Source organism: Streptomyces sp. Edi2 (assembly GCF_040253635.1).
In the GTDB taxonomy this organism is placed as follows: Bacteria; Actinomycetota; Actinomycetes; order Streptomycetales; family Streptomycetaceae; genus Streptomyces.
The window spans coordinates 3,207,285-3,264,955 of record NZ_JBEJGX010000003.1; the positions used below are offsets into that span (position 1 = coordinate 3,207,285).

The 57,671-nt window shown below is 72.5% G+C and carries 48 protein-coding genes and 3 tRNA genes (1 of these 51 only partly in view); 30 read left to right on the forward strand and 21 right to left on the reverse strand.

All coding sequences use genetic code 11. The features are described from left to right. The 4 genes from ABR737_RS17430 to ABR737_RS17445 form a co-directional block, all read left to right on the forward strand. Positions 1-178: the 3' end of a glycosyltransferase family 4 protein gene (locus ABR737_RS17430; protein ID WP_350251086.1), read on the forward strand. It extends 1,010 nt beyond the left edge of the window; 178 of the gene's 1,188 nt are visible here — the last part of the coding sequence; its start codon lies off the left edge, out of view; it ends in the stop codon at positions 176-178. Beyond that, positions 175-1,713, forward strand: a complete 1,539-nt coding sequence (locus ABR737_RS17435; protein ID WP_350251087.1) for a sugar transferase — start codon at positions 175-177, stop codon at positions 1,711-1,713. Before ABR737_RS17430 ends, ABR737_RS17435 begins: the two co-directional genes overlap by 4 nt. Before the next feature lie 130 nt (positions 1,714-1,843). Further along, on the forward strand, positions 1,844-3,193 hold the full coding sequence (locus tag ABR737_RS17440) for a glycosyltransferase (RefSeq protein WP_350251088.1): 1,350 nt from the start codon (positions 1,844-1,846) through the stop codon (positions 3,191-3,193). A gap of 102 nt (positions 3,194-3,295) precedes the next feature. Beyond that, complete coding sequence (locus ABR737_RS17445; RefSeq protein ID WP_350251089.1) at positions 3,296-4,555, forward strand: NAD(P)-binding domain-containing protein; 1,260 nt, start codon at positions 3,296-3,298, stop codon at positions 4,553-4,555. Positions 4,556-4,579: 24 nt separating this feature from the next. Here ABR737_RS17445 and ABR737_RS17450 read toward each other — a convergent pair whose 3' ends face one another. Beyond that, on the reverse strand, positions 4,580-5,047 hold the full coding sequence (locus tag ABR737_RS17450) for a hypothetical protein (protein ID WP_350251090.1): 468 nt from the start codon (positions 5,045-5,047) through the stop codon (positions 4,580-4,582). Between the two features lie 224 nt (positions 5,048-5,271). On the opposite strand from ABR737_RS17450, the gene ABR737_RS17455 reads away from it, so the two are divergent. Then, a complete protein-coding gene (locus ABR737_RS17455; protein WP_350251091.1) occupies positions 5,272-6,738 on the forward strand; it encodes an NsdA family TPR-like regulatory protein in 1,467 nt (488 codons plus the stop codon). Positions 6,739-7,094: 356 nt separating this feature from the next. Here ABR737_RS17455 and ABR737_RS17460 read toward each other — a convergent pair whose 3' ends face one another. After that, a complete protein-coding gene (locus tag ABR737_RS17460; protein WP_350251092.1) occupies positions 7,095-7,688 on the reverse strand; it encodes a histidine phosphatase family protein in 594 nt (197 codons plus the stop codon). 433 nt (positions 7,689-8,121) lie between these two features. Between ABR737_RS17460 and ABR737_RS17465 the strand changes: the two genes are divergently transcribed. The 6 genes from ABR737_RS17465 to ABR737_RS17490 all read left to right on the forward strand — a co-directional run bounded on the left by ABR737_RS17465 (position 8,122) and on the right by ABR737_RS17490 (position 13,985). Next, a complete protein-coding gene (locus ABR737_RS17465; RefSeq protein WP_502964333.1) occupies positions 8,122-9,471 on the forward strand; it encodes a hypothetical protein in 1,350 nt (449 codons plus the stop codon). Further along, on the forward strand, positions 9,462-11,030 hold the full coding sequence (locus tag ABR737_RS17470; RefSeq protein ID WP_350251093.1) for a hypothetical protein: 1,569 nt from the start codon (positions 9,462-9,464) through the stop codon (positions 11,028-11,030). Before ABR737_RS17465 ends, ABR737_RS17470 begins: the two co-directional genes overlap by 10 nt. A gap of 40 nt (positions 11,031-11,070) precedes the next feature. Further along, on the forward strand, positions 11,071-12,474 hold the full coding sequence (locus ABR737_RS17475; protein WP_350251094.1) for an AAA domain-containing protein: 1,404 nt from the start codon (positions 11,071-11,073) through the stop codon (positions 12,472-12,474). Positions 12,475-12,639: 165 nt separating this feature from the next. Beyond that, on the forward strand, positions 12,640-13,023 hold the full coding sequence (locus ABR737_RS17480) for a DUF8844 domain-containing protein (protein WP_350251095.1): 384 nt from the start codon (positions 12,640-12,642) through the stop codon (positions 13,021-13,023). 184 nt (positions 13,024-13,207) lie between these two features. After that, a complete protein-coding gene (locus tag ABR737_RS17485) occupies positions 13,208-13,855 on the forward strand; it encodes a bifunctional DNA primase/polymerase (protein WP_350251096.1) in 648 nt (215 codons plus the stop codon). A gap of 56 nt (positions 13,856-13,911) precedes the next feature. Next, a tRNA-Lys gene (locus ABR737_RS17490) sits at positions 13,912-13,985 on the forward strand. Positions 13,986-14,085: 100 nt separating this feature from the next. On the opposite strand, the gene ABR737_RS17495 is transcribed toward ABR737_RS17490, so the two are convergent. Next, positions 14,086-15,327, reverse strand: a complete 1,242-nt coding sequence (locus ABR737_RS17495; RefSeq protein ID WP_350256817.1) for a M6 family metalloprotease domain-containing protein — start codon at positions 15,325-15,327, stop codon at positions 14,086-14,088. A gap of 360 nt (positions 15,328-15,687) precedes the next feature. On the opposite strand from ABR737_RS17495, the gene ABR737_RS17500 reads away from it, so the two are divergent. After that, positions 15,688-17,502, forward strand: a complete 1,815-nt coding sequence (locus ABR737_RS17500; protein ID WP_350251097.1) for a putative bifunctional diguanylate cyclase/phosphodiesterase — start codon at positions 15,688-15,690, stop codon at positions 17,500-17,502. A gap of 195 nt (positions 17,503-17,697) precedes the next feature. Here the strand turns inward: ABR737_RS17500 and ABR737_RS17505 are convergent, their stop codons facing one another. From ABR737_RS17505 to ABR737_RS17515, 3 genes are all read right to left on the reverse strand, one after another. Further along, on the reverse strand, positions 17,698-18,831 hold the full coding sequence (locus ABR737_RS17505) for an LLM class flavin-dependent oxidoreductase (RefSeq protein ID WP_350251098.1): 1,134 nt from the start codon (positions 18,829-18,831) through the stop codon (positions 17,698-17,700). Between the two features lie 170 nt (positions 18,832-19,001). After that, entirely contained in the window at positions 19,002-19,727 is a 726-nt protein-coding gene (locus ABR737_RS17510) for a maleate cis-trans isomerase family protein (RefSeq protein WP_350251099.1), read from the reverse strand. 156 nt (positions 19,728-19,883) lie between these two features. After that, positions 19,884-20,798 (reverse strand): maleate cis-trans isomerase family protein, encoded by a 915-nt coding sequence (locus tag ABR737_RS17515; RefSeq protein ID WP_350251100.1) that lies wholly within the window; start codon positions 20,796-20,798, stop codon positions 19,884-19,886. 209 nt (positions 20,799-21,007) lie between these two features. On the opposite strand from ABR737_RS17515, the gene ABR737_RS17520 reads away from it, so the two are divergent. Both ABR737_RS17520 and ABR737_RS17525 read left to right on the forward strand, forming a co-directional pair. Beyond that, the gene (locus ABR737_RS17520; protein ID WP_350251101.1) at positions 21,008-21,973 is read left to right on the forward strand and encodes a D-2-hydroxyacid dehydrogenase; all 966 of its coding nucleotides are present in this window, start codon (positions 21,008-21,010) and stop codon (positions 21,971-21,973) included. Positions 21,974-22,052: 79 nt separating this feature from the next. Continuing rightward, positions 22,053-23,474, forward strand: a complete 1,422-nt coding sequence (locus ABR737_RS17525; RefSeq protein WP_350251102.1) for an amidase — start codon at positions 22,053-22,055, stop codon at positions 23,472-23,474. Positions 23,475-23,566: 92 nt separating this feature from the next. Here ABR737_RS17525 and ABR737_RS17530 read toward each other — a convergent pair whose 3' ends face one another. Further along, entirely contained in the window at positions 23,567-24,067 is a 501-nt protein-coding gene (locus tag ABR737_RS17530; protein WP_350251103.1) for a DUF3830 family protein, read from the reverse strand. Between the two features lie 110 nt (positions 24,068-24,177). On the opposite strand from ABR737_RS17530, the gene ehuB reads away from it, so the two are divergent. The 6 genes from ehuB (at position 24,178) to ABR737_RS17560 (ending at position 28,716) form a co-directional block, all read left to right on the forward strand. Next, positions 24,178-25,116, forward strand: coding sequence for an ectoine/hydroxyectoine ABC transporter substrate-binding protein EhuB (ehuB, locus tag ABR737_RS17535; protein ID WP_502964334.1), 939 nt, complete (start codon positions 24,178-24,180; stop codon positions 25,114-25,116). Next, a complete protein-coding gene (gene ehuC, locus ABR737_RS17540) occupies positions 25,113-25,844 on the forward strand; it encodes an ectoine/hydroxyectoine ABC transporter permease subunit EhuC (RefSeq protein ID WP_350251105.1) in 732 nt (243 codons plus the stop codon). Before ehuB ends, ehuC begins: the two co-directional genes overlap by 4 nt. A gap of 32 nt (positions 25,845-25,876) precedes the next feature. After that, positions 25,877-26,494 carry an ectoine/hydroxyectoine ABC transporter permease subunit EhuD gene (gene ehuD / locus ABR737_RS17545; protein ID WP_350256818.1) on the forward strand — a complete coding sequence of 206 codons (618 nt, stop codon included), beginning with the start codon at positions 25,877-25,879 and terminating at the stop codon, positions 26,492-26,494. After that, on the forward strand, positions 26,484-27,326 hold the full coding sequence (gene ehuA, locus ABR737_RS17550; RefSeq protein WP_502964335.1) for an ectoine/hydroxyectoine ABC transporter ATP-binding protein EhuA: 843 nt from the start codon (positions 26,484-26,486) through the stop codon (positions 27,324-27,326). The genes ehuD and ehuA overlap by 11 nt, the downstream gene beginning before the upstream one ends. A gap of 483 nt (positions 27,327-27,809) precedes the next feature. Beyond that, positions 27,810-28,568, forward strand: a complete 759-nt coding sequence (locus ABR737_RS17555) for an IclR family transcriptional regulator (protein ID WP_350251106.1) — start codon at positions 27,810-27,812, stop codon at positions 28,566-28,568. A gap of 74 nt (positions 28,569-28,642) precedes the next feature. Further along, a tRNA-Lys gene (locus ABR737_RS17560) sits at positions 28,643-28,716 on the forward strand. Positions 28,717-28,918: 202 nt separating this feature from the next. Here the strand turns inward: ABR737_RS17560 and ABR737_RS17565 are convergent. The 4 genes from ABR737_RS17565 to ABR737_RS17580 form a co-directional block, all read right to left on the reverse strand. Then, positions 28,919-30,757: an AMP-binding protein gene (locus tag ABR737_RS17565; protein WP_350251107.1), complete on the reverse strand. Its 1,839-nt coding sequence runs from the start codon at positions 30,755-30,757 to the stop codon at positions 28,919-28,921. 105 nt (positions 30,758-30,862) lie between these two features. Next, positions 30,863-31,456 carry a lytic polysaccharide monooxygenase auxiliary activity family 9 protein gene (locus tag ABR737_RS17570; RefSeq protein ID WP_350251108.1) on the reverse strand — a complete coding sequence of 198 codons (594 nt, stop codon included), beginning with the start codon at positions 31,454-31,456 and terminating at the stop codon, positions 30,863-30,865. Between the two features lie 399 nt (positions 31,457-31,855). Continuing rightward, positions 31,856-33,217 (reverse strand): hypothetical protein, encoded by a 1,362-nt coding sequence (locus ABR737_RS17575; protein ID WP_350251109.1) that lies wholly within the window; start codon positions 33,215-33,217, stop codon positions 31,856-31,858. A gap of 274 nt (positions 33,218-33,491) precedes the next feature. Beyond that, positions 33,492-33,911 carry an SsgA family sporulation/cell division regulator gene (locus tag ABR737_RS17580; RefSeq protein WP_350251110.1) on the reverse strand — a complete coding sequence of 140 codons (420 nt, stop codon included), beginning with the start codon at positions 33,909-33,911 and terminating at the stop codon, positions 33,492-33,494. Between the two features lie 458 nt (positions 33,912-34,369). Here ABR737_RS17580 and ABR737_RS17585 point away from each other — a divergent pair. The 3 genes from ABR737_RS17585 to glxA all read left to right on the forward strand — a co-directional run bounded on the left by ABR737_RS17585 (position 34,370) and on the right by glxA (position 39,781). Continuing rightward, positions 34,370-34,443: transfer RNA gene (locus tag ABR737_RS17585), tRNA-Lys, on the forward strand. Positions 34,444-35,678: 1,235 nt separating this feature from the next. Continuing rightward, positions 35,679-37,823, forward strand: a complete 2,145-nt coding sequence (locus tag ABR737_RS17590; RefSeq protein ID WP_350251111.1) for a glycosyltransferase family 2 protein — start codon at positions 35,679-35,681, stop codon at positions 37,821-37,823. Then, a complete protein-coding gene (gene glxA, locus ABR737_RS17595) occupies positions 37,820-39,781 on the forward strand; it encodes a radical copper oxidase GlxA (protein ID WP_350251112.1) in 1,962 nt (653 codons plus the stop codon). Before ABR737_RS17590 ends, glxA begins: the two co-directional genes overlap by 4 nt. A 132-nt stretch (positions 39,782-39,913) precedes the next feature. On the opposite strand, the gene ABR737_RS17600 is transcribed toward glxA, so the two are convergent. The 5 genes from ABR737_RS17600 to ABR737_RS17620 all read right to left on the reverse strand — a co-directional run bounded on the left by ABR737_RS17600 (position 39,914) and on the right by ABR737_RS17620 (position 44,597). Continuing rightward, positions 39,914-40,993, reverse strand: coding sequence for a glycoside hydrolase family 6 protein (locus ABR737_RS17600; RefSeq protein ID WP_350251113.1), 1,080 nt, complete (start codon positions 40,991-40,993; stop codon positions 39,914-39,916). Between the two features lie 228 nt (positions 40,994-41,221). Further along, complete coding sequence (locus ABR737_RS17605; protein ID WP_350251114.1) at positions 41,222-42,226, reverse strand: class F sortase; 1,005 nt, start codon at positions 42,224-42,226, stop codon at positions 41,222-41,224. Between the two features lie 61 nt (positions 42,227-42,287). Further along, positions 42,288-42,443, reverse strand: coding sequence for a hypothetical protein (locus ABR737_RS17610; protein WP_350251115.1), 156 nt, complete (start codon positions 42,441-42,443; stop codon positions 42,288-42,290). 929 nt (positions 42,444-43,372) lie between these two features. Continuing rightward, the gene (locus tag ABR737_RS17615; RefSeq protein WP_088797813.1) at positions 43,373-44,152 is read right to left on the reverse strand and encodes an HAD-IIA family hydrolase; all 780 of its coding nucleotides are present in this window, start codon (positions 44,150-44,152) and stop codon (positions 43,373-43,375) included. 142 nt (positions 44,153-44,294) lie between these two features. Beyond that, positions 44,295-44,597 carry a hypothetical protein gene (locus tag ABR737_RS17620; RefSeq protein WP_350251116.1) on the reverse strand — a complete coding sequence of 101 codons (303 nt, stop codon included), beginning with the start codon at positions 44,595-44,597 and terminating at the stop codon, positions 44,295-44,297. Between the two features lie 154 nt (positions 44,598-44,751). Here ABR737_RS17620 and ABR737_RS17625 point away from each other — a divergent pair, with 154 nt between their 5' ends. Then, complete coding sequence (locus ABR737_RS17625; RefSeq protein ID WP_350256820.1) at positions 44,752-45,294, forward strand: GntR family transcriptional regulator; 543 nt, start codon at positions 44,752-44,754, stop codon at positions 45,292-45,294. Further along, a complete protein-coding gene (locus ABR737_RS17630; protein ID WP_350251117.1) occupies positions 45,291-46,070 on the forward strand; it encodes a GntR family transcriptional regulator in 780 nt (259 codons plus the stop codon). The genes ABR737_RS17625 and ABR737_RS17630 overlap by 4 nt, the downstream gene beginning before the upstream one ends. On the opposite strand, the gene ABR737_RS17635 is transcribed toward ABR737_RS17630, so the two are convergent. Beyond that, positions 46,057-47,244 (reverse strand): ROK family transcriptional regulator, encoded by a 1,188-nt coding sequence (locus tag ABR737_RS17635; protein ID WP_350251118.1) that lies wholly within the window; start codon positions 47,242-47,244, stop codon positions 46,057-46,059. The genes ABR737_RS17630 and ABR737_RS17635 overlap by 14 nt on opposite strands. 56 nt (positions 47,245-47,300) lie before the next feature. On the opposite strand from ABR737_RS17635, the gene ABR737_RS17640 reads away from it, so the two are divergent. Together ABR737_RS17640 and ABR737_RS17645 are read left to right on the forward strand one after the other, a co-directional pair. After that, positions 47,301-48,422, forward strand: a complete 1,122-nt coding sequence (locus ABR737_RS17640; protein WP_350251119.1) for a Gfo/Idh/MocA family oxidoreductase — start codon at positions 47,301-47,303, stop codon at positions 48,420-48,422. Next, on the forward strand, positions 48,419-48,907 hold the full coding sequence (locus ABR737_RS17645) for a heme-degrading domain-containing protein (protein ID WP_350251120.1): 489 nt from the start codon (positions 48,419-48,421) through the stop codon (positions 48,905-48,907). The genes ABR737_RS17640 and ABR737_RS17645 overlap by 4 nt, the downstream gene beginning before the upstream one ends. Positions 48,908-49,009: 102 nt before the next feature. Here ABR737_RS17645 and ABR737_RS17650 read toward each other — a convergent pair whose 3' ends face one another. From ABR737_RS17650 to ABR737_RS17660, 3 genes are all read right to left on the reverse strand, one after another. After that, positions 49,010-49,867, reverse strand: coding sequence for a fumarylacetoacetate hydrolase family protein (locus ABR737_RS17650; protein ID WP_350251121.1), 858 nt, complete (start codon positions 49,865-49,867; stop codon positions 49,010-49,012). A 139-nt stretch (positions 49,868-50,006) separates the two neighbouring features. After that, positions 50,007-51,080: a YidC/Oxa1 family membrane protein insertase gene (locus ABR737_RS17655; protein WP_350251122.1), complete on the reverse strand. Its 1,074-nt coding sequence runs from the start codon at positions 51,078-51,080 to the stop codon at positions 50,007-50,009. 142 nt (positions 51,081-51,222) lie between these two features. Beyond that, positions 51,223-51,528: a DUF6412 domain-containing protein gene (locus ABR737_RS17660; RefSeq protein ID WP_350251123.1), complete on the reverse strand. Its 306-nt coding sequence runs from the start codon at positions 51,526-51,528 to the stop codon at positions 51,223-51,225. Positions 51,529-51,691: 163 nt separating this feature from the next. Here ABR737_RS17660 and ABR737_RS17665 point away from each other — a divergent pair, with 163 nt between their 5' ends. The 3 genes from ABR737_RS17665 (at position 51,692) to ABR737_RS17675 (ending at position 56,073) form a co-directional block, all read left to right on the forward strand. Next, entirely contained in the window at positions 51,692-53,587 is a 1,896-nt protein-coding gene (locus ABR737_RS17665) for an AMP-dependent synthetase/ligase (RefSeq protein ID WP_350251124.1), read from the forward strand. Between the two features lie 210 nt (positions 53,588-53,797). Further along, complete coding sequence (locus ABR737_RS17670) at positions 53,798-54,445, forward strand: DUF4142 domain-containing protein (protein ID WP_350251125.1); 648 nt, start codon at positions 53,798-53,800, stop codon at positions 54,443-54,445. Between the two features lie 143 nt (positions 54,446-54,588). Beyond that, entirely contained in the window at positions 54,589-56,073 is a 1,485-nt protein-coding gene (locus tag ABR737_RS17675) for a DUF1996 domain-containing protein (RefSeq protein WP_350256821.1), read from the forward strand. Between the two features lie 460 nt (positions 56,074-56,533). On the opposite strand, the gene ABR737_RS17680 is transcribed toward ABR737_RS17675, so the two are convergent. Beyond that, positions 56,534-57,346 (reverse strand): PucR family transcriptional regulator, encoded by an 813-nt coding sequence (locus ABR737_RS17680; RefSeq protein ID WP_350251126.1) that lies wholly within the window; start codon positions 57,344-57,346, stop codon positions 56,534-56,536. Positions 57,347-57,671: the final 325 nt, after the last annotated feature.

Here is a 57,671-nt window from a genome sequence, read left to right on the forward strand (position 1 = left end):
ACAGGCCGTATGCGGCCTGCTGACCCGCCCTCAGCTGCGCGGCGCGCTGGGTCAGCGGGCCCTGGAGCACATGCGGGCGGCGTACGACGTGCGGCACACCGCGGCGGCCGTCCTCGGGCTGTACCGCGAACTGCTCGGTGCGGCGTGCCCGGAGAGCAGGGAGCGGATCAGCCGATGACGACGAATCGCGCGGACGCCCCCCGTTCCGCCGGGGTCCTGCCCCCGTCGGCAGTACCCCGGCCGGCGGCCGCCGCGGGCCGTCCGCCCCGCGGGCCGGTCCCCAGGACCCTGCCCCCGCCCCGGCCCGGCCGCTGCCTGCGGCGGCGGACCGCCGCCTTGCTGCCGGCCGCCGACTGCCTGGCCACCGCGGGCGCCGCGCTGCTCGCCCTGGGCACCGCTGCGGCGCCGGCGGCGCTCGCCGCGCTGGTGCCGGCCGTGCTGCTGCTCCACCACCGGGCCGGTCTCTACCGTCCCGGCCCCGCCCCGAACGCGCTGAACGACCTGCCGAACCTGCTGGGCCGGGCCGCCGTTCTGTGGTGCGCGGCGGCCGCGGTGCTCGCCGCCGTAGACCCCGGGCGGGCGCTGCCACCGGTCGTGCTGTCGGGCGCGGTGGCGGCACACACCCTGCTTCTGTGCGGTGGCCGGGCCACGGTCTACCGGGCGCGCCGCAACGCCGCCCGCCGCCGGCCGCGCGCCGCGCTGATCGTGGGCGCCGACCCGGCCGCCCGGCAGCTCGCCGCCGTGCTGCACGCCCGCCCCGAGTACGGCCTGTGCCCGGTGGGACTGGTCCCCCCGGCGCCGCTGCCGCCAGGCGGGCCCGCCGCTGCCCGGGCCCGCGGGGGCCTGCCGCTGCCGTGGCTCACCTCCGCGCCGGACCTCAACCGGGCCGTCATCCGGCACACCGTGCGGGACGTGGTGTTCACGCTGCCGCCGTACGGCGATCCGCACACCGCCGCGCTGCTGCGCCGCTTCGTCGACCAGGGCTCGGCGATCTGGCTGGCCGGCCCGGCGGCCGCCCGCGAGGGCCACCCGCCGCATGCGGGCACCGACCAGCTGTGGGGCTTCGCCTGCCGCCGGCTGGACACCGCCCCGCCGCGGCACGGCGGCCGGCGCAAGCGGGCCCTGGACCTCGCGCTGGCCGGTCCGGCGCTGCTGGTCGCGGCCCCGGTGCTGCTGGGCTGTGCCCTCGCGCTACGGCTCGCCGACGGACCCGGCGTGCTCCGCCGGCAGCAACGGACCGGCCGGGACGGGCGCGGCTTCACCCTGCTGACGTTCCGCACCCTGCGCGGGCCCGCGGCGCACGGGGAGGCGAGCCGACGGAGCGGGCCCGCGGCGCACGAGGAGACGAACCAGCCGGGCGGGGCCGACGACGGCGGGATGAGCCGGGTCGGCCGGCTGCTGCGGCGGACCGCGCTGGAGGGGCTGCCGCAGCTGTGGAACGTGCTGCGCGGCGATATGAGCCTGGTGGGTCCCCGCGCGGAGCACCCCCGCGTCGTCCGGCAGTGCACCCAGGCCTGCCCGGAGTACGACGCCCGGCACCGGATGCGTCCTGGCCTGACGGGACTTGCGCAGGTGCACGGGCTGCGCGGCGGCGCCTCCCCGGAGGACCGGGCCCGCTTCGACAACCTCTACATCGACAGCTGGTCGCCGTGGCAGGACCTCCGGATCCTGCTGCGCACCGTGGCCCCGCCGGTGCGGCGGGAGCGCGGATGAGCGCGGGCGCGCCGGCCGGCGCCGCACCGCACACACCCGCCGCGCCGAAAGCACCTTCCCCACCCGCCGCGCCCCCGTGCGCCGCCCCCTACGAGACCACCACCCCGGCCGCTACCCCAGGAGGCATCCGGTGAAGGTTCTGCACGTCATTACGGGCCTCGACGTGGGCGGCGCCGAGCAGCAGCTGCGGTTGCTGCTGCGCCGGCTGCCCGCGCACTGCGAGGTCGTCACCCTGACCCGTCCGGGCCCGGTCGCCGAGGGCATCGAGGCCGACGGCACGCCCGTCACCCACCTCGGAATGACGGGCAACCGGGACCTGACCGCGCTCCCCCGCCTCACCGGACTGATCCGCGAGGGCGGCTACGACCTGGTGCACACCCACCTCTACCGGGCCTGCGTCTACGGCCGGATCGCCGCCCGGATGGCCGGCGTACGAGCCGTGGTGGCCACCGAGCACTCGCTGGGCGACGCGGTCATCGAGGGCCGCCGGCTGACCCGGGGCGTCCGTACGCTCTACCGGGCCACCGAACGGCTGGGGACGGCGACGGTCGCCGTCTCGGACACCGTCGCCGCCCGGCTGCGCCGCTGGGGCGTACCGGAGCAGCGGATCCATGTGGTGCCGGGCGGCATCGAGGCGCACCGTTTTGCGTTCGATCCGGCTGCCCGGGCCCTGGTCCGCACCCGGCTGGGGCTGCCGCTGGACGCGTTCGTGGTCGGCGGGGCCGGCCGGCTGGTGCCCGGCAAGCGGTTCGACGTGCTGGTCCGGGCGGTGACCCAACTACCGGGCGTCCACCTGCTGTTGGCCGGCGCGGGGCCGGAGCGGGAGATGCTGCGCAAGATGGCGGAGCAGTTCGGCTCGGGCGACCGGATCCATCTGCTGGGCGAGCGCGACGGAGCGGTCGACGCCGCGTTCAGCGGGCGGGAAACCGCCGTCTGGGGAGCCGGCCCGCGGGGAGCCCTCGGACAAGGAACCCACGGACAGGGAACCTGCAGACAGGCACCCCACCCCCAGGGAGCCGACGGCCCCGACATCCCCGGCCTGCTCTCGGCCATCGACGTCTTCGTCTCCCCCTCCCCGGACGAGGCGTTCGGCCTGGCCGTCCTGGAAGCGCTCGGCTCCGGGCTGCATGTGCTCTACGGCAGCTGCCCGGCCGTCGACGAACTGCCCGCCGACCAGGCCCCCGGCGCCCGCCACTTCAGCCTCGGGGTCCATGAACTGGCCACCGCACTGCGCGAGCTGCGACGCCACGGACCGGGCCGGCTGCCCGTCCCGCCGGTGGTGCGGCGCTATGACATCGGCCGCAGCGCCGAGGCCCTGATGTCCGTCTACGAGGAGGCGCTGGCCGCCGCCCCGGCCCGCCGCCGGAGCCCCGCGGCGGTGCCTCCGCCGCAGGGCCGCTCGGCGGCGCGGTCCGCGGCGGCCGTCTCGCTGCCGGATCCTTCCCGGTCACCCGCCCCGACCCCGCTCTCGAACAGGTAGGCAGTCCGGGGCGGGCACCCCCCTCCGCCCGGCGGTGCGCCCGCCCCGCCCCCGCGGTCGCTTCCGTCCGTACCGCACGAAGAGAAAGAGCAGGCAGCTTCCATGTACGACCTCGTGGTGGTGGGCGCCGGCCCCTACGGACTCTCGATCGCCGCGCATGCGGCGGCGGCCGGGCTGCGGCTGCGGGTCCTGGGCCGGCCGATGGCCACTTGGCGCGACCACATGCCCGACGGCATGTTCCTCACCTCCGAGCCCTGGGCCTCCCCGCTCTCCGACCCGGACGGCCGCCACACCCTGGCGGCCTACGGCGCCGCCCACGACCTGACCACCGAGCACGGCGTCCCGCTGCCGCTCGGCACCTTCACCGCGTACGGCAGATGGTTCGGCGAACAGGCGGTACCGCAGACCGAGGAGGTCACCGTCACCTCCGTACGACCGGACGGCGACGGCTTCCACGTCGACACGGACACTGGCGAGCGGATCGCGGCCCGGACCGTTGCGCTCGCCGTCGGTGTGATGCCCTTCGTCAACCGCCCCTGGCCGCTGCTCGAACTCCCCCCGCACCTCGCCTCGCACAGCAGCGACCACGGCGACCTGCGCCGCTTCTCCGGTCAGGACGTCACCGTGATCGGCGCCGGCCAGTCCGCGCTGGAGACCGCGGCCCTGCTCGCCGAACAGGGCGCCCGGCCCCGCCTCGTGGCCCGCGCCGACCGGCTGCGCTGGAGCTCCCCGCCGCAGCCGCTGGAGCGCGGCCGGCTGCGCGCGCTGCGCGACCCGCACTCCGCGCTGGGCACCGGCTGGCCGAACCGGCTGTGGTCACAGGCCCCCTGGGCGGTGCGCCGGCTGCCCGCCGCGACCCGGGTACGGATCGCCGAGACCGCGCCGGGCCCGGCCGGCGCCTGGTGGCTGCGGGAGCGCTTCGAGCAGGCGGTACCCACCTTGCTGGGCCACCGGATCCGGGCGGCGGCCCCTCTCGACGACGGGGTGCGGCTCCACCTCACCCATACGGAGGGCGGCACCGAGACCCTGGACACCCAGCACGTGGTGGCGGCCACCGGATTCCACCCCGACCTCGGGCGGCTGCGGCTGCTCGTCCCCCCGGTGCGCATCACGCTGCGGACGGTGGGCGGCAGCCGAGCACCCGAACTCAGCTCCTGCTTCGAGTCGTCCTGGCCCGGGCTGTTCTTCGCCGGGCTGCTGACCGCCCCGTCGTTCGGCCCGTCGATGCGCTTCGTCCACGGCGCGGGATTCACCGCGACGCGGCTGCTGCGCGGCGTACAGCGCCGGCTCGGCGACCGGCGCGGCGCCACCACCATCCCCCGCCCGGCGAGGGACAGCGCACCGGCCGCGCAGGGGACGTAAGACGCGCCCGCCCTGCGGCCGGCCTCACTGACAGCGGTCGACGGCCTCGATGGTGCGGGCCGCTTCACCGAGTGCCGCACGCAGCACGGCCGGGTCGGTGGCCGCGGTGCCCGCACCCTCCGGGGACACCAGCCACCCGCTGTCGGTCACCGGCGGGTGCGCCGGGACACCTTCCCCGCACAGCGCACCCAGCGCGATACCCCTCCCGGAGGTCTGGGTACACGCGCTGCCCGGCACGTCCCAGCCCGCCGCGGTACCCGCGGGCACCAGGAAGCCGAGGGTGTCGCAGACCCCGTCGTGCAGGACCGGGCCGACACCCTCCCGCAGCCGGAGGATGTCCACGGCCTCCAGCCCCTGCCGGGCGGGCACCGTCACGAGGTCGCACGCCTGCGCCGGTACGGCCGGTGCCCCGTCTGCGACGGCCTGGCCCGCGGACCCGTTGCCGCCCCTGCTCACGCCGGTCTCCCACACGGAGAACCCCTCCTCCTGCACACACCAGACCCTTTACACCGACTTCAACGGTCAGGCGTGTCAACAGCTACGGCGGCGTAACGCTGCAAAGGATGGCAGTTCATGGCAGATCGCGCGCGAGATATCCGATTTGTGGCCAAACTCTGCGTATCGGAGCCATCACAGCCGGTACGGTCAACCCGCCGCACCGCCAGGAGGCGGCATCGTCACCTGATGGCACGGAGAGGGCACGGAGAGGGTCCGCCATGGCGTCGCCACCAGCAAGTTCAGCGTCGTCCCGCACCGTACCCGCCCGTCCGAACCTCGCTTTCCGACAGCTGCGCGGCCGGCTGTCACCAGGCGAGTTCGCGGCGGCGGTCCGACGGTCCGCCCGTGAGATCGGTGAACAGGTCTCGTGCGACGCCCGCTATGTGGGCCGCGTCGAGTCCGGGGAGATCCGGTGTCCGAACTACGCCTACGAGCGGGTGTTCCGGCACATGTTCCCCGGCCTCACGCTGCCCGACATGGGCTTCGCGCCGCGCGAGGCGGTACGCGGACGGGGGGCGCGTACCGCGGCGGCCGACGCCGCGCCCCTGGCAACCGACCCCGACCACCGCGATACCTGTATCCAGATCCACGAGGAGAGCGACGTGCTGCGTCGCGCGTTCATCACCGGCGGCCCGGCGGCAGCCCTGGGCTTTGCCGCACTGCACCCCATCGAGGCCGCTGCCGCCACCGCATCCGCCCATGTGCCGGGCCCGCGTGCCGCGGCCGGCCGCGCCGGTGCCGCCGAGGCCACCGCCGTCGAGGAGGCGGTCCGGCAGATCCGGCTGCTGGACGACCGGCAGGGCGCGGAGGGCATCTACCGCCGCGCCACCCAGCCGCTGCGCGCCGCCTACGAGTTGCTGGACGCGGACGTCCGGCGCAGATCGGTGTCCGACCGGCTGCATGCGGGGGCGGGTGAACTCGCCATCACCGTCGGCTGGTTGGCGCATGACTCGGGCCGCTTCGGCGACGCGAGATCGCACTACGCGGAGGCGCTGGCCACCGCCCGGGTCTGCGGCGATGCGGCCCTGGAGGCCCACGCCTTCTGCAATACGGCCTTTCTGGCCCGCGATGCCGGCCGTCCGCGCGAGGCGGTGCGTGCCGCCCAGGCCGCCCAGCAGGCCGCCCGGCATCTGGCCTCGCCGCGGCTGCTGTCGCTGCTGGCGCTGCGTGAGGCGGGCGGCTGGGCGGTGCTGGCGGACCGATCCGGCTGCGAGCAGGCGCTGGCCCGGGCGGAGCGGCACTTCGCGAGCGGGCCGCGGGACGGCGACCCGGAGTGGATGTCGTTCTACGGCGAGGCCGAACTGGCGGGGCTGGAGGCGCAGTGCTGGTCGGCTTTGGGTGAGGCGGGGCGCGCGGTGGAGCATGCGCGCCGGGCGGTGACCCTGCAGGACCCCCACTTCACCCGCAATATCGCCCTGTTCACCGCGGAGCTCGCGGGTGATCTCGCGGACAGCGGGCAGCCCGAGGAGGCCGCCGCGGCCGGCGTCCGGGTGCTGGCGCTGCTGGAACAGGTCCGCTCGGCCCGTATCCGAGCCATGCTCGACGGCACGGCCCGGACGCTGTGGGCGCACCGCGACTGCGGCGCGGTCGCGAGCTTCCTGGAGCGGCACGCGGCATCGGCCGCATCGGGGGAGGACGCGACGGGGCAGGACGCGACGGGGGGCGTGGGGCCCGCGGGGCACTGACTCCGCTGACCCCGCGGGGCGCGCGGGAGCGCGGGGAGCGCGGGGAGCGCGGGGAGCGCGGGGAGCGCGGGCGCCGGCTGCTGACGGCGGCCGGCGGTGCGGCTCTCCCCCCGCCCCCTCCCCCCTCCCCCCACCCCCGAACCCACCCCCGCCCCCTCCCCCGAAGGGGGAGGGGGCGGGGGAAGCACGCAGGGGTACGGCGGAAGCGCCCAGAGGGACGGCCGCTGCCCACCTCAGCCGAGGTGCCCGGTACCGCCACCCACCTCAACTGAGGTGCCGGTGCCGCCACCCTCCTCGGCCCAGGTGCCCGGTACTGCCGCCTTCCTCAGCCCAGATGCCCGGTGCCGCCGCCCTCTTCAGCCCAGGTGCCCGGTGTCGTTCCAGCGCTCGATCGCCGGTTCGCCGTAGGCCCAGCCGAGTACCGACAGGGAGGTCGGCTCCAGCCGGATCCGGGCGGCGAAGGAGATGTCCAGGCCCAGCCAGCGGGCGCCCAGGGCGCGCAGGATGTGGCCGTGCGCGAAGACCAGCACCTCGCGGTCGGCCGAACGCGCCCAGTCGACGACCTCGTCCGCCCGCGCGGCGACGCCGGCGAGCGTTTCGCCCTCCGGCACACCGTCGCGCCAGATGAGCCAGTCCGGCCGCCCCGACTTGATCTCGGCCGGCGTCAGGCCCTCGTAGGCGCCGTAGTCGAACTCCATCAGCGCGTCCCACGGCTGGGCCCGGTCGCCGAAACCGGCCAGCTCGCAGGTCTCCTTGGCGCGCACCAGGGGGCTGGTGCGGACCTCGACGCCCGGCAGGCCGTCCCAGGGGGTGCGGTGCAGCCGCTCGCCCAGCAGCTTGGCGCCGCGCCGGCCCTCGTCCAGCAGCGGGACGTCCGTACGGCCGGTGTGCCTGCCGGACAGGGACCACTCGGTCTGCCCGTGCCTGGCCAGGAAAATGCGCGGTGCCATGGTCGTACCTCTCGCCGGTTTCCCGGCTGGTCGTTCTCGGTGCGGGCGGCGTTGACCGCGGGCTTTCCATCATCGCGCATCGGGTCGATTTGTCCCCGGCCGGGGCGGCCGCCCTGCCGCTGACCGGCGGCGGGGGGCTGTTCCCGGCGGGGAGTACGGTCCGGGCGGGAGTGCGGGAGTGCCGTCCGGCCCGGGAGTGGCATCCGGTCGGGAGCGCCGTCCAACGGGCGCGGACCGAGACCTCCAGGGCCTGCCGAGGTCTGCCCGGAGCCGTCCGAGGTCCGCCCGAGGTCCGTCCGAGGTCCGCCCCGGACTCCCCGGGAGCACATCGGGAGCCCGCCGGGAACCCGCCGGAACAACCCCGCCGTACAACGTACGGCCGCCGCCGAGAACCAGCCTCCACCGACAACCGGTTCGTAGGCGGTCACCCCGCATGTCAGTGCCGGATGCGAGACTTCCGCGGGTGAACGTTTTCCGCGACAGCCGCCCCGCGCCGGCCGCGCCCTCGGCCGAGCCGCCGACGGCGGCACCGAGCCCGCCGCCGGAGGCAGCTCCCCGCGTGGGCCGGGCCAGGCTCACCGAGCTGCGCGGCCCCGGCGTACACCCCCGCCCCCTCGACGCCCGCGCACTGGCCGCGCTGGCCGCCAACCCCGGCTGCCACCGCCGTGCGCTGCTGGACGGCGCGGGCATCGACAAGGGCGCGCTGGCCCGGGCGCTGGGCTCGCCCGCGGCGTACGGCCAGTCCCAGTTCGCCCTCGTCCGCGGCAATGCCTTCGAGGCCCGGGTGAAGGCCGACGGCGGCACGGAACTGCTGCGGCTGGTCCACGAGCGGCTGGCGCCCGGCACCCCGGCGCCCGTGCCCGAAGAGGTCGCCACCCCGGATCTGTCGGCGGCCGGGCCCGCGGGCCGGGCGGCGCGTACGGCGCTGGCGCTGCGCGACGCGACCGCGGCCGGCGGCTGGGCGCTGCTCGACCACCCGATGCTGGCCGTCGAGGTGGCCGGCTCGCCCGCCTATGTGGAGCCGGACGCGGTGGTGGTGCATCCGGACGGCAGCTGGACAGTCGTGGAGATCAAGTCCTTCCCGATGATCGACGGTTCGGCGGACGCCGCCAAGGTGGGCGCCGCGGCGCGGCAGGCGGCGGTGTACGTCCTGGCCCTGGAACCGGTGGCCCGGCACGCCGGCGCGCGCACCGGCCGCACGGTCCACGTCCGCGACCGGGTGCTGCTGGTGTGCCCGAAGGACTTCTCCAACCTCCCCACGGCCGCCGCCGTCGACGTCCGCAGACAACTGGCCACCACCCGGCGCCAGCTGGCCCGCCTGACCCGGGTCGAGGAGATCGCCGCCGCCCTGCCCGCACGGACCACCTTCGACCTGCGGCTCGCGGACGACGGGAAGACGGCGACCCGCCCGCCCGAGGAGCTGTCCGAGGCCGTCGAGGCGGTCGGCGCGGCCTACGCCCCCGAGTGCCTGGCCGCCTGCGAGCTGGCCTTCCACTGCCGTACGCGCGCCCGCCAGGAGGGCGCGGTGGAGGCCCTGGGGCGTGGCGTACGGGGCGAGTTGGGCGGCCTGCGCACCATCCAGGAGGTGCTGACGGCGGCCCGCCCGGGCGGAGCGGACCCCGCGGACCCGGGCGAGGCGGACCCCGCGGGCGCGGGCGAGGAGGCCCCGGCGGAGGAGGACCCGGCCGTGCTGGCGCTGCGCCGGGCCGCCGCGCTGCGCGCCGAGGCGCTGGCCGGTGCCGCCGTGCCAACGCCGCGGACGGAGGAGCCGGGATGTCACTGATCGAGACGCTGGCCCGGATGGAGGCGGTCGCCGAGGGCCGGGCGCGGCCGCGCTGCACGGCCCTGCACCGCCATCTGTCCGAGCGCCCTTTGGTCTTCGTCCCGTTGACGACCGCGGGCGAGGCCGGCGCCCCGCTGGGCGCGCTGGTCGGCACGGACCGCGAGAAGCCGGTGCTGCTGGCCGTTCCGCAGCCCCGCGACCGCGATCTGCGGTTCGCGTTCCTCGCCGAGCTGGCGGAGACGGTGCTGCCGTATGTGGACGGCTACGCGGACGCCATCGGGTGGGAGGAGCGCAAGGAGACCGACCCGGAGACCGGCAAGAAGGTCCCGGTGCAGGTCGAACTGTGTGCGGACGCACCGCAGTTGATCGTGCCGAGCGCCGCGGGGATCGAGTTCGTCCGGCTGCTCGGGCGCTCGATGCGGTTCCGGCGCACGGCCGAGCAGGAGCCGGAGGCGCCGTACCCCGCGCCGCCGCACGTCCCGCTGCTGGGCCGCTGGCTGACCCACTTCGGCGAGCGGGCGCGGGTCCCGGGCGCGAGCCTGCTGCTGTCCATGACGGGCCTGCTGACCCGCCACTGGGCCACCGGCCAGAGCGTGCTGGAGGACCAGCACCTGGGCGCGCTGCTGTCCTGGATCGACCCGCCGCCGGGGATGTCGGGCCAGGAGGCGGCCGAGCGTGCGGAGTCGGCGCGCGACGCGGCGGGGCAGCTGCTGTGCCCGCCGGCCGGCCCGGCCACCGACCCGGCGTTCGACAACCGGCTGCTGGCCCCCGCGATGGCCCGTTACGACGCCGGGCTGCCGGGCGCGGAGGACGCGCTCCGCGCCCTGGTAGAGGGGCAGTTGCGGCCGGCCTGGGACGCCGTCTGGCACGGTCTCGACCTGCTGCGGGCGCTCCCCGAGGGCGCCCGGGTCGCCGACCGCTGGAAGCGCGACCGCTGGTCGTACACGGCGCACCGCGACCGGGTGCGCGCCGGGGAGCCCCCGCAGCCCCGTCAGGACGACGCGGTCACCGCCGCGCAGAAGCTGTCCGCACGGGAGACGGCCCAGGCCCAGCTGGACGCCCAGGAAGCCCTGGACGATCCGCTGGTGATGGCGGGGCGGCGGCTGGCCGGCGAGGCGTTCCAGGGCACGGTCACCGCCGTCGAGATGGCCTTCTCGGAGGGCAAGCGGCCGATGCCGCGCCCGCTGGTCACGCTGCGGACGGCCGACCGCCCGCAGCTGTCCGGGGGCAGCAAGCTCTACCGCCCCCTGGCGGACGGCAAGACACAGACCGCCGAGTTCGTCGCGCCGGTGCCCGGGGAGCCGGGCGCCCTGGTGGTGCGGCTGACGGGCGGGATGGGGCGCGGGAAGACCCCCGAGCCCGGTTCGGTGCCGGAGCCGGACGCACCGGTGTGCTGGACGCTGTTCGAACACGCCCCGCGCAGCGGCCCGGAGCTCCCGGACCCCGAGGACACCCCGTGGACCCACGGCGGCCCCCCGCCCGGTCTCAACGGCCCCACCGGCCCCGCGCAGGCGCCGTACGCCACCCCCGACCCCGTGACCACGGAGGACTTCCTGTGAACCGCGCCCGGCACCCGGCCGCCCCGGAGAGCATTGCCGTATGACGGCCCCTCAGGACTCCCCGGCATCCGCACCCGCCCCCGTTCCCGCGGCCAAGAGCTTCGATCCGGCCGCCGCGGCCGCCGCGGCGACCGACGCGATCCTGCACGACACGCTGCACGGCTCCCGGCGCGGTGTGGTCGTCGACTCCCCGCCCGGCGCCGGCAAGTCCACCCTCGTGGTGCGGGCGGCCCGCGAACTGGCCGCCGCCGGACGCCCGCTGATGGTGGTCGCGCAGACCAACGCCCAGGTCGACGACCTCGTGCTGCGGCTCGCCGAGAAGGACCCCGAGCTGCCGGTCGGCCGGCTGCACAGCAGCGAGCCCGGCGCGTTCGACCCGGCGCTGGCCGAGTTGCCCGCGGTCCGTACGTCCGCGAAGGCCGCCGATCTGGCCGGGATGGACATCGTCGTGTCCACGGCCGCGAAGTGGGCGTACACCAAGGTCGACGAGCCCTGGCGGCACGCCATCGTGGACGAGGCCTACCAGATGCGTTCCGACGCGCTGCTGAGCGTCGCCGGGCTCTTCGAGCGGGCGCTGTTCGTCGGCGACCCGGGCCAGCTCGACCCGTTCAGCGTGGTGGGCGCGGAGCAGTGGGCGGGGCTGGCGTACGACCCGTCCGCGAGCGCGGTGTCCACCCTCCTGGCCCACAACCCCGATCTGCCGCAGCACCGGCTGCCGGTCTCCTGGCGGCTGCCCGCCTCGGCCGCGCCGCTGGTCTCCGCCGCGTTCTACCCGTACACCCCGTTCCGCAGCGGCACCGGACACGGCGACCGCCGGCTGGCGTTCGGGGTGCCGGGCGACGGCTCGGGGGTGGACCGGGTCCTGGACGAGGCCGCCGAGTCCGGCTGGGGCCTGCTGGAACTCCCCGCCCGCCGTACGCCGCGTACGGACCCGGAGGCGGTCCGCGCGGTGGCGCAGGTCGTGCGCCGGCTCCTGGACCGCGGGGGCGCCGCGACCAGCGAGGCCCGGCGGGATCCGGACGGCGGGGCGGCCGTCCCGGTGCCGCTCACGGCGGACCGTATCGCGGTCGGCACGGCCCATCGCGACCAGGCGGCGGCCGTCCGCGCCGCGCTCGCCGAGCTGGGGGTTTCGGGGGTCGCGGTGGACACCGCCAACCGTCTCCAGGGCCGCGAGTTCGATGTCACGGTCGTCCTGCACCCGCTCTCCGGCCGCCCCGACGCCACCGCGTTCCATCTGGAGACCGGCCGGCTGTGTGTGCTCGCCTCCCGCCACCGCCACGCCTGCATCGTGGTCTGCCGGGCGGGCGTCGCCGACCTGCTGGACGAGCACCCCTCGACGGAGCCGGTCCGCCTCGGCGTCACGGTCAAGTTCCCGGACGGCTGGGAGGCCAACCATGCCGTCCTCGCCCACCTGGCGGAACACCGGGTGGCGTGGCGTCCTTAGGAGGCGTGACGTCTTCGGCGTGACGTCAGGAGGCGTGGGCGGGCCGAGAGGTGTCGAGTCCCCGTCCTCTCACCGGCCCGTGGAACGGAGGCGGCGGACACCCGCGCCTGCCCCCTTGCGCGGGGCGGGACAATGGAATGCGGCACACGATCTGGAGGTAGGTACATGTCCGAGCCGCGACCGGCTCCCGACCCGCGTGGTACGGCGCCGGGACCACGGCGGATGAAGCCCGCGCAGCTGCTCTTCGAGCCGCCCGAGGCCGTCACCGACCCCGAGCACTTCTTCGGCCTGGAGTCGATGGAGGACCCGCGCGAGCTGCTCGGCCGCGCCACGGAGCTGGCTCTCGCCTTCCGCGCCGCGGCCGACCGCGCCACGGAGTTCCAGGCGCTGGCCGCCGCCCAGCTCGCCGACCCCAGCAGGTTCGACCGGATGCCGCTGGCCACCCTCGCCGAGCAGGCGGAGTGGACCGAGGACTACGCGCAGAAAATGATCGAGTTCGGCCGCAGCCTGATGCGCAGCGGCAGCACCCTGCCGGGCGAGACGGACTGAGCGCCCCGGCCCGCCGACCGCTTCAAAAACCGCTTCCGCGCCGCCCGCCCCCACGGCTCATGGTCCATGATCATGAGCCGCTGGCATATGCAAAGGGCGCAAGATACCGGCTCCCGCGGCGTCCCGTCCCGTTTTCCACCAATCAGCTCAGTGCGCGGACGCCGCATCGGTAGACCTGTCCCCCATGACCGACTGGCTGCCTGAGACCCCCCGCACCCTGGCCTTTCCCACCGCGGCGTACGTCACCCTCGCGGGCGCCGACTGGCTCGCCTCCGCCAGCCCCCGCCCGGACGAGATGCACACCCTGTGGGCCACCCGCCCGGCCGCCCCCAGCGCACTGCCGTGCGGCACCGCCTTCGACGTGATCAACGCCCCGGCGCTCTTCGGGCGGCACATGGTCGACCGGTTATGGTCCGACGGCCCCGGATCGGGGCCGGTGGCGGCACACCGCGGCCGCATCCTGCTGTTCGCCGCCCCGGGGACGGCCCAGCGGCTGCCGGCGCTGCTCGTCTGGGAGGAGTGGGCCGCCGCCGTTCCCCCGCTGCTGTGCCACGGCAGCGGCGATGCGGTGACCGTCCCGCCCCTGCACCCCCGCCGGACGGCCGCCGGGGACGTGCCCGCCGACGCCACCGCCTACCCGGTGCTCCCGGCGGCCGAGGACGTGGCCGCCCCGTCCGTCTCCCGCTGGCTGGTGGCGCCGGACGTCCGCAACCCCTGGCTGCCCGGTCCGGACGTACTGCTGTGGGCCTGTGTGCGCGCCGCCCGCTCGCCGGCCGGTCCCGGGCGGGAAACCACAGCTCAGCACCGCGTTTCGGCGCTGACCGCGGGCTGAGACAAACCGATTTTTGTCCTCCCTGGCCATGATGCTAATGTTTTCCCCGTCAGCAGGCGCCGCTAGCTCAGTTGGTTAGAGCAGCTGACTCTTAATCAGCGGGTCCGGGGTTCGAGTCCCTGGCGGCGCACAGACAGTCGAAGGCCTCCACTCCGGTGGGGGCCTTCGTCGTTGCCTGCCCGGATCGCTCCCCGCCGGCCGTACGCCTCGCCCCGGTCCGCCGGCGGGCGTCAGCCGCGCCCGACCTTGACCGCCCAGTCCCCGTCGGTCGTCCGTCCCGCGACCTGGATGCGTACGCCGTCCCGGGCGTCGTCCATGCTCTCCCCCACGCCCAGGGGCGCGTCGGCGAGCGGCGGGTAGACGGAGGTGCCCCCGCAGGCCGAGGTGCCCGGGTGCCCGTCGAGGACCTGCACGGGGCCCGATCCGGAAGGGGTCTCGCTCCGCACGCGGTAGACCAGGACGCCTTCGGTGCACAGGGAGCGGTCGTTGCCCAGGGCACCGCGTGCCTCGATGGCCAGTGCGCTGTCGGGCCCCGTACGGACCACCAGGAGCCGCGGCCGGCGCTGGGACCGGGGCTCCGCGGGGGCGGACAGGGTGCGCAGCGAGTGCGGGGCGGGGCTGGTCAGATCGACGCAGTCGACCTGGCTGTCGGCGATCCAGCCCAGCTTCCACTTGTGCCAGGCGAAGGGGTCGGGCGCCAGACCGAACTGGCTGCCCATGAGGTCCCAGTCACCGACATAGGTGTCCCAGTCACCCTTGCCGCTCTGCGGCCGGTGATAGAGGTCCGGCAGGTCGAAGACGTGTCCGGTTTCGTGCGCGAGGACATTGCGATCGGGCGGGCTCTGTTCGAAGACGGTGACGAACCGGCGCAGATCGCGGTCGTCGGCGCGCATCGGCTGTTGGAGGTTGACGACCTTGGTGGCGTCCGAGTCGACGCCGGGGGCGTCCGGGTCGGCGACGAAATAGACCACGTCATAGCGGCCGAAGTCGATGGACGGGTCGGCGGCGGCGACCGCGTCGCGCAGATAGTCCGAGCGCCGGCCGGCATCCCAGTCGCGCCGTATTCCGTAGGAGACGGAGGGGCGGGGCATCCGGACCCAGTGGCGCTGGATGTGCGGACGCAGCCGGAACTTTCCGTAGGAGGCGCGGTCGAAGAAGCCGGAGGTGGCGGGGAAGTAGGCGCGGGAGAGCTCCTGCGGGGAGGCGGACGGCCGGGCGTCCGGGAAGGACAGGAAGATCATGACGGCGTTGAGCGGACGGTCCGGGCGCGGGTAGGCGCCGTTCCAGGTGTCCAGGCCCTCGGAGTGGTGTGCGTCGGTGCGCCCCAGGGCGCAGGAGAGGGCGGCCTCGGAGGCGGTGGCGGGTCCGGCGACGATGGAGGTCGCGATGAGCGCGCTCAGAGAGGTGGCGACGGCCGCGACGCGCCGCAGACGGCGGCGATCCACCCCGTCGGGTGTCCGGGCGCGCGGCACATCTACCTCCAGGGACGGATTCGGAGACCTCATCTACCCTGTGGCGATTTAATGCTATTCGTCCTGTTTTGCGGACCCGGAAGAGTGACCGGCGCGCCTTCATTGCTTCGTAACGGAAAGTCACAAACAGCCAATGGGGCATTCGGTACGAACAGACCCGGGCAGAAATGGCTGAAGATCCGTCATGCGAGCGGATGATCACGGCTGCGTCGCTGGATCGGCCGTGGCGCCAGCCTCTATGATCGCCACACTTTCCAGCGCGAGATCCCCCCTCCATCACGAGACAGCGCCATGCGGGAGCGAGCAGTGAGCGGACACCCCGACAGTCCGGGCCGCACGCCCGGAGCGACGCTTCCCTCAGTGACGGAGCGTAATGGTACGACCAATGCATCCGCCGAGGCCCGGCGCGCCCCGGCCGGCCGCTGCGACGACGCCGCGGCCTCCCTCGGCGACTACCGCGCCACCTTCCACGCCGCGCGGCTGGCGATGGCCGTCCTCAACCGCGACGGCCTGGTCCTCGCCGCCAACTCCGCCTTCGGGGAACTGGTCGGCGCCGACCCGGCCGAGCTGGTCGCCGCCACCGCGGCGGACCTCACCGACCTCGGCGCCGACCCGCTGGTGTGGACCGCCTACCGCGAGGTGCTGTGCGGCCGCAGCGACCGGCTGCGCTGCACCCGGCGCCTCAAGCACCCCGAGGGGCACTCCGTCTGGGTGGAGGTCACCGTCGAGCCGCTGACGCCGGAACCGCTCAGCGGCGAGGAGCGGATGCTGCTGTCGGCGGCGGACATCAGCGACCGGCACGATCTGCTGGCCCGGCTGCGGCATCTGCAGATGCACGATCCGGTGACCCGGCTGCCCAACCGGGCGCTGTTCTTCGAGCGGCTTTCCGCCGCGCTGGAGACCGCCTCCTTCGCCCCGGCCGGTACCGGCCGGATCGGGCTGTGCTACCTCGACCTGGACGGTTTCAAGGCCGTCAACGACACCCTCGGGCACCGCGTCGGCGACCGGCTGCTGAGTGCGGTGGCCCAGCGGCTGACGCGCTGCGCGGAGAGCGCGGCGGACCGCGGGCCGGGCCGGACGGGGCATCTCGTCGCGCGACTGGGGGGTGACGAGTTCGCTCTTTTGGTGGAGGATTCCACCGGCACCGACCAGCTGGCCGAGCTGGCCCAGTCCGTCCTGGACGCGCTGCAGCGGCCGTTCGACCTGGCCGGGCAGCGGCTGTCGGTGTCGGCGAGCATCGGCGTCGTGGAGCGGACCGCCACCGGTACCACCGCGACCTGCCTGATGCAGGCCGCGGACACCACGCTGTACTGGGCCAAGGAGGACGGCAAGGCCCGCTGGACGCTCTTCGACCCGGAACGCAACGCCCACCGGATGACCCGGCAGGCGCTCTCCAGCACCCTGCGGCCGGCCGTCGACCGCGGCGAATTCACCCTGGAGTACCAGCCACTGGTCGGGCTGGACGACGGCCGGGCGCAGGGGGTGGAGGCGCTGGTGCGCTGGCGGCACCCGCAGTTCGGGACGCTGTCGCCGAATCGGTTCATCGCCCTGGCGGAGGAGAACGGCGCGATCGTCGAGCTGGGCCGCTGGGTCCTGGAGCGGGCCTGCCACCAGGCGCGGGCCTGGCAGCTGGCGCACCCCGGCCAGCCGCTGTTCGTCAGCGTCAATGTGGCCGTACGTCAGGTGTGGGACTCCGACCTGGTCGCCGATGTCGCCGGGATCCTCGCCGAGACCGGGCTGCCGCCGCAGCTGCTGCAGCTGGAGCTGACCGAGTCGGCGGTGATGGGCTCGGCCGGGCGGCCGCTGCAGGCCCTCCAGGCGCTCAGCGACATGGGCGTACGGATCGCCATCGACGACTTCGGCACCGGCTACTCCAACCTCGCCTACCTCAGCCGTCTCCCGGTGTCCGTGCTGAAGCTGGACGGCTCCTTCGTCCGCGGCTTCCGCTCGCAGGAGCACCCGAACCCGGCGGACGAGATGATCGTGGAGGCGCTGGTGGCGCTGGCGCACCGGCTCGGCCTCACGGTCACCGCCGAGTGCGTGGAGAGCACCGAGCAGGCCGAGCGGCTGCGCCGGATCGGCTGCGACACCGGGCAGGGCTGGCTCTACTCCCGCCCCGTGGCCCCCGACCGGGTCGAGGCCCTGCTCGACGCGGGCCGCCACACGGGGGCCTGAGTACCGCGGCACGCGGAACAGCGCGCCGGCGCGGGCAGCGCCCGGACCAGCCGGCGCGGGCGCCCCGGACTCACCGGTGCGGGCGGAACAAAGTTCCGTCCGCACCGGAAAGAGAATCCCGCCGCGACGGCGCGCAGCCCCCGCGGCGCGGGTCCGGCGGAATCACCACCGGCCGCAGCCCCCGCGCACGACGCGCTACGCCGGCAATCCGTACGCGTCCGCAATCAGCTCGTACGAGCGCAGCCGGGCCGGGCCGCCGTGGGCGTTGGCGGTGATCATCAGTTCGTCGGCGCCGGTGCGCTTGGCGAGATCGTCCAGGCCCTGGCGGACGGCGTCCGGGGTGCCGTGGATGACATTGCCGAGCCAGTTGTCGGCGAAGTCCCGCTCCATGTCGCTGAAGCCGTACGCCTCGGCCTCCTCGGGGCTCGGGACCAGGCCGGGGCGGCCGCTGCGCAGCCGGACCATGGACAGCGCGCCGGTCAGCACCTGGCGGCGGGCCTCCCGCTCCTCCTCTGCGGCCAGCGCCGCGACCCCGATCAGGGCATACGGCTCGGACAGCACCTCGGAGGGGCGGAAGGACGCGCGGTAGAGGTCCAGGGCGGGGAGGGTGTTGGCCGCGGAGAAGTGGTGCGCGAAGGCGAACGGCAGTCCGAGGGAGCCGGCGAGCCGCGCGCTGAACCCGGAGGAGCCCAGCAGCCACAGGGGCGGCCGGTGCCGGGACTGCACGCCGCCGGGCGAGGTGGCCTGCACCGGGCCGGGGACCGCGTGAATCCTGGCGTAAGGGTGGCCGTCGGGGAAGGAGTCGTCGAGGAAGCGGGTCAACTCGGCCAGCTGCTGGGGGAAGTCGTCCGCCCCTTCATGCAGCCGGTCCGTCCTGCGCAGCGCCGCGGCAGTGGCTCCGTCGGTGCCCGGGGCACGCCCCAGGCCCAGGTCGACACGGCCGGGGGCCATCGCCTCCAGGGTGCCGAACTGCTCGGCGATCACCAGCGGTGCGTGGTTGGGGAGCATCACACCGCCGGAGCCGAGGCGGATGCGCTCGGTGTGGGCGGCGAGGTGGGCGAGCAGCACCGCGGGCGAGGAGGAGGCTACGCCGGGCATGGAGTGGTGCTCGGCGACCCAGTAGCGGTGAAAGCCGCGGCGTTCGGCCGTCCGGGCGATGCCGACGGCCGTACGGACCGCGTCGGACGCGGTGTGGCCGGCGCCGACCGTCACCAGGTCGAGCACCGACAGGGGAACCGGAGCGGTGCCCTGAGCGGCGCCCCGTATCCCGTCGCCGCTGTCGCGGATCGCCTCGTCGCTGCCCCGGGCCTTGTCCTTCTCGCCGCTCACGGTGCGGGTCCTCCTCGCGTCGGTGGTCTGCGAGGAGGACAACCGGAGACGTTCTCCACTTATTCCCGGGTCAGATCGCCGGGCCGGATTCCCGGTTCGTCGCCGGGCCGGATCACCGGGCCGGATCGCCAGGCCCGGGTCCGACCGGAGTGGCGGACCGGGGGCGTCTCCTAGACGTGTGCCGTCCGCGAGAAGAGGGTGCCCAGCACCGGGCAGGACATCGTGCGGTCGAGCAGCCGCAGCCCTTCCCAGACCGTCACCTGATTGGCGGTGAGCACCGGCTTGCGCAGCTCCGCTTCGAGGGCCGGCAGATGTTCGGCGGTGTGCAGTGCGGTGTCCGGCAGCAGCACCACCTCGGCGTCGGGATGGTCACCCGCCCGGGCGAGCGCCAGCACCTCCTCGCTGCCCCAGGTGCCGACCTCGGCGGCGGTGATGATGCCGCTCCCGCGGGTCGAGACGACCTCCGTACCGGCGGACTTCAAGAACGCGTGGAAGCGCTCGGCCACGTCGTCGGGGTAGGTGGCGGCGATCGCCACCCGCCGGGCCCCGAGCGCCTGGATGGCATGGGCGAAGGCGAAGGAGGTACTGGAGGCGGGCAGGCCGGCGGTGACGGACAGCTCCCGGACCTGTTCATGGGCGCCCTCCCAGCCGAAGACGAAGCTGGCGCTCGTACAGGCCCAGACGACCGCCTCGGCGCCGCGCTCCTTGAGCTCGTCGACACCGGCCGCCAGCCGCCCGGCGGAGCCCATCTCCAGCAGCGCGTCGACCCGGTGGGCGTCCTCGCCGATGTCGGTGTGCACGAGGGGCAGACGGACCACGCCGCCCAAGAGCGATTCGAGCCTGGGGTAGTCATCCTCCGCGGAGTAGCCGGGGTAGAGGAAACCGACCGATGCCATGCAGTTCTCCCTTGCGTGTACGGCTGCGGGTGCAGGGGCGTTCGTGAACGCGGGTGCGTCCGTGAACGCGGGTGGTGCCGGGTGCGGAAGGGGCGCTGCCGGCGGGTGGGACCACACCGGCAGCATCCGTGGTGTGCGGACAGGCACGGACCCGCCTCACACCGGGGGCAGACCTCCCGTGTCCTCGGGCGGATAGGGCGGGGGTTCCAGACCGTCGAGGGCCTCCCCGTCCGGTACCGCGGCGGATCCGGCGAAGGCGGCCTCGGGGGTCGCCCCCGTCAGAGCCTCGCCCGGTCCGGCCGGCTCCGATCCGGTCATCGCGGCCGGGCCTCGGCGCGCCACCGGATCGAGCAGCGCCTGGTACGGGCCGACCGCCTGGACGCCGATGGCACGCAGCGCGGCCCACATCGTGACCTGATTGGCGGACAGCACCGGCATCCGCAGCTCGGCCTCCAGCTGCGGGATGACGTCGTAGGTCGGCAGATTCGTACAGCTGATGAAGAGGGCATCGGCGGAGCCGACGACGGCCGCGCGGGCCATGTCGACGACGTCGCGGTACGGCACCTTCCAGATGTGCCGGGTCAGCCCGAGGTAGGCGCGGCCGGTGACCGTGATGCCTGCTTCGCCGAGGTAGTCCTCCAGGGAGTCGGTGACCGATTTCGTATAGGGCGTGACCACGGCGATGCGCCGTGCGCCGATCTCGCGCAGCGCTTCGATCAGTGCGCCCGATGTCGTGAGGGAGGGAACCTCCCCCGCCTGGGCCATGGCGGCGCACATGGCCCGCTCGCCCGCCACCCCGGCGACAAAGCTGCCGGACGTGCAGGCATAGGAGATGACCTGCGGTGATACCGCGCACAGCGCCTGGACGGCGGCGTGCAGCGTTTCGTGCTCACTGACCAGACGGGCCAGATCGAGGCTGACCTCGACGGGCACAAAAGGGGTGCGGGTGAGGTGGAGGGACACGTCGTCGGGGACCCAGCGCCACAGCTCTCTGTCGAGAGCGAAGTCGAAGGGAGCGACGACGCCCACGCCGAGCTGCGGCTGTGGGCCACCCAGAAAAGAGACGTCCATGAAGGCCCCTAGAACAAAAACGAAGGGCTGGGATGGCCAGGCCAGTGGCCGGGGATGAGGTGCAGCCGGATCAAGCCGGGACGTCGGAACAGAGCCGTTGTTGACACGGTAGATACGACTTCTTAGCGTGGTCAATCCTCGCATCCCAGGCATCTGTCGGCGCCCCTTTCCATGGAAAGAGGCTCACGTTTCAGAACGGTTTCTGGCCCATGTCCGAAAGCACCGTCCTCGTCCTCGGTTCCGACCCGCCGCCGAAGCTCGACCGGCTCACCGGCCGGGCTCGGGTGATCTTCACCGATGAGGACTCCCTCGCCGACCGACTCCCCACCGCCGACGTGCTGTTGGCGTGGGATTTCACCTCCGACGCGATCCGCAGAGCCTGGCCGGAGAAGGGCCCCAGGCCCCGGTGGGTGCACACCGCGAGCGCGGGGGTGGACCAGCTGCTGTGCCCGGCGCTGATCGCCGACGACACCCTGGTGACCAACGCCCGGGGGGTCTTCGAGCAGCCGATCGCCGAGTATGTGGCCGGGCTGGTGATCGCCATGGCCAAGGACTTCTACGGAAGTTGGGAGCTGCAGCGGCAGCGGCGCTGGCAGCACCGCGAGACCCTGCGCCTGGGCGGCAGCCGGGCGGTGGTGGTGGGCTCCGGGCCGATCGGCCGGGCCATCGGCACCACTCTCCTGGCACTGGGTGTCAAGGTCGATCTGGTCGGCCGCCGGGAGCGCAGGGACGACCCGGAATTCGGCCTCGTCCATGCGAGTGACGCGCTGAACGGCCTCCTGCCCCAGGCGGATTGGGTGGTCTGCGCGGCGCCCCTGACCGAGGCCACCCGCGGCCTGTTCGACAAGGCGGCGTTCTCCCGGATGCCGCCGCGGGCCCGGTTCATCAACATCGGGCGCGGCCAGCTGGTCGTCGAGGACGCCCTGGTCGCGGCGCTGCGCGAATGGCGGATCGCGGCGGCGGCGCTGGACGTCTTCGAGCAGGAGCCGCTGCCGGAGAACAGCCCGCTGTGGGACGTCCCGCATCTGATCGTCTCGCCCCATATGAGCGGCGACACCCTGGGCTGGCGGGACGCCCTCGCCGAGCAGTTCCAGGACAACTTCGACCAGTGGTCGGCCGGCAAGCCGCTGCACAACCTCGTCGACAAGCGGCTCGGGTACGTACCGGTGCGGTGACGGCGCCCGCTGCCGGACCGGGCGCGCCACCTCGCCCCCGCCACCGTCCCGCCCGGGGCGGCCAACGCTCGGAGGACGCATGACCACCGAACCGACCCACCTCGCCGACCTCACCGCCACCCGCCTGGCGGCCGGGTACGCGGCCGGCGAGTTCTCTCCCGTCGAGGCGGCCCGGGCGGTGCTGGAGCGCGCCGAGGCCGCCCAGGCCGCGACGAACTGCTTCACCCGGATCGACGCGGACGAGGCGCTGTCGTCCGCCAAGGAAGCGGAGGAACGCTGGCGGGCCGGTACGCCTGCCGGGCCGGTGGACGGGGTGCCCGTCACCGTCAAGGACCTGATCCTCACCCGGGGCGTGCCGACGCTGCGCGGTTCGCGGACGGTGCGGGCCGAGGGGCCGTGGGAGGAGGACGCCCCGTCGGTCGCCCGGCTGCGGGAGTCCGGGGCGGTGTTCGTCGGCAAGACGACCACCCCGGAGTTCGGCTGGAAAGGCGTCACCGACAGTCCGCGGCACGGGGTGACGGGCAATCCGTACGACCCGGGGCGCACCGCGGGCGGCTCCAGCGGCGGCAGTGCGGCGGCGGTGGCGCTGGGCGCCGGGCCGCTGAGCCTGGGTACCGACGGCGGCGGTTCGGTCCGTATCCCGGCGTCGTTCTGCGGGATCTTCGCCCTCAAAGCGACCTACGGGCGGGTGCCGCTGTATCCGGCGAGCCCGTTCGGGACGCTGGCGCACGTCGGGCCGATGACCCGGGACGCGGCGGACGCGGCGCTGATGATGGAGGTGATTTGCGGCGCGGACTGGCGGGACTGGTCCCAGCTCGGTCCGGCCGGCGGGTCGTTCCGGGAGGCGCTGGCGGGTCCGGTCTCCGGGCTGCGGGTGGCCTACAGCCCCTCGCTCGGCTGGGACGTACCGGTGGCCCCGGAGGTCGCCGCGGCGGTCCGGGGGGCCGTCGACACGCTGGCCGGGCTCGGCGCGTCCGTCGAGGAGATCGACCCGGGCATCGCGGACCCCGTGGAGGCCTTCCACACGCTGTGGTTCAGCGGCGCGGCCCGGGTGGTGCAGCATCTGGACGACGCGGACCGGGCACTGCTGGACCCGGGACTCCAGGAGATCTGCGAGCAGGGCGCCCGCTACAGCGCACTGGACTATCTGGCCGCGGTCGATACGCGGATGGCGCTCGGTCAGGCCATGGGACGCTTCCACAGCGCCTACGACCTGCTGGTGACCCCGACGGAGCCGCTCACCGCCTTCGAGGCGGGCGTCGAGGTACCGCCCGGATCCGGCCACACCCGTTGGACGGGCTGGACGCCGTTCACCTACCCGTTCAACCTCACCCAGCAGCCGGCCGCGACGGTGCCCTGCGGGGTGGACGGCGACGGGATGCCGATCGGCGTCCAGCTGGTCGGCGCGCGGCACGCGGACGCGCTGGTCCTGCGCGCCGCACACGCCCTCTACGAAGCGGGGACCGCGGCGATCCCCGCGCCTCCTGCCCCCAGGGGCTGACCACTGCCCTCAGGGGCCGACCGCGTCGTCCCGTCGTCCGCCTGCGGGCGGAGGACGGGACGACGAGGCAGACGGGACTCTGACGACAGACCCTAGGCCCGCCGGAAGTTGAGGCTCTCCCCCAGGGCTCCGGCCCGCCACAGGTCCTGGCAGGCGTCGGCCATCCGGTCCAGGCCGTCGACGACACTGCCCCACACGATGCCCGGCACCCAGCCCGCGTCACCGTTGATCAGCAGATTGTTGCGCTCGTAGAACAGCGCAAGGTCGACAACGGTGGCGCGGCCCTGGTGCTTGGCCTGGGTCTCGTAACCGTAGGACTTCGTACCCAGTTGGGTGTCGGTGAAGGTGAAGTAGCACAGGTCGCCGGGGATCGGAGTGATCGTCGGATTCTCCAGCGGCGGCTCCTCCTGGGCGAACGGTGCGAGCAGGGCGTAGATCTCGTTGCGGGCGTATTTGGCGTGATAGACGTCGCCGCCCAGCGGGAGCGCGTCCCATACGGCATTGCAGGTGATCGGCGCGCGGTCGTCGAGCAACTTGGCCGTGCAGCTCACGCCGCGCTTGTCCAGGGAGACTTCGATGAAGCGATCGGTCATGCCCCGATCGTAGGTGGGCAATACCGGCGTACGGAACAACTCCGGGGCGCTTCTATCAAGGGCTGGAAACGATCGGCATATATGCCAGGCGTTCGGGTAGCCGCGCGCCCATGGCTCCACCACAGGAGAACACCAAAATGATCAAGAGAAAATTGGCCGGAGGCATCCGGCGGCGAACGCTGCTCGCGGGGGTGGCGGCGCTCGGCGCGGCGGGTGCGATGGGAGCGGGCACGGGCTGCTCCCGGGTGGATGTCTCCGGGGCGACCGGGGGCGGGCACCAACTGGAGGATCTGCGGAAAAAGGGCACCGTCCGCATGGGCATCGCCAGCGAGCCGCCCTACGCCTCCATCAACGACAAGGGCGAGCTGACCGGCGAGGCCCCCGCGGTCGCCAAGACGATCTTCCGGCGGCTGGGCATCAGGAATTTCGAGCCGGTACCGGTCGAATTCGGCGCACTGGTCCCGGGGCTGCACTCCTTCCAGTACGACGTGATCGTCGCGGGAATGTTCATCAACAAGGCCCGCTGTGCGGCCGTTCTCTTCTCCGACCCGGATTACGAGAGCAAGGACGCTTTCCTCGTACTCAAGGGAAACCCGAAAAATATCCATACCTATGCGGATATCGCCAAGGGGCACTACCGGATGGGTTCGGGTATCGGTTATGCCGAGATCGACTACGCGGTCGGCAACGGCGTCAAGAAGAGCACCATCCAGACCTACGGCGACCAGATCGCCGGGATGGAGGCCCTGGAGGCCGGCCGGATCGACGTCTTCGCCGGCACCGCGCTGACCATGATCGAGGCGCTGAAGACCGGCGCCCACCCCAAGGTCGAGATGACCGCACCGTTCACGCCGGAGGTCGACGGCAAGCCCCAGCGCGACGGCGGCGGATACGGCTTCCGGATCGGCGAGACCAAGCTGCGCGACGCCTTCAACCGCGAACTGCAGAAGATGAAGAAGAGCGGCGAACTCCTGCGCATCGCCCGGCCGTACGGCTTCACCAAGGAGTTCCAGACCGACCTCACGGCGAAGGAGCTCTGTAAGAAGTGACCGGCGCCCTGTGGCAACTCTTCTTCGAGGGTCTGTGGATCACCATCCAGCTGATGGTCTACAGCGCCGCCCTGGCCGCGGCCGTCGCCTTCGGCATCGGCCTGGCCCGCACCTCCCGGTTCTGGATCGTCCGCTTCCTGTCCGGGGTCTACGTGGAGTTCTTCCGCGGCACCTCGGCCCTGGTGCTGATGTTCTGGCTGTTCTTCGCGCTGCCGCTGCTGGGCTGGCAGTTGGTCGGTATCTGGGCGGGCACCCTGGCGCTGGGCCTGTCGTACGGCGCGTACGGCTCCGAGATCGTCCGCGGCGCCGTCCAGGCGGTGGCACCCGCCCAGCGCGAGGCGGCCATCGCGCTGAGCTTCACGCCCTGGCAGCGGCTGCGGAAGGTGATACTGCCGCAGGCCGTTCCCGAGATGATGCCGCCCTTCAACAACCTGCTGATCGAACTGCTCAAGGGCACCGCGCTGGCCTCGCTGCTGTCCATCGGCGAACTCACCTTCCAGGCCAAGCTCGCCCGGCTGTCGACGGGCCAGAGCGCCCAGATCTACGGCATCATCCTCGTCCTGTATTTCGCGGTCGCGTTTGTGATGACCCGGATCATGCGGGTGCTGGAACGCCGCGCCAAGGCCTCGGTCGGCCGGGCGGTGCCCAAGGGTGAGGGCTGGTTCTCCCGCAAACTGCCCGTCGAGAAGCAGGGCCCCGAGGCGCTGGCCACCGGAGGAAAGCCGTGAACAACTGGTCATGGAGCTACGTCGGCGAGATCATGCCCGACATCCTCAAGGGCCTGTGGATCACCGTCCAGGCAACGATCTACGGCTCGCTGGTGTCCTTCGCGCTCGGGCTGGTGTGGGCGCTGGCCCTGCGCGCACCGAGCCGCTGGGTGACCTGGCCGGTCAGCATCTTCGTCGAATTCGTCCGCAACACCCCGCTGCTGGTGCAGCTGTTCTTCCTGTTCTTCGTGCTGCCGGGCTGGGGTCTGGCCTTCTCGCCGCTGACCACCGGCGTCATCGGCCTGGGCCTGCACTACTCGACGTACACCTCCGAGGTCTACCGCGCCGGGATCGACGGGGTGCCGGAAGGCCAGTGGGAGGCCGCCACGGCGCTGAGCCTGCCGCGCCGGCGCACCTGGATCGCGGTGATCCTGCCGCAGGCGTTCCGCCGGGTGGTGCCCGCGCTGGGCAACTACGTCATCGCGATGTTCAAGGACACGCCGCTGCTGGCCGGCATCACCGTCGCCGACATGCTCTTCCAGGCGAACAGCATCAGCGCCACCACCTTCGACTACCTGGAGCCGATCACCGTCGTCGGCATCCTCTTCGTGGTCATCTCCTACCCCACCTCCCTCCTCCTGCGAGCCCTGGAGCGTCGCCTTGTCCGCTGACAGCACCCCCTCGAAAGAAACGGCCAACCAGGCGGACGGCGGCACCGACCGGACCGAGTCCGGGGGCGGCGCCGAGCTGATCCGCTTCGACCACGTGACCAAGCGGTTCGGTACCAACACCGTCCTGGATTCCCTGGATTTCACCGTCTCCTCGGGCAAGCACGTCACGCTCATCGGCCCGTCCGGTTCCGGCAAGACCACGATTCTGCGGCTGCTGATGACGCTGCTGAAGCCGGACGAGGGCACCATCAAGGTCGGCGGCGAGTATCTGACCCACGAGGAGAAGGGCGGCAAGCTCGTCCCGGCCGGGGAGAAGCACATCCGCGAGGTCCGCAAGAACATCGGCATGGTGTTCCAGCAGTTCAACCTCTTCCCGAACATGAAGGTGCTGCGGAACATCACCGAGGCGCCGGTGCACGTCCTCGGGCTGAGCAAGGACGCCGCCGAGGAGCGGGCCCGCGACCTCCTCGACCTGGTGGGCCTGACCGCGCACCTCGACAAGTACCCCACCCAGCTCTCCGGCGGCCAGCAGCAGCGGGTCGCCATCGCCCGGGCACTGGCGATGCGCCCGCAGGTGCTGCTGCTGGACGAGGTGACCTCCGCGCTCGACCCGGAGCTGGTGGCCGGGGTGCTGGACGTCCTGCGGGACATCGCGCACACCACGGACATCACCATGCTGTGCGTCACCCACGAGATGAACTTCGCCCGGGACATCTCCGACGACGTCCTGATGTTCGACGCGGGCCGGGTCATCGAATCCGGCTCCCCGGAAAAGATCTTCACGGAGCCGGAGCACGAGCGCACCCGGGAATTCCTGAGCGCGGTGCTGTAGAACGGCGGCCGCCGGGCGCCGGGTGCGGTGTCGTGCACTGTCGCGATGTCGTCAGCTCTCCCGGCGTCAGGTGCGTTCGCCCGGGGTGAGCCGACTCGGCGCCGTACGGCCGGTTCTGGATCCCCGGGTCTCGAAGGTCCGGGCGTCCGGCTTTCGGCCGGCTCGCGGAACCGGCCACAGATGTGGCCGGTTCCGTACCCTTCCGGGGCTCACCCCCGCCCCCGTCCGGGGGTATGCGGCTGCCGGGGGGGGGCGCAAAGCACCAGGACACCGGGGGCATCATGACCTTGGCATATGCCGAAGTCCCAACCCCCAGTACAGAAACGGCGGGCACGCTTCTTTCCAGTCAAGACCCCCTCCATCGAGGGCCGTTGACCGCTATCGTGGGGCAACGCCGTTGTCCGGGATCGGCCGCACGAGCGCCGGCCGAGACCACCAACGACCGTCATGACGCAAGCGGTAACAACCTGCTAGGGGGACACCGTGGCGCTGAAGCCCGAGCCGACCGCGCCGTTCCATTCGGTGCAGTACGCCCTTCGCGTGCTCGAAACGATCTCCAGGCACACCAACGGTGTGACCGATGCGCAGATCGCCCGCGAAACGGGGCTGTCCCCGGGCCAGCTCGCCCACATGCTGTCGATGCTCCGGCGCGAGGGCTACGTCGAGCAGGTCACCGACGGCGCTTACGTCGTAGGGGAATCGCTCCTGCTCCTGGGAGCGGGCGGCGACCGCAACCAGGCACTGCGCGACAAGCTGCAGCTCACCCTCGACCACCTGCGCGACTCGGTCGGCGCGGCGGTCTACATCAGCCGGTACATCGACGGCGAGGTGAAGATCCTCCACTACGCCGACGGACCGCTGGCCCCCAAGGTCAACGAGTGGGCCGAATTCCACCGCACGGCGCACGCCAGCGCGGTCGGCAAATGCCTGCTGGCGCAGCTCGACCACGACGGGCGCAAGGATCACCTCTCACGCCACAAGACCGCCCGGCTCACCTCCCGGACGATCACCAACGAGAAGGTCCTGTTCCACAAGCTCGACAGCCAGCCGCCCACGGTCCCGGTCCTCGATCTCCAGGAGTATGCCGTCGGCACGGTCTGCGCGGCCGTACCGATCACCGCCGGTGCGACGGTCGGCTGCCTCGCCCTCTCGATGCCGCTGGAGCACGCCCACCGCCTGCGCCAGGCTGCCGACACCCTCAACCGCCAGGCCGCGCCGGTACTGCTGTCGCTGGCGATCTGAGGTCCTTCGCCCCTGACCCGCTTCCGCGGTCATGAGCACCCCTCTCGACCAGGTAGTATTTCTTTCGTCAGCGCGCGCCGCTAGCTCAGTTGGTTAGAGCAGCTGACTCTTAATCAGCGGGTCCGGGGTTCGAGTCCCTGGCGGCGCACGTATCAAGTGGGCGTTTCCGGTTTTCCGGGGACGCCCACTTTTTGTTGTGTCGGGGCGGGGCGGGACGGGGCGCTTCGGGGCGGGGCGCTTCGGGGCGGGGCGGGACCGGACGGGGTGGGGTGGGCCGGTTGGCCGGGACCGGGATCGCCGGCCCCCGGATCGCCGGGCCCCCGGATCGCCGGGGGGCCATCCTTCGGGGGTCACCGGTCCAGGAGGTGGATCCGGTCGTGGTCGCGGTACAGCGTCAGCAGTGCGGCCCGGTCCGCGGCGGTGAACCGGCGGTATGTGGTTCCGGCCGGAACGGCGGGGCCGGCCGGAACGACGGGGCCGACCGGGATGGCCGGGGCGACCGGGGTGAGCGGCATGACCGGGGCGAACCGGGCGAACGGGGACCACCAGACCGGCTCCGGGCAGCGGAACCCGGTCCGTCGCAGGGCGGACCGGTGCACCTTGTGGGTGGCGGTCACCGGCAGCGCGTCCATGGTCCGTACGAACCGGGGGGCCATCTTCGTCCCGAGATCGGGCTGGGCGGCGAGGAAGGCCACGAAGTCGTCCGGGTCGAACACGGCGCCGTCCCGCAGCGCCAGGGCCGCCATGGCCTGGTCCCCCGCGACCGGGTCGGGTACCGCGTACACGGCCACGCCGGCGGCCGGGGCGTACCGGGCGAGGATGTTCTCGATCATCGCGGCGGCCAGATTCTCGCTGTCGACGCGCAGCCGGTCGTCCGTGCGCCCGGCGAAATGGAAGAACTCCTCGGTGTCGCGGAAGAAGAGGTCGCCGGTCCAGTACCAGCCCGCGCCGACCCGGTCTTCGCCCCGGCCGCGGGTGCGGGCGGCGGTCGCCTCGGGGTTGCGCCAGTAGCCCTCGAAGGAGCTGCGGCCGCGGTTGACCAGCTCCCCTGTCGCCTCGTTCCCGTTCAGCAGCCGGCCCGCCGGATCGAGGCGGGCGCGCGGCAGCTCGGCACCGGTCTCCGGATCGACGACGGCGAGATCGTCTCCGGGGGCCGCCCGGCCGATGGCGCCGGGCGGGGTGTCCGGGGTGCACTGGATCGCCGCGCCGCCCTCGGAGGAGCCGTACCCCTCGGTCAGGCGGACGCCGAACCGTTCGGCGAAGCGGGCGGCGTCGACGGCGCCTGCCTCGGTGCCGAAGCCGCAGCGCAGCGTGTGGTCCCGGTCGTCGGGGGCGGGCGGGGTGGCGAGCAGGTACTGCACGGCCCGGCCGACGTAGGTGAAATAGGTGGCCCCGTAGCGGCGCACATCGGGGAGGAAGGCGGAGGCCGAGAAGCGGTGGCGCAGCGCCACGGCGGCCCCGCCGGCGAGCGCCGGGGCCCAGCCGGCGATCACGGCATTGCCGTGGAACATCGGCATACAGAGGTAGTGGACGTCATCCCGGCGCACCTCGAAACGCCTGGCCAGCGAGTGTCCGGCGGCGGCCAGCCGGCCCTGGGTGCACAGGGCGGCCTTGGGCGCGCCGGTGGAGCCGGAGGTGAAGTAGAGCAGCATCCGGGAGGCGGGGTCCGGGGTGCGGGTGGCGCCGTGCCCGCGTCCGCCGGCCGCGATCTCGCCGGGTGTCGTACCCTCGTGCGGTCCGAGCAGGTCCCGGTAGGCCGGGTCGTCCACGACGAGGATCCGCCCGGGCGGGACGGGGAGGTCCAGGCCGGCGAGCAGTGGCAGCAGGGCGCGTTCGGTGATCAGCAGCGCGCAGTCGGTATGGCTGATGTCGCGCGCGAGTTCCGGCCCGCGGCGGGTGGGATTGATCCCCACGACCGCGGCCCCGGCGAGCGCCGCCGCGCTCAGCCACAGCGGATACTCGGGCACATTGCCGAGCAGCACCCCGAGGTGCGGCTCGGCACCGCGCGGCAGCAGCTCCCCCAGCAGTGCCGCCCGTGCGGCGGCGCCGCCCGCCAGCTCGTGATGGGTGAGCACCAGATCCTCGTACTTCGCCCCCACCCGGTGATCACCCCACTGCGCCTGGACGAGCTCCGCGACGGTGGCGGCGCCGGAACGTTCCTGACCGCTGCTGGTGCCGTTGGCTGCCATGGCGCCGGAGGGTAGCTGACGTGGCGTCAGGTGGGGAGGGGTGGCGGCTGGGCCGCACCTGGGGCCGGGCCTTCCCCGGGGGGGCGGGGAGGCCAGGCCAGGGCGTCAGGAGAGGTCGACGTCCGAGCAGGCGTAGAAGGCGTTGCCCGTGTCGGCGATGTTCCAGACGCCGAGGATGATGTGGCGGCCGGACTTCTGGGTGGGGACGGTGCCCTGGTGCTGGACGGTTTCGCCCGGCCGGGCGCCGCCCATCGGGACCGTCATGAACGGCTGGGGTTCCAGGTCGGCGCGGGTGAGCGGCTTACCGGGGTCGTAGCCGTCCTTGGTGATGAAGTACTCGAAGTCCGTGGTGGAGTGGCGCGCCGTCAGCCGCCAGGTGAAGGTGTAGCCCTGCCCGGGCGAGAGCTTGGTGCCGGGCCACTTTCCGCCGCGCGGGTCGTCCAGCTGGGCGAAGTTCTCGTGCCCGCCGGAACAGATCCTGCCGTCCGCCGGGCCGGCGGCCGGGAAGCCCTTGGGGCCCTCGACGCTCTGCGGTTCGTACTGGATCGCGCCGCAGTCCTTGACGGTGCCGTTGGCGCAGAGCGCCTGCCGGCTGGGTGGCGCATCGCTATAGCCGTGACTGGAGGCGCTGCCCGTCGAGAGGAGGGAGACACCGAGGACGCCGAGGCCGATCACGGCCGCACTGATCTTTTTGCGCATGCTTCGCTCCTGAAGAACGTGGGGGAGTTCCGTGCCGGGAGAAATGCAGTGCACTGCGGTGCCGACTCTGCGGTCTAGACCAACTAGCAGAGTAGGACTGGGTCAATGACATGTCCAGACCAATCACACCGGCGGTCTGAAGCCGTGCCCGTGCCGGGGCGGAGCGGAGCCACGCCGGAGCGGACGGAACCGCGCCGGGACGCCCGGGGGCTCTTGCGGGGAGCGGCGTGCCGGGCGCAGTAGGCGGGCCGGGTCGGGGCGCGGCGGTTCGGGGGGGCAGGCCCCGTCCGGTCAGGCCAAGCCAGGTCACGTCAAGGTCAGGGTGGGGCCAAGCCGCATCAGGCAGGCCAGGTCACGGTGAAGCCAGGCAGGTCCGGCCAGGTCAGGTCAGGTCAGGTCTCAGGCTGCCGCCGTGAGCGGGGCCGTGGTGGGGCGGGCGGCGGCCTGGACGAGGGCCGTATAGGTGCGACGGAGGGCGATCAGGGACTCCTGGGCCTCGCGGTAGACGGCGGCGTCGGGGCCGCCGCGGTGGGCGAGGGTCCGTACGGGTGCACAGTGGCGGTCCATCGCGCTGAGCCAGGCACGGTGCTGGGCCGGAAGATGGCGTCGCAGCAACTGGCGCCGGCCTTCGCCCATACGGCGACCACCGATGCCCAGCACCGCCTCGGCGGCCTGGAGGACCGGCGGCTCCAGGGCGCCCTGTTCGGCGAGCGCGCCGAGCACCGCACGCTGCTGCAGTGTGGCCGGCGCAGCCGTCAGTTCCGCTGCTTCGGCAAGAAGCTGGGCGCGCAGCGCATGCTGGACACGGACCAGGCGGCGCAGCGCCGTCGGGGTGGAGCAGTCGTCGGGCGACCGGCCCGCCAGGGTTTCGGCGAGCCGGAAGAGCCAGATCCCGTGCGCCTCCAGGCGCGTCGCGGCCAGCATCAACCGGTCCAGACGGCTGAGCGGCTGGCCCTCGGGGGCCCAGCGGACGATCGGCACGAGCACTTCGGTGCGGGCCAGTTGGTCTATGGGGATATGGCGGCGGGGCTTGCGTTCGGGGACCCAGTTGTGGAGCGCGAGGGTGGGCAGGGCGACGAACTGATCGTGGTCGATGCGGTGGGCGATCGCCGCCCACAGGTCGAGAAACGCCTCGTCGGCGACCTTGCGGGCGGCCGGCGCCTGCGGGTCGAGTCCGCCCCAGCCGCAGGAGACCGCGATCACCGCGATCCGCAGGGCGGCGGCCTCCGCGTTGCGCAGGGAGAGGCGGGAGACGCGTTGCCGCAGAGCGGACAACTCCTCCGCACGGCGAGCTCGTTCGACGAGCGCGATGGCGGCCGCACGGTCGGGCGCGACCGCGGCCGCGCGTGCCATGGCGTCCAGCCGGGTCCAGGTTCCGATCATGGAACGGACGGGCGGCCGCTCGGGCAGAAAGCCGTGGGCACAGGGGTCGTGCGGGGAGGCGGAGGAAGGTTCGACGGGAGCGGCGGAGGCGCCTGGGGTGGCTGGGGCACCCAGAGTGGCTGAGGCTCCCGGGGTAGCCGGGGTGGCCGGGGTAGCCGGGGTAGCCGGGGTAGCCGGGGTAGCCGGGGCGGCCGGGGCGGCCTGGGCGGCCGGGGCGGCCGGGGCGGCCTGGGCGGCCTGGGCGGCCTGGGCGGCCGACGGTATGCCGGGGGCGGAGTCCGGTGTCGGGGCCGGCGTTCCGGAGACCGCCGGCGTCGCGGCGGACGAGCCGGTCACACCGGCGGCGGGTATACCGGCACCGGGAGCGGTCGCTGCCACGTCCGCAGGTCCGGTCGGCGCCCCGCCCCCGTCCGTGGCCGTGGCCGCGGACCGGGCCACGGGCACACGCGAAGCCCCGTTCGCGCTCACAGCCCCCGGCGCGGTCGCGGCCGTGGTCGCAGCCGTGACCGTCGCTGTGGTCGTGGCCGCCGCCGGACTCGCAGCCGTGCCCGCGTCGGTGCACCCGGTCCCGGCCTCGGTCCCGGCCGTAGTCGCGCCCGTGCTCAAAGTCGAAGTCGAAGTCGAAGTCGTGATCATGATCGCCCTGTCCCCCTCAGCACTTCCCGGCGAACAGCCGGGCCAGGTGAGTGTCCATGTCGAGATAGCGGTCCTCATGGCCGGGCGGGACGATCGCCGTGGTCTGCTCCAGCCAGGCGGTCAGCTCGATCGCGCGCACCGACAGCTCACACACGCTGTCATCGGTGGACAGCTCGATGTGCACCCGACGTGATGCGCCCGGTTGGCGGAAGGGCCACACCCGTACGTCCCCCTCACCTGCCTCGTCGTGCAACCCCGCCAGCAGCAGCTCACGGGCGAACAGCCAGGTGGCCACCTTCTGGCCGCGGCTGATGAACGCGACCTCGACCTCGTAGGGGCGGTCGCTGCGATAGCTGAACCGGCCGGCCACCGGAACCGCTTCGTCCGGCCCGAGGAGGAGCTGCATCTCAAGGGTGCGCTTGGCTGTCGACACCACGACGATCAACCTTTCCGACGGAGGGGCGAGTCCCGGGGACCCGGTCCGGGGCGCGCGTCCTGGCAGACGTTGCTGTGGAGGGTGGGGTTGCAAACGGGAGAGGAGGAGTGACGGACGCCATGGCCGACACCCTCCGGGCGCACTCCGTTCTTTCGTCCCGACGTTCGCTTCAGCCTCTCAACCGGCAGGGAATATCGCATGTTGACGGGGCAACTGATGGCCTACCGCTACGGAGTAGCCGAAATCGATCTTCATGAACCAATGCGGGCGGACCGCGGGAAGAAGGCCCCGCCCCCGAGAGTCTTTTGTCCCCTATGGGGTGACCCTTTCGATGAGGCAGGGCGGAGCTGCCGGACGCCGCCGCGCGTGGCCGGGATCACATGGACCGAGTGCGTGAGCACAGCGGCTGGGGGTACGGAGCACCTCTCGCGTTCGTGTAAAGTTCTTCAGGTCAGCGCGCGCCGCTAGCTCAGTTGGTTAGAGCAGCTGACTCTTAATCAGCGGGTCCGGGGTTCGAGTCCCTGGCGGCGCACGTAAGACTGAGGCCCCTCGCCATGCGGGGGGCCTCAGTCATGGGGTCGACCGGACGGATCGCCACCCGCACCCCGCGCCCCTCTCCCCCTTCAGCGGCGCCCCCCTCCCGCGGCGGCAGTCGACTTCCTTGCGGTCGCTTCCCCAGCGGCCATTTCCTTGCGATCACAAACGGTAATGACCCGATCGCATACAGATTCACTCGCCTGCGGCACCCCTCCCATCCCCCGCAGGCTCGCCGCTCGGCTGCTTACGTCGTACCGGATCGCGCGCCCCTGAACCCATCCCTGAACCCACCCCTCGACCGGCGGCCGCGATCCCGGCGACCAAGGCAGCCGGGCCGACCGAGGCGGCGACGGCGTCATCGCGACAGGGCTCCGGAAATCGCGGCGCCGTCACCCACGGAAGGCAGTTCCAGCACTCCCCCGACGAGGGGCACCAATGGGCCGAGCGGGCAGGGATTCCCTTGCCTTCCCTCCCGGGAAGCAGCCACACCTTCGGCCAAATCGGCATACTCGGAGGTAACTTCACCAGAGTCGGCAAACGGGCCGAACGCGTCACGGATCCACCCCTCGGCCGCCCGGCCGGCGAATTCCCGCAGATGTCGATCCACGCCGCGCATCCGGTCCGTCAAGTCCCCTGAGCAGGCTGTTTGTTCAGGTTGCGGCGACCTCCACACCCCCGTCGCACCCCGCCCGGGAATCCCTCGGCGCGCCGCACGTTTTTACCGATTGAAGGCGGCTCCGCCGGGGAAATATCGGTCCGGGGCACCCCCTTTACGCACGGGATTCTGCCGGGCACCCAGAGCGAGGACGCCTCGGCGATTGCCCCGATATCCGTTGACAGCGGGAGAATTGACCCCAGTCCCGCATCAAAGTGATGTGCCCCGCGCCACACGCGGCCCCATCTTGCGCACTCTTGTACACAATTCCCTGGACAACTCTTGCCATCACGACGGCGGTTAGGGAACCTGACCTGATAACTCGGCGAAATGACGGCCGCATCCAGCCGAGCGGGAACAGCCGGGCACGCCGGATGGCGTGATGTGAACACGGGGAAATCGCCGCTTTGGCAGGATCGCGGCAGCGTTGCATACGCAACCGAAGGACGGCTGCCAACCGTCCGACGGTGCAGGCGGCCGACAGTAGAGCGCCCGAGTCGGTCGCGGGGGACCGCAGACTCGGGCCATCAGCACAGACGGCACGCAGCCAGGGTTGCGTGCGGGGGGATGGACTCATGACGTCGCCGCCTGACGGCTCCCGGCCGCAGCGCCCGTACGACCCGTCGGCCACGGCGCGCCTGCGCGTGCCACGCCAGCACTGGCAGCGGCGGACCCAGCGCAAGCCACTGCCGCGCTATGACTACGAGCACTACAGCCGGCTGGCCGGACCGCTCACCCGGCCCGACCCGGACAAGCCGTACAAGGTCCGCTACCGCTCACTGCTCGCGGACGAACCGCACCGCATACGGGCGGCCCTGCTGCTCGGCGCCGCGCCGCTGGTCTCGTTCGGCCTGCTGGTCTGGCTGATGCAGCCGAGCCACTGGACCGAACGCGACTACCCCGCCTACGACTTCCTGCCGGCGCTGGACGTCGTCATGCTGGTCTCGATCGGGCTGATCGAGTTGTTCCGGTGCATGAATGTGCTGTCCAACGCGCATGCCACCCTGGTCGCCCGCGACCCCGTCCCGGTCATACCCGAGAGCGGCACCCGCGTCGCCTTCCTCACCTCGTTCGTGCCGGGCAAGGAACCCCTCGCCATGGTGACGAAGACGCTGGAGGCGGCGGTCAAGATCCGCCACCGCGGTCTGCTGCACGTCTGGCTGCTGGACGAGGGCGACGACCCCGAGGTCAAGGAAGTCTGCCGGCGCCTGGGCGTCCATCACTTCAGCCGCAAGGGCGTCCCGGAGTGGAACCAGGCCAAGGGCCCGCACCGCGCCAAGACCAAGCACGGCAACTACAACGCCTGGCTGCAGGCGCACGGCGACGCCTATGACTACTTCGCCTCCGTCGACACCGACCACGTGCCGCTGCCCAACTACCTGGAGCGGATGCTGGGCTTCTTCCGCGACCCGGACGTGGGGTTCGTCATCGGCCCCCAGGTCTACGGCAATTACGACACCTTCGTCACCAAGGCAGCCGAGTCGCAGCAGTTCCTCTTCCATGCGCTGGTCCAGCGGGCCGGCAACCGTTACGGCGCCCCGATGTTCGTCGGCACGTCCAACGCCGTACGCATCAGCGCGCTGAAGCAGATCGGCGGGCTGTACGACTCGATCACCGAGGACATGGCGACCGGCTTCGAGATGCACCGGCACAGCAACCCGCAGACCGGGAAGAAGTGGCGCTCCGTCTACACCCCGGACGTGCTCGCGGTCGGCGAGGGGCCCACGGCCTGGACCGACTTCTTCACCCAGCAGCTGCGCTGGTCGCGCGGGACGTACGAGACGATCCTCAAGCAGTTCTGGAAGGCGCCGTTCACGCTGCCGGCGGGCCGGCTCTTCAACTACACCATGATGGTGATCTTCTACCCGATGTCGGCGCTGAACTGGATCCTGGCGGCGCTCAGTTGTGCGCTGTTCCTGGGCCTGGGTGCCTCGGGTGTGCAGATCGATCCCGCGGTGTGGATGATGCTCTACGGCAATGCCTCGGCGCTGCAGATCGGCCTGTACATCTGGAACCGGCGGCACAATGTCTCGCCGCACGAGCCGGAGGGCTCCGGCGGGGTCGCCGGCATGGTGATGTCCGCGCTGTCCGCGCCGATCTACGCCCGGTCGCTATTCGATACGGTGCTGCGCCGCAAGAGCAAGTTCGTGGTCACGCCGAAGGGCGACTCGTCCAGCCCGGACACGCTCTTCGGGACATTCCGGGTGCACCTGTTCTTCCTGCTCGTCTTCGGGGGCTCGCTGGTCGCCTCGTTCGTGCTCGGGCACAGCCATCCGGCGATGGTCACCTGGGCCACGCTCGCGATGCTGATCACCGCCGCGCCGATCATCGCCTGGCGGCTGACCGTACGGGGTGAGGAGCGGAAGCGGAGGGAGGCGGCTGCCGGGGGTGGCGCAGGTGCGGGTGCCGCCGGTACCGGCGACGGTTCGGGTGCCGTCGCTCCGGGTGGCCCCGCCGGTGCCGCGCCCGGCGCCGCGGCCGGTGCCCCGGACGGTGCGGCGCCGACCGCCGGCCGGGCCGCCGCTCGGGACGCCGGCCAGTCGGCCGAGCCGTCCGCCGGCCGGCCTGGGGGTCCTGACCAGGCCCTCGACCAGATCACCGGCCAGGGCCCCGACCAGGGCCGTGGCCAGGACCGTGGTCAGACCACTGATCAGGCCGACGCCCCGGCCGTCAGCTCCGAACAGACTCTGCAGATCGCCCTTGGGGGACGTCACACATGAAGTACCGTCCGAACCGTCGCACCCGCCGAGTGGCGATAGCGGCGGCGGTGGTGCTCGCGCTCGCCGCGATGAACGGGCCGGCCCTCTACGGCTTCGCCTCGGAGCAGTACCACCAGTACAAGATCAACAAGCCCGAGTACAAGGCGGCGAACGGCCACTGGGACGTCGTCAACGTCCCCGACAAGTACCGCATCAACACCATCCACGCGGCCCTGCTGCACACCGGGAAGGTGCTGCTGGTCGCCGGCTCCGGCAACAACGCGGCCAACTTCAAGGCCAAGTCGTTCCGTACGGTCCTGTGGGATCCGGAGAAGAACACCTTCAAGAACATCCCCACGCCCAAGGACCTCTTCTGCTCCGGGCACACCCAGCTGCCCGACGGCAAGCTGCTGGTGGCCGGCGGGACCCAGCGCTACGAGAAGCTGAACGGCGATGTGAAGAAGGCCGGCGGCCTCATGATCATCTACAACGAGGACCCGGACGCCCCGAAGACCTTCCCGGCCGGCACGCTCTTCACCGGCAAGCAGAACGGCAAGACCTTCGCCTCCAAGGACCCGGTCGTGGTGCCGCGGGCGAAGAAGAAGACCGACCCGGCCACCGGCAAGGTCAGCGTGGTGCACAGCGAGTCCCGGGTCTATGTCGAGGCCCTCAAGGACGGCCGCAGCCACTCCACCGGCTCCCAGGACAATTACCGGATCCACGGCCTGACGGGCGCGGCTGCCCACAACTTCTACGGCATCGCGCAGAAGTTGTCCTTCGACAAGAAGGACTTCCAGGGGATCAAGGACTCGTTCGAGTTCGACCCGGTGGCCGAGCGCTACATACCCGTCAACCCGATGAACGAGGCCCGCTGGTATCCGACGCTCACCACGTTGCAGGACGGCAAGGTCCTCTCCGTCTCCGGGCTGGACGAGATCGGGCAGGTGGTCCCCGGCAAGCAGGAGGTCTACGACCCGAAGACGAAGAAGTGGACCTACCTGCCCAAGCGGCGCTTCTTCCCGACCTACCCGGCACTCTTCCTCACCGACCAGGGCCGGATCTTCTACACCGGCTCCAACGCCGGCTACGGTCCGGACAACATCGGCCGCACCCCCGGCATCTGGGACCTGAAGTCCAACAAGTTCCAGGTCGTGCCCGGGATGAGCGATCCGAAGATCCTGGAGACCTCGATGTCGGTGCTGCTGCCGCCGGCCCAGGAGCAGCGGTACATGGTGCTGGGGGGCGGCGGGGTCGGCGAGGACCCGAAGTCCACGGACAAGACCCGCATCGTGGATCTGCACGCCCCGTCGCCGCGCTTCAAGGACGGTCCTCCGCTGTATGCGAAGGCCCGGTACCCGAGCAGCGTGATCATGCCGGACGACACGGTGCTGACCACGAACGGCTCCGGTGACTACCGGGGCCGCAGCGACTCCAACATCCTCAAGGCGGAGCTGTACAACCCGGCGACCAACTCCGCCCGCCAGGTGGCCGACCCGCTGGTGGGACGCAACTACCACTCCGGTGCGCTGCTGCTGCCCGACGGCCGGGTGATGACCTTCGGCTCGGACTCCCTCTACGCCGACAAGGACAACACCAAGCCGGGCGTCTTCCAGCAGCAGATCGACCTCTACACCCCGCCGTACCTCTACCGGAAGTCGCGCCCCGAGCTGACGGAGAAGGGGCCGAAGACGGTCTCCCTCGGCAGCAGCGCGACCTTCGGCTCCCCGCACGCCGCCGGCATCAAGAAGATGCGGCTGATGCGGCCCGGCTCGTTCACCCATGTCACCAATGTCGAACAGCGCTCGATCGCACTGGACTTCACGGTGGCCAAGGGCGGGGACGGAGTGACGGTCACCCTGCCCAAGGACCCGTCGCTGGTGCCGCCCGGGTGGTACATGCTGAACGCGGTGGACGGGCACGGCACCCCGTCGAAGGCGGTGTGGGTGAAGGTGCCGGAGACGCGGGGGCAGGGAGGGTGACGGCACCTCCCGGGGCAGCTCGTACGGCAGCTCCCGGGGGCTGGTCGTAGGGCCGCCGGCAGGGCAGCTCGTAGAGGGCCGCAGGTCCGGACGGACCTGCGGCCGCTGCACCCTCTGCGGCCGCTGCGCCCGCTATTCGGCGCTGCGTGCCAGTCCCAGGGCGTACTTGGGCCACCAAGTACCCGCCTTGGGGCCGCCCTTGCAGGTGCCGTCCGACTCCCCCGGGCGTTTGATCCACAGGTAGGCGGCTATTCGGGGATCGCCGGTCTTGGTGGTCGGCGGGGTGCCCAGGGCGCGGCCGGGCGGGTTGCACCAGTTCTCCGGGTCGTCGCCGCCGGGGGCCGGACCGTTGCCGTTGCGGCTGGTGTCGATGACGAAGGGCTTGCCGCCGACCATGTCGGACAGCCGCTTGCCGTACTTCGTGTTCTCCGCGGTGGTCTGGTAGTTGGAGATGTTCAGCGCGAAGCCGTCGGCGCGGTCGATGCCGGCCCGCTTGAGGGGTTCGACCATCTGGCCCGGGTCCTTGATCCAGTGGGGATTGCCGGCATCCAGATAGACCTTGGTGTGGGGCTGTGCCTTGAGCTTGCCGACCGCTTCCGTCAGCAGGGCGTAGCGCTCCTCGTGGAACTGCTGCGGGGTGCACTTGTCCGCGATGTGCGGCAGCGCGTCGGGCTCCAGGATGACGGTGGTGGGGCGGTCGCCGATGCCCTTGAGCACGCCGTCCAGCCAGGCCCGGTAGGCGTTGCCGTCGGCCGCACCGCCCTGGGAGTAACGCCCGCAGTCGCGGTGCGGGATGTTGTAGAGAACGAGCAGCGCCTCGCGGTCGGCCTTGGCGGCGGCCTGGGTGAAGCCGCGCGCCTCCCCCTCCGGGTCGTCGATGCCTATCCACTCCGCGACCGGCTGCGCCGCGATCTTGTTGGCCAGGCGGGCGTCCGCGGCCTTGCCGTCGCTGCCGTAGTCGGATACCTGGCGGGCCGCCTTGCTGTCCGGGTTGACCCAGAACGGGGCGACGGCCTTGGGGCGTTGGCCCGGTTTACCCGGAACGCTGCCGTCGTTGTCACCGGACGAGGAGCAGCCGGCGAGCAGCAGCAGCGCCAGTGCCCCCACCGCCGCCCTTGTCGATGCCGCCCCGGCCTGTGCGGTCCGCCGCCGGCCGTCGCAGGGCCCGCCGGGCGGACCGATAGCGGCCGTCCGTCGCAGATCGCCGTACATCCACTCCCCCTCGAACATCGAACAGGGCCGGCGGGGACCGCCGGCCTCACCATCGTGGCACACGGCCATCCGCCGGGGTCGGCCTGTGGACGGGCTGTCCACAGGCTGCTAAGACACTTGACGAATGGCGCGGGTGATGGTTCAGCCGTGCCGTAGAGCGGGTGAGGGTTCAGCCACCTCATGGGCGCGGGTGATGGTTCAGCCGTCCCCGTGGGCGTTGGTGGTGGTTCAGCCGTCCCGGGTGTCCGCTGCCTGAAGGGACGTCAAGTAGGCCGACACGACGACCACGTTCGAGGCCCCGTTGCCACGGGCGTGCGGGGCGGGGTGGCCGTTGCCGCCGTCGTCGACGATCAGGCGGAGTTCGGAGCGGCCCCGGTCGCGGGCGGCGTAGGCCCTGCGCGCGTCGAAGCGGTCACCGTCGTAGAGCTGGACGTCCTCGACGGTGAAGCGTGCGGTGCTGCCGTCGGAGCGCTGGATGTCCATCCGCTCCCCCGGCTTGAGGGCGGTCAGACGGTGCACGAGGGCCTGCCGAGCTCCTGGGTCGCGGTTGCCGCTGCCCCGGCCCACGAGCAGCGCGGCGCCCGCCTCGCCCGGCTGCGGGCCTTCGGCGTACCAGCCGACGAGGGCCGGGGAGGTGTCCGGGGGCGGGGTGAGGATGCCGTGCTCGTCGAGGTCGCGTGCGACGATGCCGCCCTCCCGTACACCGAGGGCGTCGATGGTGAGGCCAACGGGCTCTGCCGTCCCGGCGCCGGGCGCCGCCGCATGCGCGTGCGGAGGTGCCTGACGGCCCAACGGGCGCCCGGCGGCGGCGACATCACCGGTCGTGGCGAGCTGCGCGGCCACCCCGTCCGCCAGATCACGGCCCCACAGCCACAGCCCCAGCAGCAGCACGGCCCAGGCCACACCGGCGAGGAGCTTTCCGGGGGTGGGGGCCGGGTGGCGGCTGGGGCCTGGGGTGGGAGTGAGGTTGGTGTCGGGTGGGGCGAAGGGGATGAGGGGTCTGTGGGGGCCGTAGAGGTCGTGGGGGCCATGAGTGCCGTAGAGGCCGGAGACACGGAGGGCACAGGAAGAAGGGGAGGCGCCCCGCGTGCCGGGGGCCAGGGCCGTGGCATGGCCCCCGTCCCAGCCACGCGCACCGTCCCTGCTGCCTGCCGCGCCGGACAGGGCCGGCACCCCGACCGTGGCCGCATCCCTTCCCTGTTCGGCAGCCCTCGTCCGATTCTCAGCGCTCACCCGTTCCTCAGTGCCTACTTGACCGTCACCACTCACCTGCCCGTCACCACTCACCTGTCCCTCAGTGCTCATCGGCCTCACCCCGCCGCTCGCGGCGCAGTCGCATCCGGAGCCGGAGCAGTTGGCCCGCGATGACCAGGAAGGCGCCGCCGGCCAGCACCAGGCCGACGGCCGAGGTGCTGCTCAGCTCGCGACTCGGCGAGGCCTCGGCGGGCACGCCGGCGCGGGGGCCCGGAGCGGGAGGGACCGCGGGAGCCGGGCGGAGAGCCGGCGCGGGATGGAGGACCTGCGCAGGGTGGAGGGCCCGCGCAGGGTGTGCAGCAGCGGCCTCGGGTCCTGACGCGGCGCCGGAACGTATCCGGGCGCCGGTGACCAAGCCCCCCGCGGCCCGGGCGGGCGATACCGCGTCAGCGAAGGCCACCGGTCGGATGGTGACCCGCCCGGCGTGGCCGCCAGGGCCCCGCAGAGTGACCGCACCGCCGGGAGTGACCGCACCGCCGGAAGGGGCCAAAGCGGCGACGGCCGAGGCGGGCCTGGCCGAGGCAGAGCCGGCTGAGGCGGGAACGGCCGAGGCAAGAGCGGCGGAGACCGCTTTGGTCCCGGTGGTCCCGGTGGCGCGTGCGTCCCCGTCGTACACGGGCGGCGTCATCACCGCGCAGGCCGCGACCGCGGCGCAGAGAGCAAGTTGCCGTGAGCGCATGGTGAACCTCCGATAACTCCGAAGGTCCGCCCGCCCGCGCCCGACCGCATCCGCTAACGGTCCGGGGCTGCGCCGTTCGGGTGGAGGTCAGCGGCGCCGGAGGCCCGGGCCGTCCACCGGGGGGGACGCCGGTGATCCGGTGGTCCGGGACGCCGCACGTCCACGGGAGCCGGTGGCCCGGTGGTCCGCGGCGCCACACGTCCACGGCGTCGGTGGTCCGGCCGCTCACGGCGCGGGCCGCCCCGGGGCACGGGCGATCCACGGCGCGGGACACCCGTGACCGCCGGACGCCCGGAACCAGGCCGGTCCGACATCGGCCGCCCGGCCAGGTCGTTCAACTGAGCACGCCGGAGGCCGAAGGCCGGACGCCGTAGGACGGACGCCATAGGGGTTGGACGCCGCAGGCCGGACGCCGACCGCCCCGCCTCACGCACCCCCGGCGCCACTCACACCAGGTCGATCAGATCCGCGATCGAGTCCACCACACGGGAGGGCCGGAACGGGTGCCGGTCGACCTCCTCGGGGCGGGTCAGTCCGGTCAGGACGAGGAAGGTCTCCATGCCCGCCTCCAGTCCGGCCAGCACATCGGTGTCCATCCGGTCGCCGATCATCGCGGAGGTCTCGGAGTGGGCGCCGATGACGTTGAGGCCGTGCCGCATCATCAGCGGGTTGGGCTTGCCGACGAAGTACGGATCGACGCCCGTCGCCTTGGTGATCAACGCGGCCACCGAACCGGTCGCGGGCAGCGCGCCCTGCGGGGAGGGGCCGGTCTCGTCGGGGTTGGTGGCGATGAACCGCGCGCCCTCGTTGATCAGCCGGATCGCCTTCGTCAGCGCCTCGAAGCTGTAGGTGCGGGTCTCGCCGAGGACGACGTAGTCCGGGGAGTGATCGGTCAGGACGTAGCCGATGTCGTGCAGGGCGGTGGTCAGGCCCGCCTCCCCGATGACGTACGCGGTGCCGCCGGGCCGCTGGTCGTCCAGGAACTGGGCGGTGGCCAGCGCGGAGGTCCAGATGGACTCCCACGGCACCTCCAGCCCGATGCGGTTCAGGCGGGCGTGCAGGTCACGCGGGGTGTAGATGGAGTTGTTGGTCAGCACGAGAAAGGGCTTGCCCGACTCCCGCAGCCGCTTGATGAAGGCGTCCGCCCCGGGGACCGGAATGCCCTCGTGCATCAGGACGCCGTCCATGTCGGTGAGCCATGACTCGATCGGCTTGCGCTCTGCCACTGCCGGACTCCTGCCGTACGTGATGACCAGGGGCGCCGGCCGTCTCCCGCATGTGGCGTGGCCCACGCGAGTGACCCACGCGTCGCACGTACGGCCGACGCCCCCACCCTAAGTCAGCGGGCGGTACCCCTGATCCTCGCGCTCACTCCGGATCTTCCGCCGCATCACGCCCTGCTCCCCGGCTCTCGGCGACCCGCAGCACATCCCGCAACGCCTCGACCAGCCGCTCCGCGAGAAACCGCAGCTCACCATCCGACACCTGCCGCTCGTCGAGCATCGCCCGGGCATGCCCCAATAAGGCGGCTGCCATCCCGACCTGTGCCGACTCCACCTCGTCCGCCAGCCGCGACACGGGTCCCGTGCCCTCGCCTATGACGTAGCAAGGCTTGCCCTCGGAGCCTTCCCAGGGAAGCAGCCGGGCCTGCTGTCGCCGTGGGAGATACATCGGCAACCACCACCTCACGTCGGGTACATCACATCGCAGAATGTACTGCTATTCGCGAAGAGCAGCAAGGTTGTAGATAGCCTCGTCCTTGCCACTTGTTCGGTAAGGCAGCACAGTTGAGCGGAAAGGTGGTGGTCGCGTGAGGGAGGATGCCGTGGACAGCGTCGAGTGGGTCACCACGTCCGTGCCGTACCTGGCCCCACGCGGGCAGGGGGAGCGCGACGCCTGGAGTGCCGAGACCGCAGCCAAGGGGCGGCGGGGCGGGCAGCGCATCCTGGAGGCCGGGGAAGTGGCCGCGCCGGACGAGATCGCACAGGCACTGGGCGTGGGGCGAGGGGAGACCGTCGTCGTGCGGCGACGGGTCATGTATCTCGACGGCCGGCCGTGCGAGTTGACGGACACCTACTATCCGGTGGCCATCGCGCGCGGCACCCGCCTCGCCGGGACCGCGAAGATTCCGGGCGGAGCGGTCACCCTGCTCGCCGAACTCGGGTACGTCGGCGTCCGGGCACAGGAGGACGTGGGGGCGCGGCTGCCCAGTGATGAGGAGGCCGCGACGCTGGAATGTGCGCCGTCACAGCCGGTGCTGCAGTTGCTCCGGCGCACGCTCGACGCCCAGGGCCGCCCCCTCCAGGCGGACAGAATGGTCATGCCCGCACCACTGCAGCGACTGCGTTACGACATCAGGATCGGATGACCGTGCCCCACGACAAGACCGACAACGCCGACGGCCGCTCCCTGCACGCACGTATCGCCGCCGATCTGCGCGACGAGATCATGAACGGCGACCTCGCGCCCGGCGCCAGGCTGCCGTCCACGGAACGGCTCAAGGAGCGGTTCGCGGCGTCGAACGCGACCGTGCAGAAGGCGTTGGGGCTGCTGAAGGAGGAGCGCCTGGTCGTCGGGCGCGCCGGATCGGCCGTCACCGTACGCGAACGCCGGCAGCGGACCATGCGGCCGGCCTCGTACATGGCTCCGGCCGACGCCGGCGACCGGTACCGCTGGCTCACCGAAGCAGAGAAGCTCGGCACTCAGGCGCGGAGCCGACTGCTCCGGGTAGCGGAGGTCGTGCCGCCCGCCGATGTGTCCGCGGTGCTCGGTCTCCCGGAGGGCGGTACGGCCCAGCTCCGTCACCAGCTCCTGCTGATCGACGACGAGCCGGTGGAGCTGGTCAGCTCCTACTACCCGCTGGAGATCGCGCATGGCACGGCCCTCACCAAGCGCCAGAAGGTCAAGGGCGGAACGCCGGTGCTCCTGGCCGAGCTGGGCTATCCGCCTCGGCTGAGCGTGGACCGGCTCTCGGCCCGGGTACCCACCCAGGAGCAGTTCACCGCGCTGCAGCTGCCCGGCGACCTGCCCGTGCTACGCACCCTGCGCGTCGTCCACAGCGACGGCGACCGCCCCATCGAGGTCACGGTGATGGTCAAGGCGGGCCATCTCTATGAAATGCGGTACGAGTTCACGGGTGGGTGAGACCGTCCCACTGCAGGTTGCGGCCCGCGAGCCCGGACTGCCGCCCCCCGAACAGCGGCGCCAGCACCAGCTCCGCCGCCCCGTCGGCGACCGCCCGTGCGCCGCCGCGGGCGAGCGCCACCGGCACCGGGGCCCTGCCGCGGGCGCGGGCCTGGGCTTCCAGGGCACCGGCCACGCCGGTCAGGAACTCGTCGGGGTTCGCCAGTACGGTGCGTCCGCCGAGCAGCACCCGGTCGATGTCCAGCAGCTCGACGAGGTTGGCGGCGCCCACGCCCAACGCCCGTGCCGCGCCCGGCAGATCGCCGCGGGCCACCGCCGCCAGGCACAGCGCTTCGATGCAGCCGCGCCGTCCGCAGCCGCAGCGCGGGCCGTCCCACTGCACGATCTGGTGGCCGAACTCGCCGGCGCCGGTGCGCGGGCCGCGGTAGAGACTGCCGTCCAGGACGAGCCCGGCGCCGAGGCCGGTGCCCAGATGGAGGTAGCCGAACGAACCGGCGCCGGCCGGTATCCCCTGGGCAGCCAGGCTCAGTTGAGCCAGGCCCAGTGCCGCCGCGTTGGTGTCCTTGTCGAGGACGACGGGCAGGCCGAGGCGTTCGGCGAGCGCGTCCCGCAGCGGGAAGCCGTCCCACCGGGGCGCGCCGGTGACCCGGTGCAGGACGCCGGTGGTGTGGTCCAGCGGGCCGGGGCAGGCCACCCCGGCGCCCAGCACCGGCGGGCCGCCGGCCTCGGCGCGCAGGGCGGCGATCTCCCGTTCGGCGGTGGCGAGCACCTGCCCGGCGCCCGCCTCGAAAGCGAGCGGGGCACGGCGTACGCCGACCGCTTCGCCCGCGAGGTCGGCGAGGACGACGGTGAGCTCATCGCGGTCCAGATGCAGTCCGACGGCGTGCCGGGCGCCGGGGACCAGCCGCAGCACGGTGGCGGGCTTACCGCCCGTGGAGGCGCGGCGGCCCGCCTCGGCGACCAGGCCGTCGGCCCGCAGCCGGGCGGTGATCTTGCTGACGGCCTGCGGGGTCAGCCCGGTGCGGCCGGCGAGCTCCCGCCGGCTGACGCCCTCTCCGCCGGCCGCACGCAGCAGCCCGAGCACCAGCGCGGCATTGTGGCCGCGCAGGGCGGGGAGATTGGCGCCCGGAGGGCCGGCAGCGGAGCCGTCGCGGGAGAGGTCATTGCTGGTCACTCACCCATTGTCCGCATCGCTTGCACTTTGGCAACAGCGTTGCTTAAGTGGGAGCCATGAGCGAGAAGAGCGACTCCACCGGCACCGCCGCGCCCCACGACCCGCTCCGCGTCGGCCTCATCGGCTACGGCCTGGCGGGCTCGGTCTTCCACGCCCCGCTGATCGCGGCCACCGAGGGCCTGCGGCTCGACACCGTCTCGACCGCCCACCCGGAGCGGCAGGCACAGGCCCGTGCCGAGCATCCCGGGGTCGTTACGGTCGACACCCCCGAGGCGGTGCTCGCCCGCGCCGCGGACCTCGATCTGATCGTGCTGGCGACGCCGAACAAGACGCATGTGCCGCTCGCCACCGCCGCCCTGGAGGCCGGTCTGCCGGTGGTGGTCGACAAGCCGCTGGCCGCGACCGCCGCCGAGGCCGAAAAGCTCGCCGCGCTCGCCGAGGACCGCGGCCTGCTGCTCTCCGTCTTCCAGAACCGCCGCTGGGACAACGACTTCCGCACCGCCCGCACGCTGATCGAGCAGGGCGAGCTCGGCGACGTCTACCGCTTCGAGTCCCGCTTCGAGCGCTGGCGGCCGCAGCCCAAGGGCGGCTGGCGCGAGTCCGGCGACCCGGCGGAGATCGGCGGACTGCTCTACGACCTCGGCAGCCACCTCGTCGACCAGGCGCTGGTCCTCTTCGGTCCGCCCGTCTCCGTCTACGCCGAGTCCGTGGTCCGCCGCCCGGGCGCGGAGGCCGACGACGACTCCTTCATCGCCCTCACCCACGCGAACGGCGTCCGTTCCCATCTGTGGATGAGCGCCACCGCGGCCATGCTGGGCCCGCGCTTCCGGGTGCTGGGCAGCCGGGCGGGCTATGTGAAGCACGGTCTGGACCCGCAGGAGGCCGCGCTGCGCGAGGGCCGCCGGCCCGGTGACGGTGAGGGCGACTGGGGCGTGGAGCCGGAGTCCCGCTGGGGCAGGATCGGTGCCGGGTCCTCCCCGCAGAGCGGTGGCGGCGAGCGGGTACCGACGCTGCCGGGTGACTACCCCGCGTACTACGCCGCGATCGCACGGGCGCTGCGCGAGGGCGGCCGCCCGCCGGTGACCGCCACCGAGGCCGCGGCCGCCCTCCGCGTCCTGGAGGCCGCGAAGCTCTCCGCCGCCGAAGGCCGTACGGTCCGCATCGGGGCGGACGGATGAGCCCGGCGGATCCAGCGGCGGCGGCCGGCTCGGTGGACGAGCTGGCGGCGCAGGAGGAGCGGCTGGTCCTCGACACCTTCGGCAACGACGAGGCCTGGGAACTCGGCTCGCTGCTGGTGGCGTTGGCACGCGAGCGCGGCGCCGCGGTGACGGTCGGGATCCGGCGCGGCGCCCAGCAGCTGTTCCACTGCGCCCTGCCGGGCACCTCCGCCGACAACGACGCCTGGATCGCCCGCAAGTCCGCCGTCGTCGAACGCTACGGCGAGTCCTCGTACCTGGTCGGTGCCCGGTTCCGCGCCAAGGGCCGCACCTTCGAGGACTCCTCCCGCCTCGACCCGGACCGCTACGCCGCACACGGCGGCGCGTTCCCGGTCCGGCTGCGCGGGACGGGAGTGGTCGGCGTGGTCGCGGTGTCGGGACTGCCCCAGGCCGACGACCATGCGCTGGTGGTGGAGGGGCTGGAGCGGTTTCTGTCAGCGGGGTGAGCGGGCCCCTGCGGCCCGACCGGCCGGATACGCCGGATACGGAAGGAGGGGCGGCCCCGGCGCGCGGCCGGTGGCGCCCTCCCTTCCCTGCCGGCGTGCCGCTCAGGCGTCCTTGAGTTCCTGGCGCTGCCGCCCCAGGCCGTCGATCTCCAGTTCCACGACGTCACCGGCGCGCAGGTACGGCTTGGGCTCCGGGCGGCCCATGGCGACGCCGGCCGGGGTGCCGGTGTTGATGACGTCGCCGGGGTGCAGGGTCATGAACTGGCTGACGTAGCGGACGACTTCGGCCACCGGGAAGATCTGGTCGGCGGTGGTGCCGTCCTGCTTCAGGTCGCCGTTGACCCACAGCCGCAGGCCGAGGGCCTGCGGATCGGGGACCTCGTCGGCGGTCACCAGCCACGGGCCCAGGGGGTTGAACGTCTCGCAGTTCTTGCCCTTGTCCCACTGGCCGCCGCGCTCGATCTGGAAGGCGCGCTCGGAGACGTCGTGCGCCACGGCGTAGCCGGCCACCGCCGCCAGCGCCTGTGCGTCGCTCTCCAGGTAGCGGGCGCGGCGGCCGATGACGACGGCCAGCTCCACTTCCCAGTCGGTCTTCACGCTGCCCCGGGGGACCAGCACGGTGTCCTCGGGGCCGACGACCGTGTCCGGGGCCTTCATGAAGAGGATCGGCTCCCCGGGGGGCGCGGCCCCCGTCTCCCGGGCGTGGTCGTGGTAGTTCAGCCCGATGCACACGATCTTGCCGATCCGGGCCAGCGGCGGACCGGTGCGCAGTCCGGCCCCGTCGAGCGGTGGCAGCTCACCGGACGCGGCGGCGGCGCGCAGGCGCGCCAGTGTTCCGTCGTCGGCGAGCAGCGCTCCGTCGATGTCCGGCACCAGGCCGGACAGGTCCCGCAGTACCCCGGCCTCGTCCAGCAGCGCCGGGCGTTCCGCCCCCACCGTTCCGACACGCATCAGCTTCATCGGTTCCACTCCCGTGGTCGAAGGTCGGCCCGGAAAAAGGGAATTCCGGGCCGGCCGATGGGGGACGGCCATCGAGCGATTTGGTCGATCGTCCAAGAACGGGGTCCGGTCTGCAAGACCCCGTTCACGGACTGGACCGTTACCGGGGGGTAGTGGCGGTCTCCCCGACCGTCTCCCGGACGGCCTCCCTGGTGGCCTTCCCGACGGCCTCCCCGGCCGCTTTTCCGGGAGCTCCGTCCGACTGCGGCTTCGGCCCGCCGGCCGGGCGGGTCCTGCTCCGGGAGTCGGCCCCGGTACGGGAGTTGGCCCTCGCGCGGGCCGCGCGCTGCCGGGCCGCGCGGGTCTTCGGCGCGCCCTTGCGGTCCGGACGCTGCGGAGCCGGACGCTGCGACTCGGCGGGCTTCCCTGCAGCCGGCTTCCCTGCAGCCGGCTTCCCCTCGGACGGGGCCGCCGCGGTGGCCGCGTCCCCCTCGCCGCGCTCCCGGTCCTGCTTCCCGTCCCGGCCCCGGTCCCGGTGCAGCAGTGCCCGCTCGCACGCCGTCCAGATCGTCGTCGTGACCGTGTAGAGCCCGGCGGCCAGCGGCACCACGGCCACCGTGATCAGCATGCCGAAGGACAGCAGCGGCATCACCTTGGCCATGGAGGCCATCCCGGGCAGTGCCGGGCCGGCGCCCGCGGCCGGCTGCGGGGCCTTGGCCATCGTGGCGCGGGCCCGGCGGAAGTTCCAGGTGGCGACGGCCGCGATCAGCGCGAACAGCACGAGGTAGACCCGTCCCTGCGGCCCGAAGAGCCCGCCGTCCGCCAGCGCCTGGCTCCAGTGGCCGCCGAGCGGCGCCCCCAGCAGCGTGTGGTCCAGGAGGCCGCCCCCGGTGGAGAACAGGTGGTACATCACGAAGAAGACGGGCAGCTGCAGCAGCGTCGGCAGACAGCCGGCCAGGGGCGAGGAGCCGGTCTCGGCGTACAGCTCGGACGTCGCCTTCTGCAGGCGCTCGGGGTGGCCCTTGTGCTTGCGCTGCAGTGCGGCGAGCTGCGGGGCGAGCGCCGTACGGGCCTTCTCCCCGCGGGCCGCCGCCCGGGCGAGCGGGTGCAGCGCGGCGCGGACGCCGAGGGTGCACGAAACGATGGTGGCGGCCATCGCCGCGGTACCGAAGAGCGGGGCGAGCGCGTCGGCGCCGTGCGCCAGCGCGTCGCCGAGGAAGCCGAACATGGACATGGGTGAGCCCTCCACGGGTCTCGTCGTGCCGGGATGAGGATTCGGCGTGACGAGCCGCGCGGACGCGGAATGCGGTGCGGTGACCGGACCGGATGCGGTGCGGTGAGCAGACCGGATGCGGTGCGGTGAACGGACCGGGCGCCTACGCGGCCGTCGGGAGGGGACGGCCCGGTGCTCGGGGGCGCGGGCGGCCGGACGCGTCGGGATCACGTTGCGGCAGGAAGGCCGTACGCCGCTCCCGGTCGCGCAGGGCCGTACGGATCCGACCCGGTGGCAGCGGCCGGGCGCAGGCCGCGATCAGGAAGGCGCGGCACAGGAGCAGCAGCGCGCCGGTGGTCGCGGCGGCGGTCAGGGCGGTGGTGAGCCCGGTCTGCGTGAGCAGGAAGCCGGCCAGGACGAAGAAGAGTGCCGAGGTGTACAGGCGCCATCCATCGACGATGCGGTACATCCGGCGCCCTCCCCGGGTTGTCAGGTCGTCAAGACTTATCGGCTTCCGCTCAAGAGTAGCCACAGACCTGGGCAGCGTGGACACCGGCCGATAACTTGCCCCCCTGCCGTCGTCGGGACGACGGCAGGACCAGGGGGCCAAGGGGGAACACCTAGGAGGTGCTGTGCGCGACATCAGCGTTCCGGCCGTGGCGGCGCGACTGCGGACCGGCGGTCTTGCCGACTCCGTCTTCGACACCGCGGACCACCAGCCGGATTTCGCTCAGCTCGCCCGCCGCGACGCCCGAGCGCCCGGCGGCTGGCAGGAGGTGTCCGCGGCGGAATTCCGGGACGAAGTCATGGCCCTGGCCAGGGGGCTGCTGGCGGACGGGGTACGGCCCGGCGCCCGGGTCGCGCTGATGTCCCGTACGCGCTACGAGTGGACGCTGTTCAGCTATGCGCTGTGGGCGATCGGCGGACAGCTCGTACCGGTCTATCCGACCGCATCGGCCGAGCAGCTGCGCTGCATCCTCGTCGGGGCGAAGGTCGCCGCGATCGTCGTCGAGAACGAGGCCCAGGCCATGACCGTGGCCGAGGCCTGCAACGAGCAGGCCGGACTGCGCCGGCTGTGGCAGCTCGACCTGGACTGCGTCCGGCGGCTCACGGAGGAGGGCACCCGGCTGCCCGAGGCGGATGTGCACCGGCTGCGCCACATGGTCTCCCCCGAGGGGATCGCGGCGATCGTCTACACCTCGGGAACCACCGGGCGCCCGCGCGGCTGTGTGATCACCCACGCCAATCTCGCCGCCGAGTGCGACACCCTCTACGCGGGCTGGGGCGGGCTGCTGGCCGCGCCCGGCGAACGCCCTTCGCTGCTGGCCTTTCTGCCGTTCGCGCAGATCTACGGGCTGATGGTGCAGGTGGCGTGTCTGCGCGGCGGGGTGAAGCTCGCCCATCAGCCCGAGGTGTCGTCGGAGGAGCTGCTGCCGGCCCTGGCCTCGTTCCGTCCGACGTTCCTGTTCGCGGTGCCGTACGTCTTCGAGAAGATCTGCACCCGCGCCCGGCTGGCCGCGGAAGCGGCGGGCCGGCGGCGGACGTTCGACGCGGCGATGACGGTGGCGGTGCGCTACGCGGAGGCGCTGGCCGAGGAGGCGCGGGGCACCGGGCGCGGGCCCGACCCGTTCCTGCGGGCCCGGCACGCGCTCTACGACCGGCTGGTGTACTCCCGCATCCGGGAGACGCTGGGCGGCCGGGTGCACACCGCGGTCTCCGGCGGTTCACCGCTCCTGCGCGAACTGGGGCTGCTCTTCGCCGGGATGGGCATCATGGTCTACGACGGCTACGGCCTGACGGAGACCAGCGGCGCAATCACCGTACAGCCGCCCGGCAAGGTGCGGTTCGGGACGGTCGGCCGCCCGCTGCCGGGCACCGCGGTGCATCTGGCGCTGGACGGCGAGGTGTGGGTGCGCGGTCCGGTGGTGTTCGCCGGCTATCTCGACGAGGACGGCACGGGCAGCGGGCTCTACGACGGCTGGCTGCCGACCGGCGACCTGGGGCAGCTGGACGAGGACGGCTATCTCGCCATCACCGGCCGCAAGAAGGACATGCTCATCACCAGCAACGGCAAGAGCGTGGCCCCGCAGGGTCTGGAGCAGCGGCTGTGCTCCCATCCGCTGATCTCGCAGGCCGTGGTGGTCGGCGACAACCGGCCCTATGTCACCGCGCTGCTCACGCTGGACCCCGAGGCGCTGACGCACTGGCGCAAGCTGCGGGACGAGCCCAGCGCCGACAGCACGGCACCGACGCCGGAGGAGCAGCTGCAGGCGGAGGTGCGGCGGGCGGTGGCGCGCGCGAACGCGTCGGTGTCGCGGGCCGAGTCGATCCGCGCCTTCCGGGTGCTGCCGGGCGAGTTCAGCCAGGAGTCCGGGCTGATGACGCCGTCGCTCAAGCTGCGCCGGGCGGCGATCGTCCGGACGTACGCGGCGGAGATCGACGCCCTGTACGCGGAGGGCAAGCGCGAGGAGCCCGGCACGCGGCGGGACCGCCGCCGCTGGACCGCGGCGGGGCTGTACGCACGCTGAGCACGGCGCACACCACGCTGGACGGGTCCGGCCGGGCACACGAAATCCGACGCACGTCACCCGTTTCCCGGCCGGGCCCGCACGCGGCACCGTAGCAGTGCCACGGCGGGCCCGGCCGTTATTTGTCCAGGGGTGAGGACCCGGGCCCGCCGGCCCGGTGCGGCACTTAGCGTCCGGTGGGATTCCAGTAGTGACGAACCGGGAGGCCGTGTGCGGTCCATCCTCAGCAATTCCGCAACATCCGGGCGGACCATCGCCACCGGCCTGGTGGTGGCCGCGCTCGTGGCCACGCTCGGGGCGCTGCTGCTGCCCGTCCAGCTCTTCGGCGAGTCCGCGGCCGCGGCGACCACCACCCTCTCGTACGACGACGACGGCGGCGGCACGGTCGACACCCGCTACGGTCCGCTCACCGCGATGGACCGGGACTTCGTACGCAAGGTCAAGCTGGCCGGGCTGTGGGAGCTGCCCTCGGGCCGGATGGCCCAGCAGCGCGGCACGACCCCCGCGGTCCGCACGGCCGGCAACCACCTCGTGGCGGGACACACCGAGCTCGACCGGCGATCGAACGAGGCCGGGCGGGCGCTGGGCGTCGACCTGCCCACCGAGCCCAACGTCGCCCAGCAGGGCTGGCTCGGGCAGCTCAAGAACGCCCAGGGAAAGGAGTTCGACGCGACGCTGGCCGAGTTGTTGCGCCGGGCTCACGGCAAGGTCTTCGGGCTGATCGCCCTGGTCCGCGATCAGACCAAGAACACGATGGTGCGCGCCCTGGCGGACCGCGCCAACAGCGTCGTGCTGGACCACATCACGGTCCTGGAGAAGACCGGGAACGTCGACTTCAACACCCTGCACAACAGCTGACCGGTCGCAGGCACCGCTTTGCGGTGCGTCCACCACGGCCCCTGTGAACCGAACCAGGACGACACCCCTCACATCGGACGAAGCGAAGTGATCTCATGAGGCAACGGCAACAGGCCCATAAACGCTCGCGTTTGACGAACAGAATGCTCATCGGCGCCACCGCCCTCCTGCTGGGCGGCGGGGGGCTGGCCGCCTACGCCACGACGGCGCTGGCGGGCAACCAGACCACCCCCGGCACGGCGTCCGGCCATCAGCACACCGCGTCCGGCATCACCATCTCCTGCCCCGATGTGGGCGAACGGCTGCGGACCATCCCGCGCAGCGCCCAGCTCCCGGTCTCCAAGGGGCTGTCCGCCCTCGACAAGCAGGTGCACGACGCGTACCACAAGATGATGGGCGGCAGCGGTACCGCCGTCATGTCCCCGCTCAAGGCGCAGCGCGAGAAGACCATCAAGATGATGGTCACCGCGATCGCCAAGAACACCAAGCGTCCTGGCTACCTGCTCAAGATGAGCGGCTGCACCACCAAGCCCGTGAACGAGGGCGCCGGCGCGGGGGGCAACGACTCCACGAAGTCCGTGCAGGACGGCTGGTACCAGGGGCAGAACCAGACCCAGACCCAGGGGCAGCAAGGCCAGGACCAGAACCAGCAGGACCAGAACCAGCAGGACCAGAACCAGCAGGGCCAGAACCAGCAGGGGCAGGACCAGCAGGGCCAGAACGGCGGCCAGCAGGGCCAGGCCGGGGGTCCCTCTCCCGATGACTTCGTGGACATCACCACCGTCCAGCCGAACGCGGACGCACCGCCGTTCGCCGCCCCCAAGGGAGGCAACGCCTCGACGGGCACCTTCACCACCGAGTGCGGGCGCAACGAGGACGGCCACTTCAACTCCGACAACGTCATCGTGACCCCGGGCGTCAGCAACGGCGCCCACCACACCCACGACTACGTCGGCAACAAGGCCACCGACGCCTTCGCCGATGACAACAAGCTCGCCGCCTCGGACACCACCTGCAACAACGGTGACCAGTCCACCCACTACTGGCCCGTGCTGCGCAAGCTGGACGGCAACGCGGAGCAGAAGCCGGGCGCCGCGCAGGACGCCAACGTCGGCACGACCCTGACCCCGGCCACGGTGACCCTGAAGTTCCGTGGCAGCCAGGTCGGCCAGGTCGAGGCGATGCCGCGCTTCATGAAGATCATCACCGGTGACGCCAAGGCGTTCACCAACGGCACCAAGAACGCCAACGCCTCCTGGAGCTGCACCGGCTTCGAGGACCGGCAGCTGAAGGACAAGTACCCGCTGTGCCCCGAGGGTTCCCAGGTCGTGCGGACCTTCGCCTTCCAGAACTGCTGGAACGGCCGGGACATCGACAGCGGCAACCACCGCGACCACGTGGCGTTCTCGGACCAGAACGGCGTCTGCCCCAACGGCTTCAAGGCGATCCCGCAGCTCACCCAGCGGATCACCTACGACGTCCCGCAGGGCCAGAGCTTCGCGGTGGACAGCTTCCCCGAGCAGCTGCACAAACCGGTGACCGACCACGGTGACTTCATCAACGTGATGCCGGACCAGCTGATGAGCAAGGCGGTCGACTGCATCAACGGCGGCCGTAACTGCACCTGAGACCGGCCCTGGTGAGCCCTGAGCCCCTTGGGGATCCCCCAGGGGGCTCACTCACGGGCTCTTGGGTGGGGGGCGCGGTGGCCGGCGCGATGGCCGGGGGGCGCGGTGGCCCGGGGGAGGGCACGGTGACCGGAGGGGCAGTGGTCAAGGGTCGCGGCGGTCGGTGGTCGCGACCCTTGGCCGTGGCCGCTTGGTCCCTGTCCCTCTGGCCCCTTACCTCTGGTCCGCAGCCCGTGGCAGTCGTCCGCGCCGTCACCCCGAGGCCGTCGCCCGAGGCCGTGGGCCCCTGGCCCTCGCCCCTGCCAACCGCCCCCGGCCCACGCCAAAGCAGCGGCCCCGACCCGGATGTCCGGGGGTCGGGGCCGCTGCTCGGCGCCGGGTGGCTGTCGTAGTGCCGGAAGGCCCCCACCGTTCCGGTCGGCCGTCAGCTCAAGGGGCGCGGTGGTGCATCCGCCGGTCCTCAAAGGCCGTTGACGCGGGCCTCACGGGCCATGCCCAGCGGGCGTATGGACGAGGCGACGGCCCGTGCGCGGCGGCCGGCCCGTGCGCGGTAACTGCGGACATGCGCCATCAGGCGGCGGCTGCGCAGCGCCATCTCCAGCTCGAAGCGGGTGCGCGGATCGCGCAGCACCGGGCCGAAGAGCTTTTCGATCTGACGCAGACGGTATCGGACCGTCTGGGGGTGCACATGCAGCAGTTTGGCCGCTTCGGGGGCACCGCCGCCCTCCAGCCATGCCAGCAGGGTGACTTCGAGCCGTTCGCTCTGCCGGGGCGTCAGCTCCTCCAGCGGGCCCAGCCAGCGGGAGGTCAGCGCGTCGGCCAGCGACTCGTCCTGGAGCAGCAGCAGCGCGGAGAGATGGTCGTCGACGAACGCGGGCCGCGACTCGGGGCCGACCCGGCCCGGAGCCAGCGTCAGCAGATAGCGGGCCCAACGCAGCGAGGACGCGGTGTCGGTGGCCGGTACGACGTGGCCGACCGCGGCCGGCCGCCCCTTGAGCGCCGCCTCCAGGCGGGCCCGGGTCTGGGTGGCCGGGTCGGGGACGAACAGACAGGTGTATCCGTCGACCGAGCCGATGAGCGCGTGTCCGAGCGCCGCGGCGAGCTGGGCGGCCTCGACGGGTGTGGCGAGGACGACGGCCTGGAGGGTGTCGGGGATGGGCCAGCCGGCCGCGCGGGACAGCTCGGTCAACCCCTCGTCCGGCATTTCCCGTTGTCCGGCGAGGACGTCGAACAGGTCCTGGCGGGCCCGGGCCACCGGCATCGGAGTCACCACGGACGGCACGGCCCGAGGTTTACTCTCCGACTCTTTTTGGTACCCAAGAACTGTCAGCAAGGCCTGTTCAAGTGCCCATTGCGCCTCTTCTACGGGAGTATCCCCGAGAAGTGCGGACAATGCGGGAAATCCGCGTTGCAACTCCGCGACCAACTTGTCGGCGAGATCCGGAAGTTCATTTCTGACTACCCGGTTCCACTCACCTCGTGGACGCGACCAGATGCGGTTCAGGAGATCACACATCGCTACCTCGATCCTGGCGGGGATGCGGTTGTTACTGGGGATTGGCGCCCCCGTGCGCCTGAGTCGGCATCATCCGGAGTCA

Coding starts and splice junctions, on each gene's coding strand:
- ABR737_RS17435 (WP_350251087.1), top strand. CDS start 175: ATGACGACGAATCGCGCGGACGCCCCCCGTTCCGCCGGGGTCCTGCCC.
- ABR737_RS17445 (WP_350251089.1), top strand. CDS start 3,296: ATGTACGACCTCGTGGTGGTGGGCGCCGGCCCCTACGGACTCTCGATC.
- ABR737_RS17455 (WP_350251091.1), top strand. CDS start 5,272: ATGGCGTCGCCACCAGCAAGTTCAGCGTCGTCCCGCACCGTACCCGCC.
- ABR737_RS17460 (WP_350251092.1), bottom strand. CDS start 7,688: ATGGCACCGCGCATTTTCCTGGCCAGGCACGGGCAGACCGAGTGGTCC.
- ABR737_RS17465 (WP_502964333.1), top strand. CDS start 8,122: ATGTCAGTGCCGGATGCGAGACTTCCGCGGGTGAACGTTTTCCGCGAC.
- ABR737_RS17470 (WP_350251093.1), top strand. CDS start 9,462: ATGTCACTGATCGAGACGCTGGCCCGGATGGAGGCGGTCGCCGAGGGC.
- ABR737_RS17475 (WP_350251094.1), top strand. CDS start 11,071: ATGACGGCCCCTCAGGACTCCCCGGCATCCGCACCCGCCCCCGTTCCC.
- ABR737_RS17480 (WP_350251095.1), top strand. CDS start 12,640: ATGTCCGAGCCGCGACCGGCTCCCGACCCGCGTGGTACGGCGCCGGGA.
- ABR737_RS17485 (WP_350251096.1), top strand. CDS start 13,208: ATGACCGACTGGCTGCCTGAGACCCCCCGCACCCTGGCCTTTCCCACC.
- ABR737_RS17510 (WP_350251099.1), bottom strand. CDS start 19,727: ATGGCATCGGTCGGTTTCCTCTACCCCGGCTACTCCGCGGAGGATGAC.
- ABR737_RS17515 (WP_350251100.1), bottom strand. CDS start 20,798: ATGGACGTCTCTTTTCTGGGTGGCCCACAGCCGCAGCTCGGCGTGGGC.
- ABR737_RS17520 (WP_350251101.1), top strand. CDS start 21,008: ATGTCCGAAAGCACCGTCCTCGTCCTCGGTTCCGACCCGCCGCCGAAG.
- ABR737_RS17525 (WP_350251102.1), top strand. CDS start 22,053: ATGACCACCGAACCGACCCACCTCGCCGACCTCACCGCCACCCGCCTG.
- ABR737_RS17530 (WP_350251103.1), bottom strand. CDS start 24,067: ATGACCGATCGCTTCATCGAAGTCTCCCTGGACAAGCGCGGCGTGAGC.
- ehuB (WP_502964334.1), top strand. CDS start 24,178: ATGGCTCCACCACAGGAGAACACCAAAATGATCAAGAGAAAATTGGCC.
- ehuD (WP_350256818.1), top strand. CDS start 25,877: ATGCCCGACATCCTCAAGGGCCTGTGGATCACCGTCCAGGCAACGATC.
- ABR737_RS17565 (WP_350251107.1), bottom strand. CDS start 30,757: ATGGCAGCCAACGGCACCAGCAGCGGTCAGGAACGTTCCGGCGCCGCC.
- ABR737_RS17570 (WP_350251108.1), bottom strand. CDS start 31,456: ATGCGCAAAAAGATCAGTGCGGCCGTGATCGGCCTCGGCGTCCTCGGT.
- ABR737_RS17590 (WP_350251111.1), top strand. CDS start 35,679: ATGACGTCGCCGCCTGACGGCTCCCGGCCGCAGCGCCCGTACGACCCG.
- glxA (WP_350251112.1), top strand. CDS start 37,820: ATGAAGTACCGTCCGAACCGTCGCACCCGCCGAGTGGCGATAGCGGCG.
- ABR737_RS17600 (WP_350251113.1), bottom strand. CDS start 40,993: ATGTACGGCGATCTGCGACGGACGGCCGCTATCGGTCCGCCCGGCGGG.
- ABR737_RS17620 (WP_350251116.1), bottom strand. CDS start 44,597: ATGTATCTCCCACGGCGACAGCAGGCCCGGCTGCTTCCCTGGGAAGGC.
- ABR737_RS17630 (WP_350251117.1), top strand. CDS start 45,291: ATGACCGTGCCCCACGACAAGACCGACAACGCCGACGGCCGCTCCCTG.
- ABR737_RS17640 (WP_350251119.1), top strand. CDS start 47,301: ATGAGCGAGAAGAGCGACTCCACCGGCACCGCCGCGCCCCACGACCCG.
- ABR737_RS17645 (WP_350251120.1), top strand. CDS start 48,419: ATGAGCCCGGCGGATCCAGCGGCGGCGGCCGGCTCGGTGGACGAGCTG.
- ABR737_RS17650 (WP_350251121.1), bottom strand. CDS start 49,867: ATGAAGCTGATGCGTGTCGGAACGGTGGGGGCGGAACGCCCGGCGCTG.
- ABR737_RS17655 (WP_350251122.1), bottom strand. CDS start 51,080: ATGTCCATGTTCGGCTTCCTCGGCGACGCGCTGGCGCACGGCGCCGAC.
- ABR737_RS17660 (WP_350251123.1), bottom strand. CDS start 51,528: ATGTACCGCATCGTCGATGGATGGCGCCTGTACACCTCGGCACTCTTC.
- ABR737_RS17675 (WP_350256821.1), top strand. CDS start 54,589: ATGCTCATCGGCGCCACCGCCCTCCTGCTGGGCGGCGGGGGGCTGGCC.